Genomic DNA, 57,671 nt, shown 5'->3' with positions numbered 1-57,671 from the left:
CCGGGAAGTGTGCTCGTGGGTCGCCTTAGAATGGTCATCGCATTCTCCATTCCTTCGTTGAAGCTTCGTTGGACCCCAGTATCGTCGCAAGCCCAAATGGCGTAAATGACCAATGCCCCTCATTTTATGCCATACCCCTCCAATGCCCTCTCTACACGTCGTCTTCCTCTTGACCTAAGTGTTCGTCAGGTGAGAACAGTAAAATCAAGCCGGGAATTTGAAGCAATTGCCAGTAACGGGTCTACGTCAAACCGGAAACGAGAGAACCGTCCTGTCTTCGGGCGATGTGCAACAGAATGTCGAATGGAACGAGACCGGGGCTATTCCCCGATCGGGGGACCCTGATCGGGATCGCCCCCTCCGGCCTCGATCGCTTCGAGATCGTGCTGCTTGTCGGCAGAACCAAAAACACGGCTCGAATCTCCCACCCTCCGATCGGCAACGGCGTCGCGAACATCAGCTGCTACTAGTCGCAGACGACGGATCGCCCGCCGTCAGTTGCTCATTGAAGCCTCTTCTGCCCCTCGACGCGGCGAGTGTTCCTCCGCGGGATGCTAGCGTCACGCCTGTGACGTCGGTCGAGGACGTCGATCACGAGGAGAGCGAGCCGATGGCAGATGACGACAAGCAGAAGACCGAAAGTGAGGCGCGCGCCACGTACGAAAAATTCGTTGCTGTGCGCGACGAGATCGATGTCGGCAGCAAGACCTGGTCGGCCCTTGCCGATTTCTTCACCGAAGATGCCGCTTACATCGATCCCGCCTGGGGGCGGATCGAAGGCCGGGAGAATATCCGCAGCTTCTTCGTTGAATCGATGATGGGCCTCACGGGCTACGGCTGGTCGACGCCCGAAAATTGGGTCATGACCGATGGGCCCCGGGTCGTGGGCCAGTGGGACCAGATCCTCGGTGAGAGAGAAGATGGCTCACCCTGGTTCGTCGCCGGTCTCTCGATTCTCTACTACGCTGGCGACGGCCTCTTCTGCTACAGCCACGACATGCTGAACATGACGCATGTCGGACAGACGATGAAGGCGATGCAGTGGCGGCCGACCGGAGGTTTCAACATGCCTCCGAAGGAGCCGAATCGGGACATCCGGTTGCCTGCAGCCTGGGCGCATCTCGAGCAGAATCGAGCGTAGGGATAGGAATTACGATCGAGAATAGTAAATTCAAGCCGCAAATTTGAAGTCATGGCTCGGTCACGCGGACATCAAGAGCACGGAACGCTATCTCGACGTTGCGCCGCAGGCGCTTGGCAGCCTGCATAGATTGAAAAGTGGCCCACAAGTGGCCCACAAGCAAAATCGGCACTCTTAACTACCTGATTTTAAACTTGATTTTGGTCGGGCCGGCGAGATTTGAACTCGCGACCTCTTGACCCCCAGTCAAGCGCGCTACCAAGCTGCGCCACGGCCCGAACGGCCTAGTGGGTAGCCCACATGGGCAAATCCTGCACGTCGGATCGAGGGGGAAACCGCTTCGGATCCGCAGCTGGCTAGAGCATTTCTCGGATGGCGAGTAATTCGTTGCGGATACTTTGGAAGGCCTCTGCGGAATCGGCGTGGTCGAAGGCCGGGCGTTCCGCGGCCTCTCGCGCCGACTCTTCCGCTGCTTCTTCGAGGGCTCGACCGATGCCCAACTCGCGCAGGCGCTTGCGAGCCCCGGCGATGGTGTAACGCTGGGAGTGAAGCAGTTGCTGGATCAACAGGATCATCTCGATGTCTTTGCGACGGTAGAGCCGCTGCTTTGAGCGAGACTTTTGAGGGGCCATCCAGCGAAATTCAGATTCCCAATAACGCAATACATATGGCTTCACGCCGGTGATCTTGCTCACTTCGCCAATCCGGTAGTAGAGCTTGCCGTCCTTGGGAAGCAATCCGGCAGGCAACAGTGATGCGACGCGTTCCTCTTGCGTGGCGTCATCGTTCAATTGTGCTGGCGCCGATGGGACGTGGGACTCCGACCCAGTCGAATCAGGCGAGGCGGCCTTCGCTTGCTTCCGCGAGAGCTGGGCTTGTCTGATCTTTTCGCGAATCGTATTTCCCATCACGCCCCCCGTCTATGAATCGTCAAAGACTGCTTGAAGACCACAGTGGAGAGACTAGATGAAAGACTTCGTCGAAGTCAAAGCGGAATGAAACTGAATGGCGTCTTTAGCCGGACGACCGCTCCTCGGGGCTTTCGATGGATCAGGCCGGGGGGTCGTCGTTGGTGCTTTCTTTCACGGGTTCGTCGTTCAGGATGTTCTTGAGTACGAGGCTTGGTTTGAAGGTGAGTACTTGACGCGCCTGCAGCAAAATCTCTTCGCCGGTCTGCGGGTTGCGTCCCTTGCGCGCGTTCTTTTTGCGAACGACGAAGTTCCCGAAACCAGAGATTTTCACCTTCTCACCCTGGGCGAGGGTTTCCTTGATGATGTCGAAGACTTTTTCGACGAGCTCAGCTGCTTCTTTCTTCGAGAAACCGACCCGCTCGTAGATCTGCTCAACAATCTCAGCCTTCGTCATTGATTCCGTCTCCCTTTGTCAGGGTCCCAATGCTTCGGACGCCCTCGAACCATCTGCTGTTGCTGGCTGTTCGTCGCTGTCTTTCGTCGCCTTACCGCCGGGCAGGCTAGCCCAACTTCCTGAAAAACAACAGCTAATCAAGATTGGGGCGAAATCAACACTAGGTAGACGTGCGAAACGGTGCTCAGGCGGAATCTCGTGGCTCAGGCGGCGGTGGCAGCTTCCTTCGCCTTCTTGACGAGTTCGCTGAAGGCCGTCGGATCGCTCACCGCCAACTCGGCCATGACTTTGCGATCCATCTCCACGCCGGCTTGCTTGAGGCCGTTGATGAATCGACTGTACGAGAGACCTTGATCGCGGCAGGCAGCGTTGATCCGCACAATCCAGAGCCGGCGAAATTCGCGCTTGCGTTGCTTGCGACCGATATACGCGTAGACACCCGCCTTGTCGACGGCCTCCTTCGCAGTACCGGCGAGCTTGCTTCTCGCGCCGTAGTAACCCTTCGCAAGTTTGAGTAGTCGCTTGCGACCTTTCGCGGCCGCTACCCCTCGTTTTACCCGAGCCATGCTGATCTTCCCTCGATTGTTTCGATTGGTGCTGCGGATTGTGCACTCAATCGTTTCGCACGTGATGCGGTTCTTTGACTTTGGGTCTTTGATCTTGATTTAGGTCTTGGTTTAGACCTTGGTTTAGACATTGGATAGGCGACCCGTCTTCTATACTGATCGTTCTATACTGATCGTTCAGAAACCCGGGATCATCCTCTTCACCCGACTCACGTCGGCGGGAGCAAGCAGAGTGTCCTGGCGCAAACCGCGCTTACGCTTGGTTCGTTTCTTGGTGAGGATGTGCTGCTTGTTCGCCTTCTGTCGCACGATCTTGCCAGTCCCGGTCTTCTTGAACCGTTTGGCGGCCCCGCTGTGGGACTTCATCTTGGGCATGCCTGTTTCTCCTGCGCCTCTTTATCTCTGATAACTCTGGTTGCGCTATCTCTGATAACTCTGGTTTGCGCTTCCCTCGGGATGCATCGCGCACGCCCGTTCCGCGGGACCGGGGACGCTACCACGTAACCCTGTGATTCGCGTTGTTTTTTTCCATTTTTGGCGGGTTTCTGCCGACTGCCCCTCCAATTCAGCCCGCCTCGTCTCCCAAGCTGGCCGGCTCCTCCCCGGTCGGCGCCACTGGCCCGGGCGCCTCGCTGTCCTCGTGCAGCCCCGAGGCCTGCGCCTCGTCCGCCTTGCGTTGCTTGGCCGCGCGTCGCTCGGCCTTCTTGTCCACCACCGGCTCGCTCGAAACCCCGCCGACTTTCGCCGCCTCGATTTCTTCCAGGCGCTTCGCTTCCGCTACCACTTCCCGGTCGGCGACCAGGATCATGGACATGAAGCGACCTTCCATGCGCGGAGGGTTCTCCATCTTGGCGAGCGTCCCGAGCATCTCCTTGACTTGCTGGAGCTTCTTCCGGCCGCGATCGATGTGGACCATCTCGCGTCCGCGGAACATCACCGTCAGCTTGACCTTGTCGCCATCCATCAAGAACTTGCGGGCGTTGTTGAGCTTGAATTGGAGGTCGTGCAGGTCGGTACCCGGCCGCAGCTTGATCTCTTTCAAACTCGCCGCGTGGGACTGTTTGCTCGACTTCTTTTTCTTCTGCTCATACTTGTAACGGCCATAGTCCATGATGCGACAAACCGGAGGACGCGAATTTGCCGCGACCTCGACCAGATCAAGGCCAGCTTCGCGCGCCTTGATCAATGCATCTTCGGGGCTCATCACACCGAGCTGTTCACTGTCTGCTCCAATGACGCGGACCTCACGCACACGAATTCTTTCGTTGATGCGCGTGGCGTCTCGCTCCGGAGCTACGATTCGAAATCTCGATCTTGCAGGAATGCGAATTTCCTCCTAGGACAACGGTCCCATTTGTCTTGCACTGATACTGGCTACAAGTTGGCTCACCAGAGCATCCAGGGCTATGGGCTCTGTACTCTGTTTCTTCGTCTTGCGAAGCCTGGGTGTCACCGTTCCGGCTTCGATTTCCTTTTCTCCGATCACCAGGGTGAGGGGAATCTTCGCGATCTCGGCTTCTCGTATCTTGAAGCCCAGGGTCTCGCTGCGTTCGTCTACGTCGGCACGCACTCCCGCGGCCACGAGAGTCTTGGTAATTTCCTCCGCCCGGACGTGCTGGGCTTCTGAAATAGGCAGGACGAGAACCTGAACCGGCGATAGCCAGAAGGGAAAGTCCCCACCCGTGTGCTCGATATAAAGGGCTATGAAGCGCTCGAGTGAGCCGAGCACGGCGCGGTGGAGCATCGCGGGTCGGTGTCGCTCGCCGTCGCGGCCGACATACTCGAGACCGAAGCGATCGGGCATGGCCATGTCGATCTGGATCGTGCCCAGGGTCCAGGCCCGGCCCAACACGTCAGAGAAATCCGCCTCGACCTTCGGACCGTAAAAGACGGCCTCGCCTTCCTTGATGGTGCATTCAAACCCAGCGTTTTCGACACATTCCACCAGCAATTTCTCGGCGCGGTCCCAATCTTCGGGAAGCCCCAAGAATTCTTCCGGTCGGGTCGAGACCGCCAGAGTGACCCCCTCGAGACCAAGGGCCCCGTACACGTCGGCCATCATCTCAAAAAAGCTTTGCACCTCTGCGGCCACTTGATCGGGCTCGCAATAGATATGGGCGTCATCCTGGGCGAAGGAACGCACTCGGGCCAGTCCATTGAGGGTTCCGCTGCGCTCGTTGCGATGCAGACGCGAGAATTCGGCCAGGCGCAGGGGAAGCTCTCGATACGAACGAAGACGGCTGCCGAACAGATGACAGTGGCCCGGGCAGTTGGTCGCCTTGAGACCGATTTCTTCGCCCTCCCCCTCGCCTTCGAACCAGTACATGTCGTCGTAGAACATCTCGTAGTGCCCCGAGATCTTGAACAACTCGGCCCGGCACAACTGCGGGGTCATGACTTCCTGGAAGCCATACTTGGGATGGAGACTCCGGATAAAGTCCACCAAGCCGTTGTAGACCACCATGCCCTTGGGCAGATAAAATGGGGAGCCCTGGGAAACCGGGTCCAGAAGGAACAGTTCGAGCGCGACCCCCACCCTGCGGTGGTCCCGCTTCTTCGCCTCCTCGAGCCGGGCCAGGTGAGCTTTGAGTTGCTTCTTGTTGCTGAACGCCGTGCCGTAAATGCGCTGTAGCTTGTGGCTGGACTCGTCGCCCTTGAAGTAGGTACCGCTGGCTTCGGTCAACTTCACCGCGCCAATCTGTTTGGTGCTCCTCACGTGGGGGCCGCGACACAAGTCGACGAAGTCACCGTGGCTGAAGAGCGTAATTTCGCTGTCCTCGGGGATGTCGTCGATACGAGTCAGCTTCAAGGCTTCGCCCAGCTGCTCGAAGCGTGTCTTCGCCTCTTCACGAGTCACCACTTCGCGATTGAATGGGGCGTCGGTCGCGATGATGCTCGCCATTTCCTTTTCGATGCGTTCGAGGTCTTCTGGCGTAAAGGGTTCGTCGACCAAAAAGTCGTACTGAAACTTCTCACTGTGGTCAGCGCGTCCGGCATCGATCTGTGCGTTGGGGAACAATCGCTTGACGGCGTCCGCCATCACGTGCTCAGCGGAGTGCCGGATTACGTCACCGCCGTCTTCGTCTTTGGACGTGACGATCTCGATCGCAACATCTTGCAAGAGAGGCAGGCGGAGGTCTACGAGTTGTCCGTCGATGCGGCCGGCCAGGGCAGCTTTGGCGAGGCCCGGCCCGATTTTCTCCGCAACCTGTAGCACTGTCGAGCCCTGAGCCACCGCCACCGTATTTCCGTCGGGGAGACGGATATTGATCTCGCTCATGAGTTGTGGTGCGGCATGATGTTCTTGGAACTCCTGGAACTGTCTGTCGGTCTTTTCATTCGCCTCATTCGACTGCTTCGACTCCTGCTTCGACTCATTCAACCTTGCCATCTGCGCCATCGGCTCATCGATCGAGTCGGCTCGGACGGTAGCCAGCGGTCCCGATGGTAGGCACGGGCGGGATCGAACCGCCGACCTCTGCCGTGTCAAGGCAGCGCTCTAGCCCCTGAGCTACGTGCCTAAATCGAGCTAACGAGCCGGAGTATTTACCCTTTTCCCGGATTCGAGTCAATGCTCGACCCTGGGGAGGCCAGGCTCCGACGCCTCTGTGGGGTCCGAAACCCAATTGACCACGATGTGCACCCGATTGCCGCTGGCTTGAACCGGAACGATCTCGAAGGCCGGCGGAGCCAGTATCAGCATCTGTTCGAGAAATTCGACGGCCGAAGCCTGCGTCTCGACGTCGAGAATCGTTCGACCATGCCCCATCTCGACTGGATAGACACCCGTGGCGCCAAGTGGCCCCTCGAGCAGTTCCCGCATGGCGAGGTACGCGGGATAAATCGTCAGACCGTCAATTTCGAGTCGCACTTCGTTTGAACCCAGGGCGTTCTCGCCCGGAATCAGAAGACCCGCTTCTACTAATTTCGCTTGAATGCGATCGACATCGACCTGAACCTCGACAATCACCAGGTACTCCTCGCTTACGTCGGGATCGTCGGAAAACAGGGCGGGCCTGCGTCCGCGGTCTTCGATCACCCGGAAGCGCAAGGTATAGGGCACCATCTTCTCGCCCAGGATGGCGTCGAGATCGGGAGCATTGGGATCGTATTCTGGGTCGCCGGTGATCCCGTTCACAGGATCGTCCAGGTATGGAGAACCCAGCGGGTCGCGGCTTTCGCGGTCGATCAACTCCTGGTCGATCTCCTCGTCGCTCAATTCGTCAATCGGCTGATCGGCCAGGAAGTCCTTGGCGACTCGCACCACCGCTTCGCGCAGGGCTTGAGCGATCGCCGCATCTCGCGGCACCACGGAGGCCATGCGGGTTGGATCGATCGACACCGTGCCCACGACTTCGAGCGTCCGCACCTCCGCACTCCCGACTGCGGGCTGCATCGACGCCACGGCTGCAAACGCGATGATCGCGACAAGTCGCGCGCACAAGCTTTCGCTGGTTCGATTCAAATACTCAACTCCGTCACGTTGTGGCCAAAGAGTGCATCGACATCCCGACACATTTCCGGTGTCGCACGCACCCCGCGGACCGCGCCGACCGATACGATGGTCTCACTCTCCCCGGGGATTAGCACGTGGAGCACGACCGGGCAGTCTCCCGGATGGCTTGCGAGAACCTTGATCAGGGCCTCCAGGCGGTCCTGGCTGACGTCGCTCGCCAGCATCTTCACCCGCAGCGTTCCGGCCAACTTCTCTTCGGCCTGGGATAGGGGCATGACGTCCGACACCAGAATCTTGGGCGTCTCGCCGTCCTCGAGTTTTCCCGAAACCAACAGCGGCAGAGGTCCCTGGCCCTCGTCGCCGTTCATGGCCCGCTTCCATAACTCCACATTCGCTTCGAAGGCATCGCTGAAGATCACGAGTTCGAAGCTCCCCTCCAGATCTTCCAAGGTTGCAAAGGCCATGCGCTTGCCGCGTTTGGTTCGGGTTTCGCGCAGGGCAGTGAGCAGCCCGCCCACGCGAACCTCGCGTTGCACCTTACTTTGCCAATCTGCGGCGGTGCAGTCGCAGAAGCGCGAGAGCAAGGGGAGGACCTCGCCCAGCGGATGTCCGCTCACGTAAAAACCGAGCAGTTCTTTTTCGTATCCCAGGGTTTCCCGATCGGACCAGGGCACGGCCCGGGTCAGCTCGAGTCCGGATTGCGAATCCTGCATATCCATCCCGCCAAACAAGCTTTCTTGGCCGACGGCGCGGTCGCGCTGGGTCGCCGCCGCGCGTTCGAGCCCGGCGTCCACCGACGCCCATACCGACGCGCGTTCCTCGTGCAGGGTGTCGAAGGCTCCGCACTTGACCAGGGACTCGACCACGCGTCGGTTGACCTTGCGCGAGTCCAGCCGCGATACGAAATCGAAGAAACTCTTGAAGCGTCCCTCGTCTTGCTCCCGCGAGGCGAGGATCGAGTCGATCGCACCGGCCCCGACATTCTTGATGCCGGCAAAGCCAAAGCGAATGGCGCCGTTCACCACCGCGAAATCTCGCTGGGATTCGTTCACGTCCGGGGGCAGGATCTCGATCCCGATGGCCCGCACGTGGGCGATATAGCGAGAGAGACGATCGTGACTGCCCGACTCGATGGTCAGGACCGCGGCCAGAAACTCCTCGCGATGGTTCGCCTTCAGGTAGGCCGTCTGGTAGGTGATGTAGGCATAGGCGGTCGAATGCGCCTTTGGAAAACCGTAGCCCGCAAATTCAACGATCAGATCGAAAACGTCGCCGGCTTCTCTTGCGTCGACCCCGTTCTCGACCGAACCGTCCACGAAGCGAGCGCGCTGTTGCTGCATGACGTCGGCCTTTTTCTTGCCCATCGCACGGCGGAGCAGATCCGCCTCCCCCAGGCTGTAGCCCGCCATGGTTTGAGCGATCTGCAGGACCTGATCCTGGTACACGATCACACCCAGGGTTTCCTCGGTCAGGTGTGCGATCCGGGGATGCAAGGCCTTCACGGGCACACTGCCGCGCTTGCGGTTGACGTAGTCGTCTACCATGCCGGACTGCAGCGGCCCCGGACGATAAAGGGCGACCAGCGGAATGATTTCTTTGAATGTGCGCGGCTGCAACTTGACGACCAGTTCCGTCATGCCCGAGGACTCGACCTGGAACACCCCTTCGGTGTCGCCGGCGCAGAGCATGTCGTAGGTTTTTTTGTCGTCGAGAGGGATGGCATTGACATCGAAGTCTTCGAAGCCCGGCTTGCGCTGGATCATCTTCTCCGCGTCGGCCATCAGGGTCAGGGTTTTGAGGCCGAGGAAGTCAAATTTGATCAGGCCGATTTCTTCGATGCAGCTCATGTTGTACTGGGACATCACGACGCCGGATTTCTGGTCCTTGTAGAGCGGAACCATCTCGATCAGGGGCGTATTGCCGATCACGACCCCGGCCGCGTGTTTTGAGGCGTGCCGGGTCAATCCCTCGAGACTGCGCGCGGTTTCGATCAGTCGTTCAACCTGAGAATCCGACTCTATGCGGGTCCGCAACTCGGGAGATTGTTCAATCGCCTGATCGAGCTTGATGCCCAGCACGTCGGGGATCAGCTTGGCGATACGATCGACTTCTCCGTACGGCATCCCCATCACCCGGCCAACATCGCGGATCACCGCCCTGGCTTGCAATGTTCCGAAGGTGACGATCTGGCAAACCTTCATCGTTTCGTAATGTTCGGCGTCGTGTTCGATTTGGCTCTTTGACCCGTCTTCTTCCTGGAGTCGAACACCGTCGTACTTCTCGCTGACGTAGCGGATCACCTGCTCACGTCCCCGCATGCAGAAGTCGACGTCGATATCCGGCATCGAAATGCGCTCGGGATTCAGAAAGCGTTCAAAAATGATGTCGTATTCGATCGGGTCTACGTTCGTGATGTTCATCCCATACGCCACCAGACTACCGGCCGAACTTCCCCGCCCGGGACCCACCGGGATCCCGTTCTTTTTGGCGTAATTGATGAAGTCCGCCACGATCAGGAAGTAGCCAGGAAAGCCCAACTCCCGGATGACCTTGAGTTCGTGATTCATGCGCTCGACATAGGTCTCGTGCACAGAACCTTCGAAGGGCTGATCGGGATCCATCCCCAGGCGATTGCGCAAACCCGCCCAGGACTGCTGCTCCATGACCTCGTCCAGACTCTCACCTGCCGGCACTTGAAAGTCTGGCATGTGGTACGTGCCCATGGGAATTTCAACGTCGCATCGTTCGGCAATGACCAGGGTGTTTTCGATCGCCGAGGGGTGATCGTGAAACAACTCTCGCATTTCGTCGCCGTCTTTTACGTAGAAGCCCCGTCCGTCGAAGCGAAAGCGTTTCTCGTCGGAGAGGTTCGACGCGGTGCCCACGCACAAGAGCGCGTCGTGATGCTCGTGATCACAATCCTTGAGATAGTGGGCGTCGTTGGTCGCAACCAGGGGAATATCCATATCGCTGGACATCTTGATCAGCTCGGCGTTGACCAGGTCCTGGTCCGCGATGCCGTGGCGCTGCAACTCCAGGTAAAAGCGATCCTGAAACAGACCGCGAAACTCTTCGGCGACCTCCCAGGCCCGGTTCACCTCCCCGTGCACGATGGCCCGGGGAACCGGAGCTGACAGACAACCCGAGGTTGCGATCAGACCTTCGTGGCGTTCCCTCAGCAGGTCCATGTCGATACGCGGCTTGTAGTAGAAGCCCTCGAGGTAGGCCTTCGACACCAGATACATCAAGTTCTTGTAGCCCGTCGCGTTCATCGCGATCAGCAGAAGATGGCTGATCGCGTCAAAGCCTCCTTCGGTGCGCTCACGCTTCTCTCGATCGAAGCGCGAGTTGCCGGCAATGTAGACTTCGCAACCGATGATCGGCTTGATGTCGTTGGCCAGAGCCTTGTTGTAGAACTCGACGGTGCCAAACAAATTGCCGTGATCGGTCTGCGCGACCGCCGGCATGTTCATTGCCTTTGCGTGCTCGAACAGCGGGTTGTGCTTGATGGCGCCATCAAGCAGCGAATATTGGGTATGCAGGTGGAGATGAACGAAGGGACTCGGCACGCCCCTACTCCCACTCGATCGTGGCAGGGGGCTTGGACGAGATGTCGTACACGACCCGGTTGATTCCCGGGACCTCATTGATGATGCGACTCGAAATACGCGCCAGCACATCGTGAGGGATGTGCGCAAAATCGGCAGTCATGGCGTCGACCGAGGTTACGCAACGCACTGCAATGACGTTTTCATAGGTCCGTGCGTCCCCCATCACGCCCACACTTTGCACAGGAAGGAAGACACACAGCGCCTGCCATATTTCATCGTAGAGTCCGGCGGCGCGAATCTCCTCGAGCATGATGGCATCGGCCGCGCGCAGGGGCGTGAGCCTTTCCGGTGTCACCTCGCCGAGGATGCGGATCCCCAGGCCCGGTCCGGGAAACGGATGACGTCCAACCAGCGCGTCGGGCAGACCCAACGCTCGCCCCACCTCCCGTACCTCGTCCTTGAAGAGTTCGCGCAGAGGTTCGACGAGTTGCAGACGCATGTCCTCCGGCAGGCCGCCGACATTGTGGTGGGTCTTGATCGTGGCCGAGGCTCCCTTGACGGAAACGCTCTCGATCACGTCGGGGTAAAGCGTCCCCTGAACGAGGTAGTCGCAGTCCCCGAGCTTCTGAGACTCTTCCTCGAAGACATCAATGAACAAGCCGCCGATGATGCGCCGCTTCTGCTCGGGATCGCTCACGCCCTTGAGCGCCGACAAGAATCGATCGGATGCGTCTACGCTCACCAACTTGACGCCGAGGGCACCAGCAAAGAGCTTTTCGACTTCTTGCCGCTCGTTGCGTCGCATCATTCCGTGATCGACGAAGATGCAGGTCAGTTGATCGCCGATCGCCCGGTGGACCAGCGCGGCGGCCACCGAGGAGTCGACGCCTCCCGACAGTCCGCACAAAACGAGTCCCTTTCCCACTTGCCGCCGAATCTGTTCGATGCCCTGATCGATGTAGGCGTCCATCGTCCAGTTCCCGCTGCAACCGCAAATGTCGACCACGAAGTTGGCGAGGATCTGCGAGCCGCATTCGGTGTGGACGACCTCGGGATGGAACTGCAGGCCCCAGATCGGACGCTCGCTGTGCCGGATCGCCGCGTAGGGTGAATTTTCGCTGGTCGCCAGGATCTCGTAGCCTTTGGGTAGCGCCAGCACCTTGTCGCCGTGACTCATCCAGACGACGTGGTCTGCGTCAGCCGATATTCCTTCGAACAAACGGTCGGAGCTGCCCGCCCCATCGACGAGGCTGAGATGAGCGCGACCGTATTCGGATTCGTCGGCTTTCTCGACCCGCCCCCCGAGCCGCGCGACCAGCAACTGAAGTCCGTAGCAAATGCCGAGGATCGGAATGTCCAGTTCGAAGACCGCCGGATCGATATCCGGAGCGTCGGGGTCGTGGACACTCGACGGGCCCCCGCTCAGCACGATCCCCGCGGCCCCAAAGGCCGCGATCTCATCGAGATTCATCCCGGCGGGATGGATCTCGCAATAGACATGTTGTTGCCGAATGCGCCGGGCGATCAATTGCGTGAATTGCGAACCAAAATCCAATATCAGGATTCGGTCGCGCACGCCCCCATCTGCGGCTGCATCGGGTGCACTTGGTGCACTTGGTGCACTTGGTGTACTTGGTGTAGTTGGTGTAGTTGGTGTAGACGCGGCGTCAGTCAATGCGGTAATTGGGAGCTTCCTTGGTCACGATCACGTCGTGAACATGGCCCTCGTGTAGCCCCGCCGAGGAGATTTTCACAAACTGCGCCCGGGTCCGAAGCTCGGTCAGGTTGGCGGCACCGCAGTACCCCATTCCCGCCCGGAGCCCGCCGTAGAGTTGATGCAGGCTAGCCGACAAGCCACCCCGATACGGAACTCGCCCTTCGATGCCCTCGGGAATCAGATTGCTGTCCTGTACCTGCGATTGGAAGTAGCGATCGCTGCTGCCCTGGGCCATGGCACCGAGTGAACCCATGCCGCGGTAGACCTTGTACGAACGCCCCTGGAACAACACGACTTCGCCCGGGGCTTCGTCGGTGCCCGCAAATAGAGAGCCAATCATCACGGTGGAGGCGCCACCGGCCAACGCCTTCACGACGTCTCCAGAATATTTGATGCCTCCGTCCGAAATCACGGGAATTCCGTAGCGACTCGCAATCTCGAAGGCGTCGATGACGGCGGTGAATTGCGGCACTCCGACTCCGGCGATCACCCGCGTAGTGCAAATGGATCCGGGCCCGATCCCGACCTTGACTGCCGACACCCCGGCCTTGATCAACGCCTCGGCGCCTTCTCCCGTCGCGACGTTGCCGCCGACGATCGGCAGATCGGGAAAGTGGCTGCGCAATTCGGTGATGGCCTGGAGCACGCTCTGGGAATGACCGTGTGCAGTATCGACGACCACGACATCGACTCCGGCGGTCACCAGCGCCTGGGCCCGCTCCAGCCGTTCGTCACCAACGCCGAGCGCGCCGCCGCAGCGCAGCCTGCCCAATGAGTCCTTGCAGGCGTCTGGGTAACGCTCGCTTTTTTCGATGTCCTTGATGGTGATCAGTCCGCGGAGATTGCCTTCGGAATCGACCACCAAAAGCTTTTCGATGCGGAACTGGTGCAGCAACTCTTTGGCGCGCTCCATGCCGGTCCCCGGCGGCACCGTGACCAGGTCCTCGCGGGTCATCATCGAAGACACTTTGGCGTTGGTGTCTTTCACGAAGCGAAGATCGCGATTGGTCAAGATTCCAACCGCCTTGCCGTCCCGGGTCACGGGAACCCCAGAAATGTGATAGCGGGCCATCACTTCGATGGCTTCGTAGACGCGCTGATCGGGGGACATGGTGATCGGATCCACGATCATACCCGACTCGGAACGCTTCACCTTGTCGACCTCGGCCGCATGGCTGGCGATCGACATGTTCTTGTGGATGATGCCAATGCCCCCGTTCTGGGCCATGGAGATGGCGGTCTCGTGTTCCGTCACGGTATCCATCGCGGCGGAAAGCAGCGGGGTATTGAGATCGATCTCGCGGGTCAGTTGGGAGCGAAGATCAACTTCGTTGGGTAGAACACTCGACTCACCGGGCACGAGGAGGACGTCGTCGAACGTCAGCCCCTCGCGAATTCGGCTCTCATCCATTCAGAGCTTCTCGCTTAGGCAAAGGGGGGCGATGGGTTGGACGATTGCCGTCCAAGGCCTCCTGTTTGCTGTGCAATCTTACGGGGCAGGTCGCGTGCGGTCAACCGCTGAAGACGATCTCGTCGCTGGAAAATTCGCGTTTTATGCGGGCGAGCTTGGGGCGCAGTTCCGTGGCCAACTCGGCCACCGCCGCTTCGGCCAGGCGGCACGCGGTACGCGGCGCGTCTCCGGCGAGACGCATGAAACCGGCACGACTGAGGGCCAGGAGTTCGCAATCGCCTTCGGCGACGGCGTGGGCCTCGCGCGCGCCAATCGTCATCAGTGACATGACTCCCAGGGCGGAACCTCCGCACAACAGTGACAGATCGCCACAGCCTTCGCTCTTGATGCGAATGCTTCCCTCGCAGAGCAGATACAGGGTGTCGGCCTCGTCGCCCTCGCGGAACAGGCTCTCCCCTTCTGCCAGGGAGAGGGGCTCGAGAAGTTCAAAGAGGTCGATTCGACCCTCTTCGTCGAATTCGACGAACAACGAGAACACCTTCAGATCATCGGGACTCACGGGACTCACCCACCTCGCTCATTACGGCACGACCCTCGCGAACATGCTGCGCAAGAGTGTGGTGGAATCTTTGTCGCTATCGAGCCGGATCAGGAAGAGTGATGCGTCCCCGAGTAGCGCGAGGTTTTCCTGCAGGTCCTCGGGACGCAAGCGATCCTTACGGGCAAACAACACGACGTGGAGCGCGTCGGTTCGGGTGCCCGCCTCCAATACTTCGAAAATCTCGCGGTCGTGCAGTGCCCCCTCGGAGACATCTGGACCGTGAAGGTGCAGGGTTCCAAGCGCGCCATTGGCGGCCATCGGCCACAACGGCCGGTACGAATCAGAGCTGGGCACCTGGAGCAGTTCCAATTCCAGGTCGCCCTCGAATCGAAGCGTGCCCAGAGATCCCAGTCGGATCTGGGGCTCGACCCCCCCCTCGAGTTCGGGCGCAATCTTGAAGGCTGGCAGCGACTCGAGCAGCTTCACCAGGCTGGAAAGCGCCTGGGGTTCGCGCGCCTCCACCAGGATCTTTCCCGGGATCATGCGCTCGCCCCGGGGTGTCGCACTCTGAAGGTAGTCGCGCAGGCGTCTCAGCTGCGCCTCGTCGAATAAACCACCCTCGGCCGCACTCAGCCCGCGCACCGGAGTCTGTTCCACTCTCACGATGTTGCGCTGAGACAGGGTGTACAGGGTTCGCAGCACCTGATAGTCGGGAAACGAACTGTGATCCACGATGTCTCGCACCCGGTCGAAGTGCTCGAGCAGCAACAGCACTTCCTGGGTCAGCGGGTGGACGATGTTGGGCAGTTCAGCGTTCTTGACGATGAGATTGACCGTCGCGGATAGCGGCGGCAACTGCAGAGCGAGGCGATCCCACTCGGCGATCTGCCGCAGTCCCTCGGCGAGCAGCGCGCGAACCGGAGCCAGCATTTTTTTCGCGGTCATGTCTGGGGGACGTCCCGTCTCGAATTTAAAGCGTCCCTCACGCCATGCCAGCATGCGGTACAGGGCTTTCTCGCCCACCACCTTCCCGATCTCCGCCTGCAGAACCTCGCCTTCGTGCAACAGCACGAAGCCGTGCTCTCGGCCGCCCTGCGACGGCTCACCTTCGAGTTGCAGTTCTTCACCGTCGCCATCGCGTTCGAGCTCCATCCGGCCGGTCTTGCGCGCCAGATGGGCAACCTGCAGCAGATCCGCCAGGGGAATCTTTGTCAGATCGCCGTCGACCGCGATACCGGACTTGGAGGCTGACTCCAGGGCCTCGATGCGATCGCATTTGGTCATCTGCGCAGCAATCACGCGCATGACTTCATCGCGCGGCGCAGAGATTGGCAGCACGACATCACCGACCTCGAGCGAGATCGCGCTCCCTGTTTCCGGCTTGAGGAACAAAAAATGCACGGCGTGGGTGCGTGGATTGGCGCGCAAAATATCGGCGAGCTTCGATGCGCTCACCAGCGGCAGGTCGACTTCGCTGACGATCAGATCCACGGGGTTCGCCAGGGCCACTTCGAGCGCTGCGGAACCGTTCTCTACCGCAACGGCTCGCATTCCCAACTCGGTGCAGTCTCGCACCAACTTCTGTCCTCGGGCCTGATTGCTGTCCGCCACGAGGATCGAACGCACATTTTTGTTTCGATCGTTTCCCTTTCCAAATCCCATCAGGCCGGTGCTCCCAACGGCAGCCCGAGGTCCTTCTGGAGCTGGAACGCCAGGTGTTCGACGAGGCTGCGATCCTCTGTGTGGAACAGACGTATGCGGTCCGCGTCGGGCTGATGGGCCGTCACCATCGCATACACGGGTCCCTCCCCGTAGTAGAGCGCAAAGGGTCGGTCCGTCCCCGCTCGATGGCTGGGCACGCACGTCACCCCACCGGATTCTTCGGCCAGTTGACGATCCTCACCGACCAATACGATTTCAGTCTTCGTCTGCAGTTCGCGCAAGCGTGCGAGTCCCTCGCGAACCACCGGCACGACGGCTTCGCTGGGGGACAAGAACAATAGACCGCGATCCTTGGGTCTGCGTGCAATCTCGTCGAGCAGCAAGCGCGTCGCTTCTGCGCTCAGCTCCGCTCGCTCCATCGCGCCTTCTTCGAGCAGGCGATCGATCGAGCGAGAGAAACTTTGCTCTCCGGTCGACAGGCTGCGGAGCAACATGTTGCGGTCCTGGTTTAGCCGTGCCTCGATGCCCAGTTCGAGGGTTTCCATTTGGCTGCCATCGGTCGGATACGTCACAGCCGCCAGGGCCAGCACTTCGCTCGATTCGGGTGAGGCCGAATTGAGAATTTCGGATTCTTCCAGCAACTCGCGAATGCGCTGCTTCAGAACGGCGGCCCCCACAGCGTCTGTTTCGGGCAGCAAAATGTTGTAGTGGCGTGCGTCTTGCGAAGCCAAAAGATCGGTAATACGCAGCGCCCCACTCAGATGTTCGATCAGGTTGGCAACCGTGCGCGAAATTTCGGCATCCGAGGCGCGCCGAACGAGATTTGCAACCGGTCCTACGTCGACGTGGACGACCGAAAGCGAGCGACCGAAGCGGGCGGCCTTCTGAATCTCGTTTCGCACCGCGTCCTGAAAGAAAACGTGGGTGTAGGCCCGCGTCGTCGGGTCGCGAAAGGATCGCCGCTCCAGCTCGCGAAAGCGCAGGGCGTTGACCACCGCCGTGGCTCCGTATGCACCAAACTTTTCCACCGAGGCGAGTTCGGACTCACCAAATTCAATTTCGTCCAGAGGATCGGTCAGACGCGCAAGCCCGATCAGATCGCCTCCGAAGCGCAGGGGTACGAACAAAGCGTTGCCCGTTTGGTTGGGCCGGGGCATGATGATCGCGTGTCCGGGACTGAGCAGCGATTCGAGCGGTTCGCCGAGATCGCCTGCGAGCAGTTCCTCGCGTTCCTCCTCCACCCGGATGATGCCCCGCACACCTTCGAGCCGGAGTCGATCACTGCCGAGTTCCTCTGCAATCCACAACACCCCGCCCTGGGCCCGGGATTCGAGACACAAGCCCTCGATCATTCGTTCTGCCAGGGGCTCGACCGCGAGGGTCGAGAAAAGGCGGGTGGCGCGCTCGTAGAGCGAGAGCACGCCCATGTACTCGAGGTTCTCCGACATCAGCCGTTCGTGTTCGTCGCCCAGGCGGCGGCGTTGGAGAATCTTTTCGATGGAGCGCGCAAGCGTATTGCGATCAAACGGCTTGAGAATGTAGTCGGTCGCGCCCTGTTTCATGGCTTCGACGGCCGTCTTGACGTCGACGACACCCGTGACCATCACGATATCCTGGTCGGGAAGGCGTTCTTTGATGCGGCCGACCAGTTCGGTGCCGTCCACGCCGGGCATCACCAGATCGGTCACCACGACATCGAAGGTGTCTCGCTCCAGGACGTGAAGGGCTTCTTCGGCGCTCGAAACGGTCTCGACGTCGTAGCCCTCTTCGCGCAGCAGCCCTTCGAGCAGCTCGCGAAAGTAGCGCTGGTCGTCGACCGCCAATATGCGTGCTTTTGCCATATCCACCCCACCTGGCGAACGATCGCTGTAGCCGTTGACCCCGTTTGGGACGCAACTCGCTAGCGCTCATCGGCAGACCGCCGACTGCGCTTCACCTGCGTATCGGGTTTTCAGCTTGAAATGGGGAGGAGTTCGGCTGTCGGGACGCCGATCAGCGAGTGCGGCGTCGCCTCGACGACCTCGACTTCGAGATAACGACCGGGTTCGAGTACACCCAGCGCAGCGTGGGACGTGTGATCGCCATTCACATTCACGTTTACCACGCGATGATGAAGATCTCGTCCCCTAATCTGGCCCGCGCGATGCAGACTCGCCCCCTCGACCCGAATTTCTGCGCGCTTTCCAACCCTGCTGAAATGGTATTCGAGCGTGAGCTTGCGCTGAAGATCCTGCAGCTCGGAGAGCCTCGCCGAGATCGTTTCGGGCGAGATTTCGACATCCGCGTATTCGAGGGCTTTGGTGCCTGGCCTGCGGGAATACTTGAAGCTGTAGCTGTCGACGAAACCGATCTCCTCGATCAGGGAGAGGGTTTCACGGAATTCCGCGTCGCTCTCACCGGGGAAGCCCACGATCAGATCCGTCGTTACGACGACGTCGGTTCGCAGGGCCCGCAGGCGTTCGATGATTCCCAGATAGTCGCTCCGCGTGTAGCGCCGGCGCATGCGCTCGAGAACCGGGTCTGAACCGCTCTGGACCGGCATGTGGACGTGAGGGCAAAGCTTCTCGAGGTCTCCGTGGGCAGCCAAAAGGGCTTGATCGAAGAAGAGCGGATGAGGACTCGTGTAGCGAATTCGCCGCAGCCCATCGATTGCGTCGAGCCGCCGGAGCAGGGCCGCAAACGGAATCGTCCCCCGTGCCTCGCCCGCTCCCCGCCTGACGTCGTGCCGTCCGTAGGCGTTGACCGTCTGGCCCAGCAGGGTGATCTCGCTGACACCCCTGGCCACCAACTTCTGCACCTCGTCGACAATGCTCGCCGCCGGCCGACTGATTTCACGGCCCCGGGTCCTGGGCACAACGCAAAAGCTGCAGAACATGTCGCAGCCTTCCATCACCGTCACAAATGCGTGTCCGGTGTCGGGTCCGCGGTATGCGGGGTGCCGTTCGGGCAAGTCAAAGCGCGCGAGCGACACCGATTCCTCAACCCGCACGCTCGCATGTCCCTCGGCTGCGCCGTCGAGCATCGCCGGAACGGCTAGCAGATTGTGCGTTCCGAATACTAGATCCACGTGGTTGAAGCGCCGCAGGATCGTCTGCCCTTCTTGTTGGGCCACGCAGCCACCGACGCCGATCAAGCGCCCGGGTCGTTCCGCCTTCCATTCGCGCAGCCGCCCAAGATCGCTGTAGAGCTTGTTCTCCGCCTTCTCGCGCACAGAACACGTGTTGATTACCAGCAGGTCAGCCTGGTCCTCGTTCGCAGCCGCCTCGTAGCCGGCGTGATACAACAGGTTGGAAAGCTTCTCCGTGTCGTGGACGTTCATCTGGCAGCCAAAAGTGCGGATTGAAAAACGTTTGATTGCGCTCATGAACTCGGCCAAAACTACGGGTTGGAGGTGGGATCGCAGGGAGGCGGAGACTACTGGATCCTCGCTCCCACTCCCACTGGCGCGGAGCCGGTTGCCGCCCCAAATCGACTTGCGATCGGTTGGGATATAGGCCCGTAAGGGGCTGAACTCACATGGCTTTTTCCCCTTTGGCTACACGGTTTCAAAATCGTGTTTGACAAATCTGCCGCGCACTACATAATGGGTTCCATCGAGGTCGCGGCAGCCTCGAGCCGACTTGGCAGAACACGGTTCGCAAGTGGGCCAAACGGTCGCAAGCGAGTTTGAAGAGGAGTTTTCGGGTTTCGGAGCGGCGGTGGATTGGTCATTTCTAATGGAAATGTCCAACCTCTCACCCCCCATAATGAGTCCACCGCCCTCCCCCTGTCGAACGCTCCGTTGGCCATCAAGGCCGGCGGGGCGTTTTCTCGTTTTGGGGCTCGGCGCGCGGCGATGGGGAACAAGTGCGGACTCGCGAGGGAAGACACCTCAAAGAACGATCGAGTCGACCACCTTGGCAAGTTGTCGCAGGTTGCGACATTCCTCTGCGATATCGGTGTAGGGCAGATAACGGTTCATCACGCTGTCGCCGAAGCCCCAGGCACTCGGGCTCTCGGGATTGAGCCAGACCACGTTCTTGGCCTTTGCCTGGATGTCGCGCAAGCACCAGGCCTTGTCGTCGTTGTAGTTGTTGCGCGCGTCGCCGAGGATCAACACCGTGGTTCGCTTGTCGACCGCAGACAAGTAGTCGCGCCAAAAGATATTGAAGGCCAGACCAAAATTGGAGCGCGTGTAGACGTTGATCACGTCGCCGCCTTCCAAGGCCTTCTCGATCGCGCCGCTGACATCCGCATTCTTGAAGACCGGCGTCACTTCCCCGAGATCGGACACGAAAACAAAGCAGCGAATGCGCGTGAAGGCTTCTTGCAGGCTGTACATGAACTGCAGCATGAAGCGCGACACATTGGCCACTGACGAGGATACGTCGCACAGGATCACCAGCTTGGGACGCTCCTTGCGGCGATGTTTGTAGATCACCTTGAACGGCAGACCCCCGGTCGCCATGTTGCGGCGCAGGGTGGTATGCAGGTCGAGCTTGCCCTTTTTGTCGCGCCGACGTCGGATCGAGAGAATATTCTTGATGCGCTGGGCGAGCCGGTGGACCACCTCGCGCATGCGGGCGATCTCATCTTCCGTCAGGTGATAAAAGCTCTTCTCCGTGAGCATCTCCTGGCGAAATTTTTCCATGTAGTCGTGATTCTGGGTCTGGAGTTCGCGCTCGGTGAAGCTCCGCACCACTTTGCGCAGACTCTCCATCATCGCGCTGATCATCTCGCGCAGAGCCTGCACTTGTTCGGGAGACATCCCCGCCTCTTCGAGGCGCGTCGCCAGGCTTTCGAGTTCGCGGCCCGCGCCGTCCATCCCCATGCCTTCCACGGTACGGCGGCTGAAGAAGCCCACCTGGAGCATGTTTTCAATATTGCCGGTGCCCGCTTGCTGGGCCGCGTCGCGGATCATGCCTTCGAGCTGGGAGAGATCCTGGGTCAGCAGCGCCTTGGCGAGTTCGCCGAGATCGAGATCGCCGTCCATCTCGGCGAGCATCTCGGTGATCTGCTTCATCAAAGCGTCCAGGTCGATATCCATGGACGCCATGTTGTCGCCCACAGCGCCGAACGAGTCACGCAGGCTGTCGTAGAAGCCGGACCAGTAGAGATCGAAGATCTGGTCGAAGGTCGAAATCTCGTCGCCGCGCTTGACCATGGTCGTGCGCAGGGCGTTCTTGAAGAGTTCGCGATTGTCGATCGACAACACGTCCAGTGCTTCGAAAGCGTCGATCCCTTCAGCAACGGAAACGCGAATCCCGCTCTTGCGAAGCAAGTTCGCAAACTCCAGCACCTTGCGCTGCATGCTCAGTGGAGCACTCCCTTTTTCTGGGGCGACGCGGGCGCGGGCGACTCGACGGTCTGCGCATCACTTCCGGCAGCCTTGGCCGCCTTTTCCGAGAGCAGCTTCGAGAGCGCTTTTTGTGTCTTGTTGATATCGCCCTCATACTTGAGGATCACGTTGAGGGTGTCGGTAACCATCTTCTCGTCGAGTTCGCTTGCGTTCAGCGCGAGCAGCGCACGCGCCCAATCGAGAGTTTCACTGATGGAGGGAACCTTCTTGAGGTCGAGATTGCGGATCTTGTGCATCAAGCTCACCAGATCTTGCGCCAGACGCTTGTCGATCTCCGGCACCTTCTGGTCGAGGATCCTCAGTTCGAGTTCTTCGCTGGGATAGTCGATCCAGAGGTGGAGACAGCGCCGCTTGAGGGCGTCGCTCAATTCTCGGGCATCGTTGGAGGTCAGCATGACGAGGGGGATCTGGACAGCTTTGATCGTCCCCAACTCGGGGACCGTGACCTGAAAATCGGAGAGAATTTCGAGCAGGAAGGCTTCAAATTCCGGATCGGACTTGTCGACCTCGTCGATCAGCAACAGCACCGGAACTTCCGAGGTGATCGCTTGCATCAGCGGACGCGCCACGATAAATCGTTCGGAGAAGAACACCGACTCCTGGGCGGCGACGCGATCGGCAGCTTCGGCGAGGTTCTTCGCCCCGGCCATCGCCTCGCTGACATGATCCTTGAGCAACTGGGTATACAAGAGTTGCTTCGAGTATTCCCACTCGTAGAGCGACTTGGCTTCGTCGAGGCCTTCGTAGCACTGCAGACGAATGAGTTTGCGGTCAAGAGCCGTGGCAACGACCTTGGCCAGTTCGGTTTTGCCGACCCCGGCCGGCCCCTCGATCAGCACGGGCTTGCCCAATTTCTGGGCGAGGAAAACGACAGTCGCGATTCGCTGGTCGCACACATAGCCCTGATTTCCCAGCTCGATGACGACGCGATCAACACTATCGAACATGGAAAACGCTCCTATGTGTTGCCTACCTGGCGAAGGGCTTGGCGGAGGGCTTGGCAATGCGCTTGGCGAAGAGCCTGGCGACGACCCGTTCGGCCCGCGCTAACTCATCAAATGAAGCACGTGCCCGAGCTTGTCTTTCTTGGTTTGTAGATACTTGAGATTGGCCTCGTTGGGTTTGATCTCGAGTGGAACCCGTTCGATGATCTTGAGCCCGTAGCCCTCAACGCCGGCACGTTTGACCGGGTTGTTTGTAATCATGCGCATGCGACGCACGCCGAGATCAACCAGGATCTGGGTGCCGACACCGTAGTCTCGCTGGTCCGCGGCAAAGCCCAACCGATGATTCGCCTCCACCGTATCGAGGCCTTCTTCATCCTGCAGTGCATAGGCGCGAATCTTGTTCTTGAGCCCGATCCCGCGGCCCTCCTGTCGCATGTAGAGCAGGATTCCGCTGCCTTCCTCCTCGATCATCTTCAACGCGGCCTGAAGCTGTTCCCCGCAGTCGCAGCGGGCGGAACCGAATGCGTCCCCAGTGAGGCACTCGCTGTGCACGCGCACCAGCACCGGCTCGTCGGAATTGATCTCGCCCTTCACCAACGCCACGTGGTCGACATTGTCGATGTCATTTTCGTAGGCGATGCAACGAAACTCTCCGCCGTTGATCGTGGGCATGTTTGCAGTGGCAACACGGCGCACGAGCTTCTCGTTTGCCAGGCGATACTGAATCAAGTCTTTGATGGTAACGATCTTGAGATCGTGCAGCTTTGCGTACTCTGCGAGATCACTCATGCGAGCCATGGTGCCGTCTTCGTTCATGATCTCGCAGATCACGCCCGACGGCTTCAAGCCCGCCAGGCGAGCCAGATCTACCGATCCTTCGGTTTGTCCCACACGTCGCAGCACGCCACCCGCGCGGGAGCGCAGGGGGAAGATGTGACCGGGGCGCACGATGTCCGAGGGCACCGCGTCTTCGGCGATGGCCGCTTGAATGGTTCGCGCGCGATCGTGAGCCGAGATACCCGTCGTAACACCTTCGCGCGCTTCGATCGAAACGGTGAAGGCCGTGCCATAGGTCGCGGTGTTTTCGTAGTCGGGGACCATCATGCCGAGATGCAGTCGTTCGAGTTGCTCATCCTCCAGGCTCAAACAGATCAGGCCACGGCCGTAGGTCGCCATGAAGTTGATGGACTCGGGAGTCACGGCTTCGGCGGCCATGCACAGATCGCCCTCGTTTTCCCGGTCTTCGTCATCGACCAGGATCACCATCTTGCCAGCGGCAATATCGGCGAGCGCCGACTGGATCGAACTCACGATCGACTCGGGATTCTCGGGATGACCGCGCAGACTCTCGTCGTCGACGGCGCTAAGTGTTCTCGTGTTCTTCGGCATCTACAAGTAGACCTCGCTGGTTCTCGCCTGGATCGGTGATGCGCCCATCCCTGGCAGCGGACGTAGCTGCCCGGTTGTCTTCTTGAAGCTTCAAGCGCCCGATGGGCGCTCGCATGCGATGGTGGGCCGTGTCTGGCGGTCTCTGGCGGTCCCCGAAAGCAGGTAGAACGAGTCTAGCTAGCTTTCGGCACTCGCGGCACTTTCCGCAGTTTCGGCAGTTTCCGCACTTTCGGCAGTTGGGGGTGACTCACGCTCGGAGGCGACCCGGTCGCAACCGAGCTGCCCCCTCATCGCAATCGAATCGGGCTCTCAGCTCAGCAGTGAATTGAAGAAGTGAAGCTATCAGCACAGGCCCTGGGTGTCAATCAGGCGGTGCCGCTGCCGGTTCCTGGGGGCGCGGCAAAGTTGCGCAACAGCCCCTTCAGGAAGTCCTCTTCCGAAAGCCCAAACTTGGTTGCGAAGTCGTGCTTCTCGTCGAGGCTTTGGTAGAGCACGCGCATCAGCTCGCGGTAGGTTTCGATCACACCCTCGCCGCGAATGGCGACCGCGGGAAACGTGGGAATACCTTGCCACGCATCGCGAATATCTTGCAGGGGTTTGACGTCCGGCAGATCGCGCTTGTTGAACTGAACTACTTTTGGAATGCGTTCGAAGTCGAACCCGTTGGCTTTGAGGTTCGCCTCCATGTCGCGCCACGAATACGCGTTGGCACTGGCGGAGGATCGTTGGGAATCCGCGATGAATGCGATTGCATCTGCACCGGCCAACACCACCTTGCGTGTCGACTTGTGCATCACCTGTCCGGGAACCGTGAACACCTTGGTCTTGATCGAAAAGCCACCCGCCGTGACAAACTCGACCGGAAGGAAATCGAAGTAGAGCGTGCGGTCGTCCTTGGTATCGAGGGTGACCATCTTGCCCCGGGAATCGGGGTTCATCAGTTCGTGGAGTTTCAGCAGGTTGGACGTTTTGCCCGAGAGCGCGGGACCGTAATAGACGACCTTCACGCTGATCTCGCGATTCGCCATGTTGATCTGAACCATGCTCAGGATCTCCGCACAAGTCGGCAGCGTCGGGCCCGTCCCGAATCCTTCCCCACAATCGGCAGATTGGCCTGTAAGGTGTAGGAAGAGGAAGCCCTTGGGGTAAAAAACATCCCGCCCGGACTGCGCTCAGCCCCTCAGGAAGCGCTCGAGCAGGCCTTTCGCGGCCGCTCCAGGGGTCATCTCTCGGGCTTCTACAGCCGCTTCGAGCGAAGCGATCTCGCTGGCCACCTTCGGGTGGCCGCGAAATGCCGATCTGAGCCCGTCCTCGAGCAGACTCCACATCCACTCTCGCGCTTGTCGGCGCTGTCGCAGATCGAGTTCTCCGCTATCCTCAAACTTTTGGCGATGGGCAAGAACCGTCTCCCAAAGCGCAGTCACGCCTTCCCCGGTCAACGCACTGGCCTTGAGCACCGGCGGCTCCCAGTTCGAACTCAGCGAGCGAATCACCTGCATGGCGCTCGCGTACTCCAGTCGAGTGCGCTCGGCGACCTCGGCCGTGGGTCCATCGGCCTTGTTCACAAGCAGGCAATCTGCGATCTCGACCACGCCCTTCTTGATGCCCTGCAGTTCGTCTCCGCCCCCCGGCATCAGGATGAGCAGGAAGAAGTCGACCATGCCTGCGACCGCGACCTGAGACTGACCAATTCCAACCGTCTCCACAATTACAACGTCGTAGCCCGCGGCCTCGCATAGAAGCATGGCTTCGCGGGTACTCTGCGCGACCCCGCCCAGGGCGCTGCCGGAGGGAGACGGTCGAATGAACGCCGCGGAATTGCGCGACAGGAGCTCCATCCGGGTCTTGTCCCCCAGGATGCTGCCACCACTGACGGGGCTGGTCGGATCCACCGCCAGCACGGCCACGCGATGACCTTTTTTGATCAGTTCCAGACCGAGCGCCTCGATGAAAGTACTCTTGCCCACCCCTGGGGGGCCCGTGACTCCGAGCCGAATGGCCTTGCCGGTCTCGGGAATCAACTGGTCCAGAATTCGCTGGCCCTGCACGGCCAGATCGTCCCGCGAGCTTTCGAGCAGGGTGATGGCCCGCGCGAGCGCCCTCCGCTCACCCTTGCGGATGGCGTCGAGAAACTCAGCGGAGGCTTCCGGGGACTCGGGCCCGGGGGTCATTTCGGGCGATTCCTCAGCACGCCTAGTACCTCACGCACGGCTTTTGGAATCGCCGTGCCCGGACCAAAGATCGCCGCCGCGCCCGCTTCGCGCAAGAAAGCGTAATCACGCGGAGGAATGACGCCGCCGACGATCACCTTGATCTCTTCGGCACCCGCGTTTCTGAGCGCTTCGATCAACATCGGCACCAGGGTTTTGTGTCCCGCGGCCTGACTCGAAACGCCGACTACGTGAACATCGTTGTCGATCGCCTGCTGCGCCGCTTCGTCTGGGGTCTGAAACAACGGGCCGATGTCCACGTCGAATCCCATGTCAGCGAAGGCCGTCGAGATCACCTTCATCCCGCGATCGTGTCCGTCCTGGCCGAGCTTGACCACCAACATGCGCGGTCGGCGGCCCTCTTCTTTCGAGAACGCCGCAACTTCTCGACAGACTTCGTCGAAGTCTTCGTCTCCCCGATACACACCGCCGTAAACGCCGGAAATGGTGCTCACTTCCGCTCGATGGCGCGTGTAGACTTCGGCCAGGGTTTCCGAAATTTCGCCGACCGTGGCGCGCAGCTTTGCACACGTGATCGCCTGTTCGAGCAGGTTCCCCTCCCCCGTCTCGGCGAGCTTCTTGAGTGCAGCGAGTTCGCGATCGACGTCGGGCTGGCTGCGACTCGCGCGAATTTCTTCCAACCGCTTGACCTGGGCATTGCGCACCGCCGTGTTGTCGATTTCTCGCACATCGATCTCGGGTTCTTCTTCCAGCACGTATTTGTTTACGCCGACGATCGTGTCGTCGCCGCGATCGACGCGGGCCTGGCGTCGCGTGGCAACCTCTTCGATGCGACGCTTCGGCATTCCGGTCATGATCGCCTTGGTCATCCCGCCGAGCTCTTCGATCTCCGCAATGACCTTGCGCGCTTCCTCCGCAACGGTATGGGTGAGGGATTCCATGAAGTAGGAGCCACCCCAGGGATCGATGACTGCGGTAATTCCCGTCTCTTCCTGCAAGATCAACTGGGTATTGCGCGCGGTGCGCGCGGCGGCATCTGTCGGCAGGCTCACGGCTTCGTCGTAACCGTTGGTGTGCAGGGACTGCGTACCCCCAAAGACCGCGGCCATCGCTTCGATGGTGGTGCGGACTACGTTGTTCATTGGATCTTGTTCGGTGAGGCTGGCCCCCGAGGTCTGGCAGTGGGTTCGCAGCATCGACGATTTCGGGTCCTTCGGCTCGAACTGCTGCATCACCTCCGCCCACAACAACCGCGCGGCCCGCAGCTTGGCAATCTCGAGATAGAAGTTCATGCCGATTGCCCAGAAGAACGACAGCCGCCCGGCGAACTGATCGATGTCGAGTCCCTTTGACAGCGCAGCCCGCACATAATCGAGACCGTCGGCGATCGTGAAGGCGAGTTCGAGAACAGTGCTCGCTCCGGCTTCCTGCATGTGATAGCCGCTGATCGAAATCGAATTGAACTTGGGCATGTTGTGCGCGGTGAACTCGATGATGTCCGCCACGATCCGCATGCTCGGCTCGGGGGGATAGATATAGGTATTGCGAACCATGAATTCTTTGAGGATGTCGTTCTGGATTGTGCCGGCGAGTTTTTCTCGCGGCACACCCTGCTCTTCACCCGCGGCGATGAAACAGGCCATGATCGGCAGCACCGCGCCGTTCATGGTCATGGAAACCGTGACGTCAGCCAGAGGAATTCCGTCGAAGAGCACCTTCATGTCTTCGATGGAATCGATCGCAACGCCGGCCTTGCCGACGTCACCCGTTACCCGCGGATGATCGGAGTCGTAGCCGCGATGGGTCGCGAGATCGAAGGCGATAGAAAGCCCCTGCTGCCCCGCGGCCAAATTGGCGCGGTAGAACGCATTGGATTCTTCGGCGGTCGAAAACCCGGCGTATTGGCGAACGGTCCAGGGACGGTTGGCGTACATGGTCGCCCGGGGACCGCGGATGTAGGGGGCCATGCCCGGGGTCGAATCGACGTACTCGAGAGCTTCGAGGTCTTCTGCGGTGTAGAGAGGTTTGACTTCAATGCCCTCGGCACTGCGCCAGACGAGCTCGTCCACCGGCTTGTCCCGCAGTTCTTTGGCCGCGAGTTCCCGCCACTTTTTCGAGTCTGCCCGCTTGGCTCCGTCCCAACCCATGTCGCTCTCCATGCTTCGTTCGCGCCTTGTCTCGCCCCACGTCGTGCCCAGTCCGATCGAGGGGGGCCGAGTCTAGCAGCCCGGCGCTCGGACGATCGAAGACCGGCCCCGGGGGACTTACATTGCCCGACGATAGCGTCCCCCTACCTCGAACAGGGCGTCACTGGTTTCCCCGAGCGTCGCCACTTTCACTGCTTCGAGCAGCGCTTCGAACACGTTGTCACCTCCTGCGGCCGCGTCCTTCAATACTTCGAGGGCCCCGGCGCAATCCGGGGCAAAGCGCCGCTTGAACGCGTGAAGGTTGTCGAGTTGGGCCTGCTTCTCGGCGTCACTCGAACGCATCAGATCGACGGTGCCTACCACCGCTTCAGCTGGATTGGGGTTTTCGAAGGTGTTGACCCCGACGATCGGCAACTCACCCGAGTGCTTCAACGACTCGTAGTGCAGGCTCTCCTGCTGAATCTTGCTGCGCTGGTAGAGCGTTTCCATCGCACCCAACACGCCACCTCGCTCGGAAAGCCGATCGAACTCCGCCAACACCGCGGCTTCGACTTGATCGGTGAGTTGTTCGATCAGGTAGGAACCTTGGGTGGGATTTTCGTTCTTCGCAGTTCCCAACTCGCGCTGAATGATCAGCTGAATCGCAACAGCGCGCCGCACTGAATCCTCGGTGGGTGTGGTGACGGCTTCGTCGAATGCGTTGGTGTGCAGGCTATTGCAGTTGTCCTGCAGCGCCGTCAGCGCCTGGAGGGTGGTGCGAATATCGTTGAAGTGCATCTCCTGAGCATGCAGTGAACGGCCCGACGTCTGGATGTGGTACTTGAGCTTCTGGCTGCGCGCCGACGCCCCATAGCGATCCCTCATGGCGATGGCCCAGATGCGTCGGGCCACGCGACCGATCACGTTGTACTCGAGATCGAGACCATTGCTGAAGAAAAATGAAAAGTTCGCAGCAAAATCATCCACCTCCATGCCCCGGGCTCGGTAGTACTCGACGAAGGTCAAGCCGTTGGCGAGGGTGAATGCGAGCTGAGTAATGGGGTTCGCCCCGGCTTCGGCCATGTGGTAGCCGGAAATCGAAACCGAGTAGAATTTGTGCACACCGTGGTCGACGAAATACTGCTGGATATCTCCCATCATCTTCAGCGCGAAGCCGATGGAGAAGATGCAGGTATTCTGGGCCTGGTCCTCTTTGAGAATGTCGGCTTGTACGGTGCCGCGAACCCGGCTGAGGGTACTGGCCTTGATGCGCTCGTAGGTCTCGATGTCGACGGCGCGATCTCCGGAAATACCGAGCAACCCGAGCCCGAGTCCGTCGTGACCGTCCGGGAGGTCGCCGCCGTATTCGGGCAACCCATCGCCGCCCAGGCGCTCGCGCACCGCTTCGAGTTCTCCGCATTCGATCAAATGTTTTTCTACCTGCTGATCGATTGCCGCATTCAAGAAAAACGCCAGGATGATCGGTGCGGGACCGTTGATGGTGAGCGAGACCGAGGTCGCGGGATCGCACAAATCGAATCCCGAATAGAGTTTCTTTGCGTCGTCCAATGAACAAACGGAGACCCCCGAATTTCCCACCTTGCCGAAGATGTCGGGACGCCGGTCGGGATTGCGGCCGTAAAGGGTCACGCTGTCAAAGGCGGTGGACAGACGCGCGGCGCTCTGGCCGCGACACAAGTAGTGAAAGCGACGATTGGTGCGCTCGGGTGTTCCCTCTCCGGCGAACATCCGCGTGGGGTCTTCGCCTTCGCGCTTGAAGGGAAAGACGCCGCTGGTAAACGGAAAGCTCCCCGGGAGATTTTCCAGCCGCAGATAGCGCGCCAGCGCTCCCCAATCGTCGGTCCGGGGAAGCGCAACCTTGGCGACCGCGGTTCCCGACAGGGTTTCGTGATAGTTCCGCACCTTGATCTCGCGATCGCGCACTTGATAGTTCTGCTCGCTGGCCGTGTAGCGCTCGCGGGTGGCCGGCCAGCCGGTGAGCGCCGTTCGCAACTCGGCCGGTAGCCCGTCGAGGATGCTCTGGCGTCGTTCGGCGAGGGCCTCCCGGGCCCCGGCGTCGAGTAAAGGAGACGCAGTTGCGTCAGCATCGAGGTCGCGCAGGGTCCGCGCAATGCCTTCGGCTACCGCTGCGCGTTCGGCCATCACTTCGGTTTGCTTTCGATAGTCGCGCACGGTTTCGGCGATTTCGGCCAGATAGCGTTCACTCGAAGCCGGCAGTATCGCGCCGCTACCTACATCGGCGGTCTGGACTGCCGGGGCATCGCCCTCGAAGACCCGGGCACCCGAGGTCACGAGATCCCGACGGATCGCTTCGTAAAGACGGTCCACGCCGGGGTCGTTCCACTGATGTGCGATCGCCGGAAAGACCGGAACCTGTTCGTCCGGCGTTTCGAAGGCGACGTTGTTGCGCTTCCACTGTTTACGAACGTCGCGCAGCGCATCGAGCGCACCCCGACGGTCCGACTTGTTGATCACGATGTAGTCCGACAGTTCGAGCATGTCGATTTTTTCGAGTTGCGAAGGTGCGCCGTATTCCGGCGTCATCACGTATGCGGAGAGATCCACCAGGTCGACCACCTCGGAATCGCTTTGCCCGATCCCCGCCGTCTCCAGGATCACCAGATCGAAGCGCGCCGCCTTGAGCACCCGGAGCGAATCGGCGACCGATTGCGACAGCGCGAGGTTGGCCTGGCGTGTGGCCATCGAACGAACGAAAACATTGGGACCCCCTAGCGCATTGAGCCGGATGCGATCGCCCAACAAGGCACCTCCGGAACGCCGGCGGGTGGGATCGACCAGCAGCAGTGCGATCTTCGCTTCCGGAGCATCGCGACGCAGCCGACGCAGGATCTCATCGAGCACGCTCGACTTTCCCGCGCCGCCGGTTCCCGTGAGTCCCAGAACCAGCGCCGCGCGCTCGCCCGCCATCGCGGTGAGGCGCGCGCGCAGAGAGGCCCATGCGAGGGTTTCGGTTTCGCCCCGTGCATGAGTGGACTCCACCAGGCTGATGACTCGCGCGATCGACCGCGGGTCGTCTGCCGCGAGTTTCGATACCTCGTCCGACGCAATCTCGCGGGCCTGCTCCCGGCACTCGTCGATTATCGTGCAGATCATGCCTTCGAGACCCAGTTCACGGCCGAGCTCGGGACTGAAAATTCGCGCGACGCCCGAGCCCTCGAGCAGTTCGATCTCATCGGGGGTAATGGTCCCGCCGCCCCCCCCGTAGACGAGCACGTCCGGAGCACCCCGGGCGCGCAGTTCTTCGACCATGTAGCTGAAGAACTCGATGTGACCGCCCTGATAGGACGAAGCCGCAATCGCGTGGGCATCCTCTTGAATGGCCGCGTCGACGATCTCCTGCACCGATCGATCGTGGCCGAGATGGATCACCTCAGCCCCTTGGGCTTGCAAGATGCGGCGCATGATATTGATCGCAACATCATGACCGTCGAACAGCGAAGCCGCCGTCACCACGCGAACGGGTTGCAACGGACCGGGGGTCGCAACGAGCTGTTCGCGGGGGTTGCTCATTCGCCTTTCCCCGGATTCGCACCGATTGCCTGAACCCTTGCACCGACATGGTCTCTGTATTGAACCATTTCGTCGCGCAGGGAAACGAGTTCGGCGATCCGCGAGTCGAGTTCTTCGAGATGTCCGCCGAGGTGGCCGTCGAGCAGTCGCAGCATATCCCGGGTCGAGCCGCCAATGCTGTACACGGCGTTGAGCTCTTTGATTTCAGCCAGGCTCAATCCGAGCTTCTTGAGACGCCCGATGAAGGCCAGGCGCTCGAGTTCGTCTCTTCCGTAGACCCGGCGACCCGAGGCCCGGCGACGAACACCCGGCAACAGCCCCAACTCTTCGTAGTAGCGCACGGTGCGCGGAGACATTCCGGTCGAACGGCAGGCCTCTGCAATCTCGACAAGTTCAACAGCGGTCTCGAGGTCGCGCTGCGGGCTTGCCTCCGCACGCTCGGATTGGGGGGCTCCTGGCAATTTGGACTCCTCGGACGCGGGCACTGAAACTGCGGAATGATAGAGTCCGCAAGCCATCTTTGCCAGTTAACGTCAACTGGCTTTCGTTACTTGAGAAGACTCTTCGCGGAGTTCGAGGGTGAAGAATAAATTGTCGCTTTTACGGGGCTTTCGCTGGCAAAGTTGCCGCCTCAGTAAGCCCAGCCGAGGGACCAGCGCCCAGAGAGATCGGCGCCATCCTGTCCCCGGAACTCCTGGGAGATCCAGATCACCGAAAGCGAGGTTCGAAAGCCTCCCCGGGCGAATGCGATTCCGATCGGCGCGTGAATCACCATCACTTGCTTGTCCACGCTGTGGCTGTCGCGAAAGGTATTGCCGTCGAGGAAGATGTTGCGGACCACGGCAGAGATGTCCGCGCCGATAAACGCATACAGGCGCATGCCCGAGTCGGGGTCCTCGGCCGGGGAAAAGCGTCCGAGACCAAAGTCCTGCGGCAACCGCCAACCCCCGCGCAACATCACACCGGTGGTGGCGGCTGTCTTCACGTTCCCGAGGTCAAGGGTCAGATTCGCGATCGCGTCCACGCAAAGACCCCGGCCAACCTCGATGGCCTCGCCCGGGATTCGCCAGTGCCGGCCCCGGCGCAAGATCAGTCCGACTTCATTTTTGAGTTGGTTGTCCCAGCCGACGAACTTCGGAGAGAAAAAGACTGCGTGAATTCCAGCCTGAGCCTCTTTGGCAATTGCAGCCGGGCCCACTACGCCCAGGCTGACGCGAAAACTGTCGAGGTAGGGAATCTTGTCGGGCAGGTCTCGGTTGCGATCGCGATACAACTCAAAGCGCGCGAACAACCATCCCGCGTAGGGTCGATCGTCGAGGATCAACGTTCTTCTGAAGTAATCCTCGGGCGTATACATTTCGTGCCCGAGCGCGACCCCCCAGCGAACCTCGGAGGGATCGTCGGTGAACGGGGGCAGAAGACGGGCCGCGGTCGCAATCCACGACGGCACGTAATCCCTGGGCGCCAGCAAACTCAAAAACAGTCCATTGGTGTAGTGCCGGTCCTCGGCCACGAGCACGTCGTTTTCGATTTCGAAATTGATTCGCCATACATCGTCGGAGGCAACCGCGAGGGGCGCACTCGCAACGCAACAACAAAGCGGGACCCCGATCAGCGCGCGCCACAGCGAGTTTGTCACTGGCATCATTGCGCCCGATTGCTCGTACCGCTCAATTGTATCCGAGCGCGTCAATTCGCTTCGCACTCTTGAGCCACTTGGGATCGACCTTCACGAAGAGCTTCAAATGGACCTGGCTCCCGATCATCGCCTCGATCTGCTTGCGGGCACGAATCCCGATTCGCTTTACCATTTCGCCGCCCTTCCCCACCACAATGCGCTTCTGGGAGTCTCGCATCACCAGAATATTTGCATGAATGATCACCAGGTCGGCCGCATCTTCTTTGTACTTGACCACGTCCACCGCCATGCTGTAAGGCAGTTCTTGTCCGAGATACTCGAAGACCGCTTCTCGCACGAACTCGCCGGCGAGCCAGCGCACGGGTCGATCCGTCAGGATGTCTTTGTCGAAGAGCGGCGGGGACTCGGGCAGATGCCCGATAATCGCCGCCACGACCTCGGCCGTACCTTCGCCCGTGAGCCCCGAAGCCCGCAGCATCACGACGGGCTCACCGGAGGCCGGGGGAATTTCGATCTGCTTCTCTGCCCCGGCCAGATCGCACTTGGTGCCGACCACGATAATGTGTTTGTCGAAACCAGCGAGCTTTTCGCGTAGCACCTGATGGATCTCCTGCCATCCCTCGGTGAGATCGACCAAGATCACCCCGACGTCACATTTGCGCGCGGCATCTTCCACGGCTTCGTTGAGTGCGGTGTTGAGTAGTTTGCTGCTTGCGTGCAAGCCCGGTGTATCCACGAACAAGACCTGTGCATTGGCAGTCGTGTGAATCCCCAGGATCCGGCTGCGAGTGGTCTGGGGCTTGCGCGAAACGATGGCGAGCTTTTCACCCAGGATGCGATTCATCAAGGTCGACTTGCCGGCGTTGGGCGGGCCCAGGATCGCGGCAAACCCCGCGCGAAATGGCAGAGCGGGCACTGGCTCGTCTCGCGCCGTCAATCCGCTGCCTCGCGATCAACCCGTTCGAGTGCAACCGTCGCGGCGATTTGCTGTGCCCGCCGCTTGCTGCGCGCCGTCCCCTCTCCCCAACTTTCATCCCCGATCAGCACGTGGACCGTAAAGCGATTGTCATCGCCGTCGATATCGGAGTTTCCCGTGCACTCGTAGGTGGGAAAGGCGCCAGTATGAGCCATGACCCACTCCTGGAAGCGCGTCTTCGCATCGCGCTGAAGCGGGAATGCATCCTTGCTGAGCGCGCTCTCGAACACCCGGTGCAGCAAGCGCTCGACCGGGGCGAGTCCGCCGTCCAGATACATGGCTCCGAGGATGGCCTCGACGGCGTCCGCCAGGATGCCCGGCTTGGTCGCTCCCGCCGATTGCCTTTCGGTGCGCCCGAGTCGAAGATACGGCCCGATCCCCAGTTCGAGGGCCAACTTGGCAAGCGAGCGCTGCTCGACCACGTGCTGCAACGCCAGCGAAAGGTCGCCCTCGCTCCAATCGGGATGGGCGCGGTAAAGCGCGTGGGCCACCACCAACCCGAGGATCGAGTCGCCCAGGAACTCGAGTCGCTCGTTGCTCTCGCCCACGTTCGATTCATGGGCATAGGAAGCGTGGCGAAGCGCCGTCTCGAGCAGCGAGATGGAACTGAATTTGTGATCGAGCACGGCTTCGAGATCGCTGGCCGCGGGCCAGGCAGGCTCACCCTCATCAATGGAATCTGTTGCGCTCACGCTTGCCATCCACTCATGCCGCGGAGTCACCGATCCAGCCGCCGCCCAGGACTTCTTCATTGAACTCGGCATCGTAGAAGACCGCCGCTTGCCCCGGGGTCACGGCCTGTACGGGTGCCTCGAACTCCACCCGAACACGGCCGTCCGCTTCGACGTACAACATGGCCAGCGCCGCCTCGTGTCGATGGCGAATCTGCACCCGCGCGCGCAGGGCTTCCCGGGGCGGCTCGCCGCTAATCCAGTTCACGCGATCGATCATGGCCGTCAGCGCATCGAGTTCTTCACGATCCCCCACGATGATTCGACCCGTCTGCGCATCGATGCGGTTCACGTACAGCGGTCGGTTCGCGTGATCGATTCCCAGACCGTGGCGCTGGCCCACGGTGAATCGATGGATGCCGCGATGGCGCGCGAGGACTGAACCCTTGGCATCGACGATCTCGCCCTCGAGTTTCTTGGCCTCGGGCCGGACTGCTTCGACTACGGCAGCGTAGTCCCCGTCGGGTACGAAACAGATTTCCTGGCTCTCGGGTTTGTCCGCCGTAGCAAGGCCCAATTCTCGCGCCAACTTTCGCACCTCATCCTTGCTCATCTCGCCGAGCGGAAACCGCGCCCGGGCCAGTTGATCCTGAGTGAGTTCGAAAAGGAAGTAACTTTGGTCTTTGCGTCGATCCCTCGCGCGAAACAACCGCGCTCGAGCGTTTTCGGGATCGTGTTCAATGCGCGCGTAGTGCCCCGTCGCCACCGAGGTCGAGCCGAAGACATCGGCCCTCGTCATCAGATGTTCGAACTTGAAGCGGGAATTGCAGGTGACGCACGGGATGGGCGTACGTCCGGCGAGATACTCGTCGGCAAATGTTTCGATGACTTCCTTTCGAAATTGTCGCGCGTAGTTGGCGACGAAGAAGCGAATGCCCAGGGTATCGGCCACCCGTCGCGCATCATCGGCATCCTCGAGGGAACAACAACGCGAGGCATCTCCCGACAACCGCATCGTAACACCAATGACTTCGTAGCCCTCTCGCGCGAGCATTGCGGCGGCCACCGACGAATCCACGCCACCCGACATGGCGACGACGAGTCGCTCGCGCTGCGGTCGATCAGGGCTGTCGGAAGTCATTGTCATCGTGGCACTCTCAGGCCGGCTGTTCTGTGGTGTCGCTACGGTGTCAAAGCTGGCCGGGGCGAGAACTTGCCAGATCTCCGGGCGAATCGCCCGCCGCCCGTACTTTAGCAACCTGGATCTCCAGGATCTCGGCGGCGCGGTCAACCTGCGCGTTGTCGATGCCCAGTCCCACGCTTAGACGCAGAGAAGCCAGGGCCTGTTCCGGCGTGCGGCCCATCGCCGTGAGCACATGGGAGGGGTTGATCGAGCCGGAGTGACAGGCCGCTCCCACGGACACTGCGACCCCTTCGAGATCCAGGGACTGAAGCAGGATGTCTCCCGCCACCCCCACAAATTCCACATTCAGGGTGTTGCAGAGCGTCGATTCTGGGTCGCCGTTGCGCCGCACATCGGGAACTCTGTCCCGCAGCGTTTTCCACAGCCGGTCGCGCAGCGCGGCGTACTGCTCGATCCGCGCTTCGAGATCCTCGCGCGCCCGTTCGGCGGCAACTCCGAGCCCCACAATACTGGCCACGTTCTCGGTGCCCCCGCGAAAGCGACGCTCCTGGGGGCCACCCCGAAGCAGCGATGTGCAGGCCGCGCCCTCTCGAACCACCAGACAGCCCATGCCCTTGGGTCCGTTGAACTTGTGCGCCGAACAGGCGAGAAAATCCGCCGGGACCCGCGAGAGATCGACCGGTGCTTTACCGACAGCCTGGGTCGCGTCCACATGCAGCAAGACTCCAGCGGCTTTGACCCGTTGGGCGATCTGCTCCATCGGCTGGATCACGCCGGTTTCGTTATTGGCCCAGATGATCGAAACCAACTTGGTCGGCGTCTCCAGTGCGGCGTCGAGGGCCGCGAGATCAATCAGCCCATCGCTCCCCACTTTCAGTCGACAGACTTCGACTCCTATTTTCTCGAGCCACTCGAGCGGAGCCACCACCGAAGGGTGTTCGACCTCGGTGGTCACGATCTTGCCCGGAACCCCGTCGAGTCCGAGCAACACCGTATTGTTTGCCTCGGTCGCACCTCCGGTGAACACGATTTCGGCGGGACTCACACAGAGGCACTGCGCCACCTGATCGCGCGCGCGGTCGACCCATCTGCGGGCGGTCGCACCTTCTTCGTGGGTACTCGAAGGATTGCCGTGACCGTCGCGCAGAATCGGAATCATCGCGTCGACGACACTGGGATGCAGGGGCGTCGTGGCGTTGTGGTCCAAATAGATTCGTTCGCTCATGCTGAATTCCGTGTGGTGGCCGGCGGAAGTGGCTCCGGGATCTTATCGAGAATTTCCGCCACGGTGTGAGATGCCGCATAACTCGCAGTGGCGCGATCTAGATCTCCGATCATCTCACAAACGACCCGATTCAGGGGCGTCTGCAGTGCTTTGTCAAGTTCGCCCCGCGAACCTCGGATCGCCTCGAGCAAATCGCTGACGAGAATTCGCTCGGCGGGACGACCGAGTCGGTAGCCTTCGTCGTCTCCCTCGAGGGCGCAAACGCTCAGGATCCCCTGGGCCTCGAGCAGGCCGAGCACTTCGCGCACGGCTCGCACCGACGCCCCGACGCCGTTCGCCAGTCCTTCCGCGGTTGGGGCCGCCGTGTCGTCTCGAAAACCGCGCGCCACTTCGACGGCAAGCTGGAGTCCCAGGGTTTCGACCTCCGCGGCATTCAAGGATCCGCTCTGTACTTCCAGCCGATAATGATCTTGGTTCTGATGGGCGAAGCTGAACTCCGCGCCGAGCAAGATGATCGCCCAGCACACGTAGAGCCACGAGAGGAGTAGAGGCAAGGCCGCAAAGCCGCCGTACAGCGCGTTGTACCGTGCAGCGCCAACGCTGAGCCCGACGAAGGTCTGCTGGGCCACGGAAAAGAGCACCGCCGCAAGGGCTCCACCCAAAATTGCCGACTTTGCATTCACCCGGGTATTGGGAAAGAACCAATAGATAAACGAAAACCCAACCAACAGAAAGAACTCCGGTGCATGCCGCAGGCCCTTTTCGTAGAACAGCGCAAAACCGGGCACCTCGAGCAGCCAGGCCACGGCGGGATCGGATTGGAGGGTGGCGCCGAGCGACATGGCGACTCCCGTGAACAACGGCGCGACGACGACGACGGCGAGATAGTCGGAAAAGCGCCGCGCGATGCCGCGGTCTTTGCGCACGCCCCAGATCGAGTTGAGAGTCTTCTCGAGATGGCGCAACGCAAGAATGGAAGAGATGAAGAGAACGGCGGCCCCAAAACTCCCCAGGCCGACGATGTCGGCGCTGCCGAGCAGCTTCAACATCGTCGCCTGCGCGTCGGGACTTCCGGCAGCGATGTACCCGACCGCCGTCACTGCGAGCGTATTGTTCGGATCGAACAACTTCACGATCGAGATAGCGACCGCCAGCAGGGGAATCAACGAAAGCGCCGTCACGTAGGTCAGCGCGCTCGCCCGCAGCAGGAGATGATCCCGCACGAAGCCCTCGCAGACCATGATCATCAGCTGAAGTGCTCGGGTCGCAAAACCGACGAACGAACCCGGGCGCAGGTCGATCTGCCACAGATCGTGCACCAGAAAGCGTCTCACCCGTGCAATCGAGATGCGGTTCGGGATGTTCATCGCGCCCCTCCCACCTCTACCCAGCCAGCCAGACCCTCGATCGTCTTGGGTCCAATCCCGCGCACCCTCGCGAGTTCTTCGACAGAGGCAAACTCAGCCTCTTCCCGCGCCCGAACGATGGCCGCTGCACGACTGGGTCCGATGCGTGGGAGCACTTCGAGTGCCCTGGGGTCGGCGTGGTTCAAGTCGAGGGCGAGCCCGAACAGAAGACGCGCGGGACCGCGCAGGTTTTGCTCAAGGCTCGGATCCGGTACACAGCTCACTTCGGTCGTCCAACCGTCTACAGAGGCTGCCTCTCGCGGTTGAGGGCATTGCGCATACACGGGAACGCTGTCGCCGCCGAAGCCGGAGTAGAGAAACAAGCCCGCTCCCAGCCAGAGCGCAGTCGTTGCTGCGCCCGCGCGCGCAAAGGCCTTCGGGAACGACATGTCTACTCCGAGACGGGGTCCGCCGCACCATTCTCAACAAACTCCGCGTGGAGGGAGCGCAGTGCGAGTTCGGCGTACTTCTCTTCGATCACGACAGAGATCTTGATCTCGCTGGTACTGATCAGCTGAATGTTGATGCTTTCATCAGCCAGCACGGTAAACATGCGCGTAGCCACTCCGGCGTGATCCTGCATGCCGAGCCCCACGATCGAAATCTTGGCAATCGATTCGTCACCCTCGACGTCGCTCGCGCCAATCTCCAGCGAGGCGGCTTTCGCGATTTCGAGCGCCTTGCCGTATTCCGCTCGGGGCACGGTAAACGTCATGTCCGTGGTGCCATCGCTCGAGAGATTCTGCACGATCATGTCGATCACGATCCCGGCCTCAGATAGCGGCGTAAACAACTTGCCCGCGATACCGGGATGATCTTTCACGCCCTTCACCCGGATCTTCGCCTCGTTCAAGTTTTGCGTTACACCCGAAACCACCAGTCGCTCCATGACATCCTCCTCGCGCACAACCCATGTCCCCTCGTCGGATTTGAAGCTCGAGCGCACGTGGATCGGCACCCCGTAACGAGTGGCAAATTTCACCGAACGAATCTGCAGCACCTTGGTACCGAGACTCGCCATTTCGAGCATCTCCTCGTAGGAGACGGTGTCGAGCTTGCGCGCGTTGGCGACAATCCGCGGGTCTGCTGTGTACACGCCGTCGACGTCTGTGTAGATCTCACAGACATCGGCCCCGAGCGCGCACGCAACCGCCACCGCGGAGGTATCCGACCCGCCCCGTCCAAGGGTGGTGATGTTTCCGTCTGAATCCACGCCCTGGAATCCGGCGATTACGGCGATGTTGCCGTCGTCGAGTACCGCGCGCAGGTTATCGCAATTAATTTCGCGTATGCGGGCTCGACCGTGGGCCGAATCGGTGAGCATCCCCATCTGGGACCCGGTAAACGAGCGGGCTTCGAAACCGAGTCGGTGGATCGCCATGGTGAGCAAGGCGATGGTCTTCTGCTCGCCGGTCGAGACCAATGCGTCCAATTCGCGCGGGTCCGGCCGATCGCCGCCCACTTGGTCGGCCAGCGCGACGAGTTCATTCGTCTCACCACTCATGGCCGACACACAGACCACGACCTGATTGCCCGCTTGTTGGGTCGCGACCACGCGCTTTGCGACGCTGCGGATTCGATCCGGATCCGCCACGCTGGTCCCACCATATTTCTGAACGATGAGTCCCATCGATCCGGTTCCCTCTGTTGCGTTCGCGACCCCGGGGCTAATCCCGGCTGTACTGTTTCGCGGATTCGATCGCGCTTTCCCACGGCTGCGAGTCGCGCCATGAGCGAAGCACGCTTCGGCTCACCGGTCCCAACGCGACGACGCGAACCTCGCGCGGGAATTTCTCGCCTGTAGTCGTGGGGTGCGGGGCCTCGTTCTCGCTGCTGATCTCGCGATCGAGCTCAATCTCCATCCGATCCGCTGGCAACGCATTGGGAAAGCGGTCTCCCCATTCGATGGCGAGAATCGCCCTGAGTGCCAGCAGGTCGAGGAACCCTACCTCCTCGAGCGCCGTCTCGCTCTCCAGGCGGTAGAAATCCATGTGAATCAACGGGGGCCCTGCCTCGGCGCGGTACTCGTTGACGATGGCGAAGGTGGGACTGGTGACGGAACTCGGGTCCAGCCCGAGCCCCTCTGCGAGCCCCTTGACGAACTGCGTCTTGCCGACGCCCAGTGCGCCGGAGAGACTCAGCACCAATCCCTCATCGGGCAGAATCCGGGCGAGCGCATGGGCAGCGCTGCGGGTCTGCTCAGGTTCCAGGGAATGGAAGGAGAAACGAGAATCCTCGCTCGTCACGACGCGCCTCCGACTCGCGGCCAACCGCTTCCACAAGCTCAGGTGAAGTGCCGCGCAGGGACTCGCACGTTTGGGGAATCTCGTCCGCGAGTTCACTGGCCAACAGGCCGCTATGTCCGGCGCGCCGGGCCAGGCGGTCGCCCGCGTCGCCGTGAATCCAGGCCGCGAGGGCAGCGGCATCGAAGGCGTCCAGACCCTGGGCCAGGAACGCCGCCACCATGCCGGTCAACACGTCTCCCGTCCCACCAGCAGAAAGCTCCGGCCCACCTGTCGGATTGATCGCCAGCCTGCCGTCGGGGGTCGAAATCACGCTGCCGGCTCCCTTCAGCAAGACCACGGCGCCGGTGGACTCGGCCAGCCGACGTGCCGCAGACACGCGATCCCGGTTGATCTCTGCACTGGTCATGCCGAGCAGGCGAGCAGCTTCTCCCGGATGTGGAGTGAGGACCGTTGCGGCGCTCCGGGAGATGAGAATAGAGGTGAGCCCCGGTTCGCTGGCGAATGCGTTCAGGCCGTCCGCATCGATTACGAGTGGTTGCTCCACGAGCTTCGCAAGCTCGCGCATCAGACCTGCGGTTTCGTTGTTTTGACCCACACCCGGACCCATCGCAACGACGTCCCGTTCGCCCGCCAAGGAAACGAGTCGCGAAATTGCCGCAGCGGCAAAGCTGTGGTCGTCGGTGTCGGCGACCGGAACAGTCATCGCCTCTGTGGTCTTGATCTCCAGAATTTCACCGATGCCCGTTGGACATGCCAAAGTCACCAGGCCAGCTCCGGCCCTCGCCGTGCCGAGTGCCGCGAGATGCGCAGCGCCAGTCTTGCCCCGGGATCCCGCGACCAGCAGCACGTGGCCATAGCTGCCCTTGTGGCCCTCGGCGGGGCGCGCGGGGAGACGTGCTGCGCAGGTCGCTCGCGTCCATAGTTCGCCGCGGGGCACCAGCTTCGGGGCCTCGTCGGCGATGCCAATACGCGCAAGGTAAATACGACCCGCGTGGCTACGTCCCGGTTCGAGACACAGTCCAAGCTTGGGCAGACCCAGCGTGACCGTCTCGTCGGCCTGCACCGCAACCCCCATGACTTGCCCAGTGTCGGCGTTCAGTCCCGAAGGCAAGTCGACGCACACGACCGTGGCACCGTTTTTCCGGGCGCGATTGATGCGACCCACGGTCTCACTCGCCGAGCCCTCGAGCAGGCGAGACAGACCGGTTCCAAAGAGAGCGTCCACCACCACGCCGCCCCTGGGGACGACCCAGTCGGCATTTTGCACCGGAACCCCAACCGCCAACATTCGCCTGTGATTGTTGGCCGCGTCCTCGGGCAATCCCTTCGCTTCGCAAAGCAAGACCGCGAATACGTCGATTCCGAGCAGATGCAGGTGGCGCGCCACGACAAAGCCGTCGCCTCCGTTGTTCCCTGCCCCGCAAATCACCCCGACCGGGGCCTCGCCACCTGGGTTCTTGGAAAGAATCGCGAGCACGCGATCCGCGACCGCGCGTCCGGCGGTCTCCATCAAGATCTCGCCAGAAACCCCGAGCGTCGAAATGGTGTGGCGATCCAGCGCGCGCATTTCAGCCGCACTCACCAGAGACAGCGCCCGATTGGAAATCATAGGCCCTCTCTTCGCGTCACCCTTTCGCTTCTGTTCGGCCCAATTCTGAACCCGCAAACGAAATGGATAAACCGCAGGGACGTACGCAGATTGGCTTCAAGCCGCGAGAGCGCGGGCAAGTTCTTCCGCCAGACGCTGCGCAATTGCCTGAACGTTGTCTTCGCTTTCGCCCTCGACCATGATCCTGGCCAGGAGTTCGGTGCCGCTGTAGCGGATCAACACACGACCGCGGTCGCCCAGCTCCGCTTCGACTTCTCGAATGGCCTGCTGCACGCTCGGCAGCGATTCGATCGGCTTCTTTTCCACTACGCGAACACCGAGCAAGACCTGGGGAAAGCGCTGGAAGCCCTCGATCAATTCCGAAAGCTTTTTTCCAGTCCGTGCCATGATGCTCAGAACCTGGAGCGCAGTATTCAGGCCATCGCCAGTGCTGGCGTGGTCCAGGAATATCAAGTGGCCCGACTGCTCGCCGCCCAAGTTATAACCGTGCTCTCGCATGGCTTCGACCACATAGCGATCGCCCACCTGGGTGCGGCGCAGTTTCAGGCCCTGGCCTTCGAGGTCTTTTTCGAGGCCGAGGTTGCTCATGACCGTCGCGACCACGCCGCCGCCGCGCAGACAACCGCGGCTGTTCATGTCCCGCGCACACAGCGAGAGCAACATGTCGCCGTCCAAAACCTTTCCCCGTTCGTCGACCAGGACCACCCGGTCTGCATCCCCGTCGAGCGCAATCCCTATATCGGCACTGACTTCTTCGACTCGCTCGGCCATTTTTTCAGGGTACAGTGAGCCGCAATCCGCATTGATGTTGCGACCGTTGGGTTCGATCCCCATGCTGTGAACGTCCGCGCCCAATTCCCACAAGACCACCGGGCCCACCTTGTACGCCGCGCCATTTGCGCAATCGAGCACGATGCGAAAATCGTTAAGGTCGCGATCCAGAGGAAACCCGCTCTTCAGCTTCACTATGTAGCGAGCGGCGGCGTCATCGATACGCCGAGCGGCCCCCAATTGGTCCGATGTCGCGAGCCCGGCACGCAGCTCTTCCGAACCCAACAAATCTTCAATGCGCCTTTCGATCGAGTCGGCGAGCTTGAAGCCGTCCTGACCGAAGAACTTGATCCCATTGTCCTCATAGGAATTGTGGCTCGCGGAAATCATCACGCCCGCATCGCAACGCATGTCGGTGGTGAGGAACGACAGCGCCGGAGTGGGCATCGGCCCCACCTGAAGCACATCGACACCCATCGAGGTAATTCCCGCCGCCAGGGCATCTTCGAACATGTATCCGGAAAGCCGAGTGTCCTTGCCGATCAGGATGCGGTGTTTGTCTCGCCCGCCGCGCCCGCGAAACACAAATGCGATCGCCTGGCCGAGCGCCAGTGCCACCTCGGCGGTCATCGGATAGACGTTCGCCTCGCCCCGGACGCCATCGGTTCCAAACAGCTTCTTGCCGGTTCTGCTCATGATTCCTTCAGCGATTCTTCGGCGGTCTCGGAATCGAGTTCCTCGACCGGTTCGGGCGCAATGTGCAGCACCACGCGCACAGCTTCTTCCTTTTCCATTCGGACTGTGCCCGCACCGAGCAACAGGCTGACTTCCCGTTCTTCATTGGCGTTGAGGCCGGTCAGATCGATGGGCTCGGTTACGACTTCGCGCAGTCTCAGCACGTGCCCGCGCGCACCGGTCAACCAGACGTGACTGGGCAGGACTTCGACGCGTTCGAGCACATAGCCCTCGGGAAGCGTACCCGAGGTATCGACTCGAATCCCCACGGCCTTGCGGCCCCGGGGCTCGAAGTGGATGAAGATGCGAGAGGGCGATCGACTCACGATGCGCGCACCGCGGGGCAATACGACATTGGAGACATCGACTTCGAAGTCGGCATCCCCGGGTTTGCTCCCCGAAACATCGATGGGATAGCGAAGCTTACTGGGATCAACGTTTCGCAGGGCAGCCTGACTGCCCATGATTCGCACGTTGATGTGCGTTGGAGTCTGGTCGGTCACGACCAACTCCTCGCTCATGGCCTCGAGTTCGACCGGAACATCGTACGCGCGCTCGATCGACGAAGCTCCGTGAGCCAGTCCCCAGAGAATCACTGCGATGACCAGCGCGAGCGCCAGTGCCCCGGGGCGTAAATTGGTCAGACGATGCGACATGTGATGGTTACGACCGCCTCCCCTCTCTGCCTTTCTCCATGCTTGCTCTTTGCCATTGCCCTGCCAATTCATCGTACCCGCTAGCTAGATTCCCGAACGATTGGATTCGAGTCCCGGATCGCCCGCATCCGCAACCTCGAGCGGACGCGCGATTTCCTCGATCGTCGGGAGTTCGCGGCGTTCGTTGACGAGAATTTCGCGCAACGCCACGCGCAGCTGCGGGGCATCGAGTCCGCGCAGCATCTCGCCCGCCATGACGATCGAGATGGTTCCAGTTTCCTCGGACACCACGATCACCACCGCGTCCGTTTCCTCGGTGATCCCGACCGCCGCTCGGTGCCGAGTCCCCACGCCTTCGGGCAAGTCCGCTTTCAACGTCAGCGGGAGGATACAACCCACGGCCGCGATGCGACCGTCCTGAATCAGTGCAGCGCCATCGTGCAGAGGAGAAGATGGCGCGAAAATCGACGCGAGCAGGTCCTTCGTCACGGCAGAATCGATTCGGGTACCCACCTCGACCTGGTCAGCCAGAGCGCTCTCGCGCTCGAGCACCATGAGCGCACCAATTTTGCGGCGGGCCAGGGTCTGCGCGGCACGCACCACTTCTTCGACGATCTGCGACTCTTGTTGTGCGGAGACCACCGGAAAGAATCCTCGACCCACCCGCGCGAGCGCCCGCCGAATGTCGTGCTGAAACAGCACGACCATGATCAGCGGCGCGTTGTTCAGGAAGTTGTCGAGCACGATCCCCACCGCGACGAGTTCAAGGGATTTGGATGCCAGGCTGGCCGCCATCAGGACGATCAGGCCGACCAGGATCTGCACGGCGCGGGTGCCGCGAATCAGCAGCAATAGCCAATAGATTCCGGCGGTGACCAGCATGATGTCGATCGAATCGCGGAAGGGATCGAAGTCGAGAGCGAATTGCGCCCACGAATCCGTCAAGTATGCCCACAGATACTGAATCACCTGAGGCCCCTCCTCGCGCCGATCAGCGCCTCGTCCCTACTCGTTCGAGCCGCGCATTCAGCTAGCTCGGCATCGGCTCCGGATCGGGAACGTTCCCACCGGAAAATCCGCCACTCGGTTCAGATTCCGACTTCTTGTCGGTCCCCTTGGCAGACTCATCTTGAATGATGTCTTCGAGCGGAGGGAGCTCTTGGTTGTTTAGCAGCAGGTCGAGGTCAGCCGTTCCCAACGTTTCTCTTTCGAGTAGCGCGAGGGCGATGCGATCGAGCACATCGCGGTTGTCGACCAGCAGCTTGAGGGCTTCGTCGTATTTTTGGCGCAGGGTAGAGGATACTTCTGCGTCGATTTCTTCGGCCTTCTTCTCGCTGTAATTCTTCTGCGACATGATGTCGCGCCCGAGGAAAACATCAGAGCTGTTTTCGCCGTAGCTGACCGGGCCCAAAAGATCACTCATGCCGTACTGGCAGATCATTTTACGCGCCCAGGTGGTAGCCTGCTCGAGATCATTTGAGGCCCCTGTCGAGAAGTGACCAAAAACGAGTTCTTCCGCCGCCCTGCCCCCCATGGCGTGACGGATTTGCGCGTGGAGCTGGACCTTGGTCAGGTTGAAACGATCCTCGACCGGCATCGTCTGGGTCACCCCCAGTGACATACCGCGTGGGATGATCGTCACCTTGTGGACGGGATCCGATTCTTCGGGCGTGAGCAAGCAAATCAGCGCATGCCCCGCTTCGTGATAGGCGGTAATGCGCTTGTCTTCATCACTCATGATCAAGCTGCGGCGCTCTGTCCCGAGCATGACCTTGTCCTTGGCGTCCTCGAAGTCCGAGTGGGCAACCCGTACCGCATCGCGGCGCGCCGCGAGCAGTGCGGCCTCGTTGACCAGGTTCTGTAGATCTGCGCCGACCATCCCCGGAGTTCCTCGGGCCTGGATATGGAGATCGACATCGTCGGCGAGGGGAACCCTGCGGGTGTGGATCTTGAGGATTTCGTAGCGTCCGCGAAGATCGGGCCGACCGACGACCACGCGTCGATCGAAGCGCCCCGGCCGCAACAGCGCCGGGTCGAGCACGTCCGGACGGTTGGTTGCCGCCACCAGGATCACGCCTTCGTTGCTCTCAAAACCATCCATCTCGACCAGCAGTTGGTTCAAGGTCTGTTCGCGTTCGTCGTGTCCGCCGCCGAGACCCGCGCCGCGGTGGCGGCCCACTGCGTCAATTTCGTCGATGAAGATGATGCACGGCGCGTGTTTCTTGCCCTGAAGAAAGAGATCCCGCACTCGCGATGCGCCCACGCCCACGAACATTTCCACAAAGTCTGAACCCGCAATCGCGAAGAACGGAACCGAGGCCTCCCCAGCCACCGCACGCGCGAGCAGGGTTTTGCCCGTCCCTGGAGGCCCTACCAACAACACGCCCTTGGGAATCCGGCCGCCGAGACGCGTGAACTTCTTCGGCTCTTTCAAGAACTCGATGATCTCCTGGAGTTCCAACTTGGATTCTTCGATGCCCGCAACGTCCGCAAACGTCACCTGGATATCGTTTTCCGTGAGCATCCGAGCTTTCGACTTGCCGAAGCTCATCGCCTTGCCGCCGCCGGATTGCATCTGCCGAATGAAAAAGATCCAGAGCCCGATGAACAGCAACAACGGGAACCACATGATCAGGATTTGGCGCCAGAAACTGCCTTCGTCCTTGGGTCGGGCCGAGAAGCGAACGTCGTGCTCGCGCAACAAGACGATGAGTTCCTGGGTCACGACCGGGGCGAAGGTGGTGAACTCACTCCCGTCGTTGAGCCTCCCCTTGATGGCGCCCTCTTCGATGACCAAGCTCTCTATGTTGGCGTCTTCGACGTTGCTCAAAAACTCGCTGAACGCGAGTTCGGGCGGTGCGACCTCGTCCTGATTCAGCATGGTGACGAGCAGCAAGATGACGACGAGGATGACTACCCATAGCGCCATGTTCTTATAAAATTGCTGGTTCACGTAGTCCCCTGGCGCTTCGAATTCATTTCACTCGGCTCTTCACCGCTCTTTTCACCGCTCTCTACCACTCTCTACCACTCTCTAGGTACCGACATGTACCGGCGAGCGGACCCCGAAAATGCTCGAAATCCCGCCCCGACTCGGCTGTCCCTACTATGGGAATCGGTCCACAAAGCCCCCGCCTTGAATGGATGCCAACCGATTGCGATGGGTTCGATTTTTCATCCCCGGAATACCGCGGCAGCAGCGGGGCTGGCTGAGGCTTTCTGCTTCCAACTGGCCGAACTAGCAGCACAACTTGCGAGACTAGCATGGCGCGGGCCGCATTACCCGAATTAGGCGGATTCCGGATTTTTCCGGTAGAGGAGAAGGTGCTGTCGGGTCCTGAGCAAGCGCAGTCCCCCCGGCAATTCCACCTCGCGTCCTCCGGGAGCGCTCACTCCCTCGCGCAGGAATGCCAAGGTGCGCTCAATGTGTACCCGACTCAGGTCGCGACCGGCCCCGAGTTCGTGAAATGCGCGTACCACCAGCCTCCGCGCGAGCGCTTCCGGAACCTCCCCCCAACCGGCCTTCGGGATCTTGATGCGCTGCTCACTGTCGATCTCGAAACGATTGCGAAACTCGGCTTCGACGAGATCGGCAATCCATTCCGCGTCGCGTCGGTGTGATTCAGCCAGCTGCCCGAGCGTGCGCGCAAGTTGCGGGTTGAAGGCTTCGGACAGCGCAGGTAGCCAATCGCGACGAACGCGGTTGCGGGTATACCGGTCGCTCGCGTTCGAACTGTCCTCGCGCCACACGACTCCCGCGGCCTCAGCGTACGCGCGGATTTCCGCCAGGCTTGCCCAGAGCAGCGGCCGCACGATCAAACCGTCGCGACTCGATTCCGCAATCCCGCCCAGTCCATCGGGCCCGCAACCCCGAAGCATCCGCATCAAGACGGTTTCGGCCTGGTCGTCCAAATGGTGTGCGGTGGCGATGCGATCGGCGGCGAGCGTTTCGGCCATTGCTTCCAACGCTTCATATCGCAGCGTCCTCGCCGCCTCTTGTGGGGTCGGCCGGCTGCGACTCGAATGTCCTTCGCGAGCCGATTCCACCTCGATCCGAGTTACCCGACACGGCAGTCCCAAACCCACGGCCATCGCCTCGACTGCTTTTTGATCCCCTTCCGATTCCGCCCCGCGAAGCCCGTGATTGACATGGCCCACCGAAACACGAAGACCGCAAGAATCCGTCACAGCCGCCAATGCGTGAAGCAACACACTCGAGTCCAACCCACCGGACACAGCCACGAGAATGTGCTGCCCCCTCAACCCCAAGGACTCGACCGCTTGCTCAATTTTCCCAAGAACCGCATCCATGGAAAGATTCTAGCTTCAATCCCCACACGCACCGGCTCGAGCCAGCACCCTGGCAATCCACCCCCAATACAGTTACTCCTCGCAGCCGTGTCCCCCACCGATCGTTCACACCGCCCACTCGCCGACCCCGCGACCGCACACGCAACCCACAATCCGGGTAGCTGGATCTCCCACTGGGCCGAGCTCGGCGGCGAGCGATGCGCCCTCGTCTTCGAGCGCGAGGGCCGCAGCTACACCCGTTCCTACACGGCCTTCGAAGACGACGTCGCAAAGCTCGCTCAGCTCTTTGTCGAACGCGGTGTCGTCCCCGGAGATCGCATCGCAATCCTGCTCGACAACCATCCGGCATACCTCGAGGCGGTTTTCGCCGGCGCGAGGATTGGCGCCATCACGCTCCCGATCAACACGCGACTCGCAGCCGCTGAACTCGAGTTCATTCTCGCGGACGCAACGCCCCGGTTGGTGCTTTCGGATGAAAAATCCGATGCGTTGCTGGACCGGGTTCCCGGCGCCGCAATCGATCGCATCTCGGTTCCCCGGGACCCGGACGACTGGAGAATCCAACTTCGGGCGACCTCGCCCCTGCACGACAACCTCCCCGTGCGCGCCGACGATCCGATGCTGCTGATGTACACGTCCGGTACCACCGGCGCGCCGAAGGGCGCCCTGCTCCCCCACCGCAAGGCGCTCTTCAACAGCCTGAACGCCGAAGGCTGCTTTGCAATTCAAGCCGACGATCGCTGCCTCGTGGTCACCCCACTCTTCCATTCCCTGGGACTGCACATCTTGTCGCTTCCGATCTTTCACGCCGGAGCCTGCGTCGTCTTGCAATCGGGTTTCGACGCCGAGGCGGTACTCGAGTCGATCCCGCGCCATCAGATCACCTACATGGGAGGCGTGCCGACCCACTATGAGCGGCTGCTCAAGCGTCTACAACAATCCGCGCCGTCGCACTTCGACCTGAGTTCGCTGAAGTTCCTCTTTGCTGCCGGCGCTGCCGCCTCGATCCAGACCATCCGCGCCTTCGCCGAACGGGGCGTGATTCTCAAGCAAGGGTACGGCCAGACGGAAACTTCCATGCTGTGCTGTCTGGACGTGGACCAGGCGCTGCGCAAGGCCGGGAGTGTGGGGCGACCGCTCGAACATCTGGAACTGCGGGTGGTGAATCGCAAGAGTCTCGCGGGAAGCCCTGCCAACTGGGAAGACGTCGCCGCGTCCGGGGAAGAAGAACCCGGGGACATCTCGCAAGTTGGCGAAATCGTCGTGCGCGGTCCCATCACGATGTTGGCCTACTGGCGCCAGGAAGAAGCCACCCGCGAAACCTTGCGCGAGGGCTGGCTGCTGACGGGAGACCTGGCCCGCATCGATCGCGAAGGGTTCATCACCCTGGTGGGTCGCTCGCGAGAAATGTTCATCTCCGGCGGCGAGAACGTATACCCGGCGGAAGTAGAGGCCGCCTACCAGAAACATCCCGCAATTCTCGAAATTGCCGTCGTCGGGATCCCCCATGACGAGTGGGGAGAAGTCGGCTCCGCGTACGTAGTGATGGCGGCGGAATGTGACTGCGACCCACAGGCACTGCGCGAGTGGGGGCGGGAAAAACTGGCGAGCTACAAGCTTCCGCACAGTTTCCATGCAGTGGCTTCGCTACCGAAGACGGCCTCCGGCAAGGTTCAAAAACACCGACTGGGTTGAGTGTACCGCGCGCGGCTTTATCCGATGAAACAACGGGCTGCTAGCTGCGGAAGTAGTCGAAGACCGGATCGAGGTGGCCGCGGACGTATTGTTCCATCGTCTCGACCTGCTCCGCGTCGAAGTAGTCCGCGTAGCCGCCGACCTTTCCGCGCCGCACCTTGAAGGAGTCGGGGTCGTCCGGATTCTTCGGACTCAGGCGCTTGTTGTTGAAGAAATTCGTGCGCTCGAGTTCCTTCAGGTTTTCGAAGTCGGCGAACTCGACCGCCTCGGCGATCTCCTGCTCCGAAAACGGCTCATCGAGGAACCGGGACACCCGGCCCAGACCCCGCACCGGGTCGGCCCGGAGGTCTTCGTAGCGAACGACCAACGCATGCCCGTGCGCGGCCATGATGGGCGCCCACCCGTTCAGGTACTCGACGATGGACGGCAGGCCGATGGGCCCGCTCATCACGAAGTCGAACATAGACGCGTCGCGATCCACTCCGTAGAGCTCGACCTTGCGGTCACTTGCGCGCTTGGTCGACTGAAAGTACTCGGAGACCGCGACGTCGCACGGATTCCTGACGAGAAACACGATGCGCCGGTCGCCGAAGCTGCGGCTCCATTCCGCGTCCTCGAAGCGCTTCCGCAGGTATTGGCCGTGGGTAAAGTAGAACGTCGGGATCTCGGCGTTTTGTCGATGAAAATTGTCGAACTCGAGCAGCTGGGCTTCTTCGAGGCCGTAATGCTGCTGGTAGAGCCGCGAAAGCATGGCCCGCAGCCAGGTGCGACCGCTCTTGGCGCGCGAGAGCACCATTGCGTCGCAGGCACGGGCGTCCTGCCCCTCGCGCCACGCGCGATAGCGATGAGAAACCCACAACCGGGCTGGTTTGGGGATCAGAGAGGCTGCCACGGCCTCGCTGGTGGAGGTCTCGAGGTCTGTTCGCGACATCTCCGGGGGAGCCTAGCAGACGGACATCCGATTCGTCGTCTCTAATCCCGAGCGCAAATCGTGCGGTTCGGACTTGTCCGGAAGCCCGGCGACGCCACGAACGGGGCGAATGCCGGACGGTCCGTATTTCGCAGCCAGTCGGCTGGCCACCCCGCAAGACGAATTATCGTCCTATGTCGGGAACTTGAGTGGTAGCGGTGGCTGGACTTGAACCAGCGACCTACGGCTTATGAAGCCGTCGCTCTAACCGACTGAGCTACACCGCCAGAAATTTCCGACCCCGCTCCGAGGCGGCGCGAACACTAGCGCAAGGTCGTCGCCCGGCGAGCCATGGCTCGCAAAATCTCTCGGGCACTACGGTTTTGCGGATTCGACCGAGGCGGAGAGATTGGCCACGGCCTTTTCGAGGTTCCGAATGCGCTCCTCGAGTTGCGCAGTCGCATCGGAATCTCCGCCGGCGGGCGGCGGGGACGCGACATCGGCCTTGGCCACGAATCCCTCGATTGCAAAGCGCCCCACTTTGCCGACTAATTCGTCGAGATCTGCAATGACCTCTCCAATGCTCCCGGTGTGGACGAAAATCTCGCGCAGAGAATCGCCCTCGAAATCCTCCCGCGTAGAGACGCATTGCATGTCGAGACTGGCGCCGGCGCCAAAGCGCGTAAACGAGCCAAAGAGCACGTACTCGACTCCGACCTCGAGTCCCGATTCGATTGCTTCGGATCGCCGGGTGGTTGCCGCTGCGAGATCGTCGATGCGAACGACTTCAAATCCGCCGGCCTGCTCGATTCTCGACGAGAGCATGTCTGCCAATCCGTTGCGCAGGTAGGTCGGGTCGTCAGCACTGTGCACGACGATGGGCAAGATCGCGATCCGCACCGGTCCCTCGCCCTGGGCGAGACTTGCCGCGACCAGGATCAGCAGCGCGGCGCTCGCCGCGGCAATATTCGATGTTCGTTTTTGCAGAACAGATTTCTCCAAGTTGCGACCGCTGCTGGCGCGAGGCTGGGGCGCCGAACTGCGAAGAGCGATGCGCAGCCCGATGCCAGGGCGCGCGAAGTGTCTGTCATCGGGCGTGGGGCGTCAAGCGGAGGGCAGTTCTGCGGAACCGATTGGGGCTTTGACTGGCAGCCGAACCCAGAAGCGCGACCCTTCACCGGGACGACTTCTCACCTCGATCGAGCCGTCGTGATCGCGCACGATTCGATCGGTAATCATCAATCCCAGACCCGTTCCCTGATCGGGATCCTTGGTGGTGAAGAAGGGATCGAAGATCCGCTCGAGATTCTCTTCGTCCATCCCGATGCCCGAATCCTCGACGAGGAGACACACCGTCTCGCGTTCTCCATCCCTGTCGAGGGACACCCGAATGGCGACTTCTCCCCCTTCAGGTGTTGCCGCGATCGCGTTGCATACGAGGTTCAGCATGACTTGCTGAAGGTGCGAACTCACGCCAAAGACCGGCGGCGTCCCGGGCTCACAGTCGAGCACCAATTGAATGCCCGCGTCCTGCACTTCGGCCTGAAGTAACACCGCAACTTCTTCAGCCATGGTCGAAAGACACACCTGGCCGGGTTCGCCGCGCTCGGTACCCCCGTGAGCCAGTCGCGACATGCTCGAGACCAGCCCGCGGATGCGATCCAGTTCGGTGCAGGCCAGCTGGTGATAGGTCTGCCAAAACTCCGTGTCGTCGGGGGTATTGCGCTTCTCCGGGGCCAACGAGAGAAAGGTCTGAATCGAGACCAGTGGATTGTTGATTTCGTGAGCGAGGCCGGCCGCCAGGGTGCCGAGGGTTCCGAGCCGGTCAGCGCGTTGCACGTGGTGCTGGGCTGTGCGCAGGGCCGCGACGATGCGCGCGTTTTCGATCGCGATCACTGCCTGGGTCGCGATGCCTTCGAGCAACATCTGGTCGTCGGCCCCGAAGCGTTTGCCACCGCTGCGATTGTCTATCGCCAGCGCACCGATCACTCCGCTCGGACCGCGAAGCGGGACAACGAAGATTTCGTCTGCCGACACTTCGGTCAGCCAGTCGCGCAAGACGCGAGGGATATCCTGCGCTTGTTCGGCGCGCAATGTCCGCGTCGAACCGCGTTGGAGATCTTCGATGAACTCGCGTGCGTTGCTGCGGCGGATTTCGAGCTTCTGTATTTCGACGGCGACCTCGTCGCGAGGCTCCGCCCCGGCCCAGCGGAGTCGGTCGCCCGATTCGTCGAAGAACAACAGTGCCACGCCGTCGAATTCCAACTCTTCGTGGATAGCCTGCAGCAATACATCGATCACTCGCTCGAGATCCAGTTCCCTATGTAAATTCCTCGAAAGCTGGTTGAGCTGCGTGAGTTCCCGGATCAGCGAATCGCGCTCGCGGTCCAGGGCGTAGGCTTCGATTCCGCGTCGCAGGGCCATGCCCAGATCATCAGGAGACCAGGGCTTGGCGATGTAGCGATAGATGCTGCCATCGTTGATCGCGACGCCCAGGGTTTCTGCGTCCCCGTAGGCTGTGACCAGCATGCGAATGGTCTGGGGATCGATCTCTCGCACGCGTGCCAGGAACTCAACGCCGGTCATCCCCGGCATTCGCTGGTCCGACAACACGACGGCGATCGGGTTGTCGTTTAATATTTCGAGGCCCTCTTCTGCACTCGCCGCCGTCAGGATCTTGAAATCTCGTCGGAAGGTCAGCTCGAAAATTCGCAGGTTGTCGGGTTCATCGTCGACGTAGAGCACCGGAAACTCGCGATGGTCCATCAGACGCAAAGGACTAGGCCGCATCAACGCCTCCCCTGCGCACTCGTTCACTGCCCTCGGCTCGAACCCATTGATCACGGTGTCCGCGGTGTCGACTCAGCCTATCCACTCGTTCCCCTCTAGGAATGCAACGCGCGCGGAACGCGGCAATTGCAGGTAAATCTTTCGGCTGAAAACCCGACTAGATTGAGGCAAACCACTGGGCATCCGCGGGACAAAACCCGACGCTCAGCATGGGGATTTGCGATCGAGTCGATCGCATACAGTGCGACTGGAATTTGATCGAACGAGCGGAACGCGCTCAGACCGAAGCGGCGCTGAGCGCCAGCTCGAGTGCTTCGGACAAGGCTTCGAGCCCGCGATCATTGTGCAGCACCTGGTCGCTGATTTTCTCCACGGCATCGAGCTGCTGCGCAGCTGGATCGGCACTCCCGAGCTCTCGCGACTCGAGCGCACGCAGTGCTTCCAGGGTTTCGGGATCACCTACCCGTCCCCGCGCCTGCATGCGATCAAAGCGCACTACTTCATCGGCCGTGACCCAGAGCAAGAGGAAGGGCTGCCCTCCGGCGCGCAGTGCATCGACCTCGGCGGGATGACGAACCGAATCGATCGCATAGTCACGATCGCCCTGCATCTTTGCGAGCAGTCGTTCGCCCAGGACCCCGGCTCCCCCCTCGGCGCGTAATTCGCGCCCGGTCTCGATCATGCGCTCGCGACTAGGCTCGAGCCCCCGCTCGCCGAGAACATCGCGGATCACGTCGGACAACGAAAACGCCAGGTAGCCCTTGGCTTCCAGGAGTTTGATGACTTCGCCCTTGCCGGCGCCGTTTCGCCCCGCCACACCTACGATCATGCACGGACACCTAGTGCTTTGAATCGTGCGGGTCAAGCGCGGGAGCGACTCCCCCACCCATTGCGGGGCTCCAACGGCTCTGGCAGCCTGCGCTCCCATGCGAGTCTTCTTGACCGGCGCGTCCGGATTCGTGGGAAGTCGATTCATGCCCCGCTTGGTCGCGGAAGGCCACGAAGCCTTTGCCGCGGGGGACAACCTCGACATTCGCGACCTCGACCCGTTCGAGGCCGAACTCGTACGGGTAGCCCCCGATGCAATTGTTCACCTCGCCGCCCAAAGCTCGGTCGCAGCTTCCTGGCGCGATCCGGTCGACAGCTTCCGGGTCAACTACCTCGGAACACGCAATCTGATCGACATCGTCGAACGACGCATGCCCAGCACTCGCGTCCTCCTCGTGGGTACCGCCGACGGCTACATGACCACCCGGGCAGACGCTCTCGCCTACACAGAAGAAAGCGGCTTGCGGCCGGGCTCGCCCTACGCCCGCACCAAGGTCGCCTGCGAGTTGCTCGGTGCCCTCGCAACCGAGCGCGGCCTGAACATCGTGCGCACCCGCTCATTCAATCACACGGGAGCCGGCCAATCCGACACCTTCGTCGCCTCGAGTTTCGCCCGACAGATCGCAGAAATTGCAGACGGTATCCGCGAACCGAGAATGACCGTGGGAAACTTGGAATCGGTGCGCGACTTTCTCGACGTCGAAGACGTCGTCAGCGCATATATCTTGCTGCTCGACCCCGCAATCGAACCCCAAGTCTTCAATGTCGCGAGCGGCATCCCGCTGAAGATTGCGACGCTGTTGGAGACACTGATTGAGCTTGCGGGAATTGATCCCGAAGTCTCGATCAACCCCGAATACTTCCGGCCTACGGATAAATTGGTAGGAGATCCGGCGCGGCTACAGAGCGCTACGGGGTGGCGACCGAGAATTGCGTTGCGGGAGACGTTGGCGGGACTGCTTGGAGGGTGGCGTGCGGGGCGTGGAGGGTAAGGGCTTACGCGCTGGTGGGGTTGGGTTGTTGCGGGGCTTTGAGGATGAGGCTCGGGGGGCTTGCTTTACTGGGCTTGTTGCCATTTGCGCAATGAGGGAAAGGGCAGTTTCGGGAGTGGTAGCCGTTGATGGGCATTGCGGTGGCGCGGACAGTGGGTGAATGAAAGTTTACGGGTTGTGGTTGTATTTATTTTGTTTATCTGACGCATTATTAGGTTGGTAAGGGCGATGGTTTCTGCTACAGTAGAGGCATGGCAGTAATCAAGCAGCTCGAACTCGCTGACTTCGTCATGCAGAAGCGCATGACCTCTGGGCATGGCGGCCCGCGCAAAGGGGCTGGTGCCAAGCGGTTGGTGCGGGGCCAAGTGCCTCATCGACAGCGATCTAATTTCAATGAACTCACTCCTGCCCATGTGACGTTGCGCGTTGTAAAGGGGCTCTCGAACCTTCGGCAACGATCACTCGTGATGGAAGTGCGGAAGACCTTCGCCCAGGGGTGTGAGCGCGGCGACTTTCGGTTGGTTGAGTATTCCATCCAGCACAATCATCTTCACATGATCGTTGAGGCCGAGTCTCAGGATGCCCTCTCCCGGGGCATGAAGTCGATTGCTGCTCGGTTTGCATTGGCTGTGAATCGTGTCTTCAAGCGCACCGGTAAGGTGATTGCAGGCCGTTATCATGTTCAGCTTCTCACGTCCCCCACACAGGTGCGAAACGCGCTTCGCTACGTACTTCTCAATATCCGAAAGCACTTCAAACAGCGGAACGGGCATGCGCCGCCGGTGAAGATCGACGAGGCCTCTTCGGGCAGCCAGTTCGACGGCTGGCGCGCAAGCTCTGAGAGCTTGCGAGTGAAGGCAGCCACTCAGGAAGTAGTAGGAGTCGCCAAGGCAGCAAGCTGGCTCCTCAACAAAGGCTGGCGCAGACGCGGTCTAATCGACCTCTCCGCAATACCTGGCTAAAAACTCTCCCCCACCCCAACCCTCTCGCCGACGCCCACCCCGTCCGCACTACCAAACCGCCCTTTCCCTAACCGCCCAACGGGCAACCAAGCCGGGTAGAAGGATCCCCCCGAGCCTCACTCCCAAAGCCCCGTAACTAAATGAAAGCGTCAACGCCTCGCATGGAATGACC

At 60.9% G+C, this 57,671-nt stretch carries 45 protein-coding genes, 3 tRNA genes and 1 pseudogene (1 of these 49 running past the window's edge); 4 read left to right on the top strand and 45 right to left on the bottom strand.

Annotation, left to right across the window (positions count from 1 at the left end):
* Window positions 1-38 carry the 5' end (the start) of a glutathione S-transferase family protein gene (locus IH881_10005; GenBank protein MCH7868016.1) on the bottom strand. 871 nt of this gene lie to the left of the window's left edge, so only the first 38 of its 909 coding nucleotides appear in the window; the start codon lies at window positions 36-38; the stop codon falls past the left edge of the window.
* Window positions 39-610: 572 nt separating this feature from the next.
* Here IH881_10005 and IH881_10000 point away from each other — a divergent pair.
* Window positions 611-1,141 (top strand): nuclear transport factor 2 family protein, encoded by a 531-nt coding sequence (locus IH881_10000; GenBank protein ID MCH7868015.1) that lies wholly within the window; start codon window positions 611-613, stop codon window positions 1,139-1,141.
* 201 nt (window positions 1,142-1,342) lie between these two features.
* Here IH881_10000 and IH881_09995 read toward each other — a convergent pair.
* The 39 genes and pseudogenes from IH881_09995 to tilS form a co-directional block, all read right to left on the bottom strand.
* Window positions 1,343-1,419 (bottom strand) — tRNA-Pro (locus tag IH881_09995).
* 78 nt (window positions 1,420-1,497) lie between these two features.
* Window positions 1,498-2,049: a MerR family transcriptional regulator gene (locus IH881_09990; protein MCH7868014.1), complete on the bottom strand. Its 552-nt coding sequence runs from the start codon at window positions 2,047-2,049 to the stop codon at window positions 1,498-1,500.
* 142 nt (window positions 2,050-2,191) lie between these two features.
* The gene (locus tag IH881_09985) at window positions 2,192-2,506 is read right to left on the bottom strand and encodes an integration host factor subunit alpha (protein MCH7868013.1); all 315 of its coding nucleotides are present in this window, start codon (window positions 2,504-2,506) and stop codon (window positions 2,192-2,194) included.
* 203 nt (window positions 2,507-2,709) lie between these two features.
* Window positions 2,710-3,072, bottom strand: a complete 363-nt coding sequence (rplT, locus tag IH881_09980; protein ID MCH7868012.1) for a 50S ribosomal protein L20 — start codon at window positions 3,070-3,072, stop codon at window positions 2,710-2,712.
* A gap of 177 nt (window positions 3,073-3,249) precedes the next feature.
* Window positions 3,250-3,447, bottom strand: a complete 198-nt coding sequence (gene rpmI, locus IH881_09975; GenBank protein ID MCH7868011.1) for a 50S ribosomal protein L35 — start codon at window positions 3,445-3,447, stop codon at window positions 3,250-3,252.
* 412 nt (window positions 3,448-3,859) lie between these two features.
* Window positions 3,860-4,372: pseudogene (locus IH881_09970) on the bottom strand (translation initiation factor IF-3).
* A 36-nt stretch (window positions 4,373-4,408) separates the two neighbouring features.
* Window positions 4,409-6,463: a threonine--tRNA ligase gene (gene thrS, locus IH881_09965; GenBank protein MCH7868010.1), complete on the bottom strand. Its 2,055-nt coding sequence runs from the start codon at window positions 6,461-6,463 to the stop codon at window positions 4,409-4,411.
* 54 nt (window positions 6,464-6,517) lie between these two features.
* Window positions 6,518-6,593: transfer RNA gene (locus IH881_09960), tRNA-Val, on the bottom strand.
* A 47-nt stretch (window positions 6,594-6,640) separates the two neighbouring features.
* Window positions 6,641-7,537, bottom strand: coding sequence for a hypothetical protein (locus IH881_09955; GenBank protein MCH7868009.1), 897 nt, complete (start codon window positions 7,535-7,537; stop codon window positions 6,641-6,643).
* Window positions 7,534-11,175 (bottom strand): DNA polymerase III subunit alpha, encoded by a 3,642-nt coding sequence (locus tag IH881_09950; protein ID MCH7868008.1) that lies wholly within the window; start codon window positions 11,173-11,175, stop codon window positions 7,534-7,536. Before IH881_09950 ends, IH881_09955 begins: the two co-directional genes overlap by 4 nt.
* Complete coding sequence (guaA, locus tag IH881_09945) at window positions 11,102-12,655, bottom strand: glutamine-hydrolyzing GMP synthase (GenBank protein MCH7868007.1); 1,554 nt, start codon at window positions 12,653-12,655, stop codon at window positions 11,102-11,104. The genes IH881_09950 and guaA overlap by 74 nt, the downstream gene beginning before the upstream one ends.
* A gap of 91 nt (window positions 12,656-12,746) precedes the next feature.
* A complete protein-coding gene (gene guaB, locus IH881_09940) occupies window positions 12,747-14,207 on the bottom strand; it encodes an IMP dehydrogenase (protein MCH7868006.1) in 1,461 nt (486 codons plus the stop codon).
* Between the two features lie 100 nt (window positions 14,208-14,307).
* Window positions 14,308-14,766, bottom strand: a complete 459-nt coding sequence (locus tag IH881_09935) for a cyclic nucleotide-binding domain-containing protein (GenBank protein ID MCH7868005.1) — start codon at window positions 14,764-14,766, stop codon at window positions 14,308-14,310.
* 21 nt (window positions 14,767-14,787) lie between these two features.
* A complete protein-coding gene (locus IH881_09930; GenBank protein ID MCH7868004.1) occupies window positions 14,788-16,410 on the bottom strand; it encodes a DUF4388 domain-containing protein in 1,623 nt (540 codons plus the stop codon).
* The gene (locus IH881_09925; GenBank protein ID MCH7868003.1) at window positions 16,410-18,251 is read right to left on the bottom strand and encodes a response regulator; all 1,842 of its coding nucleotides are present in this window, start codon (window positions 18,249-18,251) and stop codon (window positions 16,410-16,412) included. The genes IH881_09930 and IH881_09925 overlap by 1 nt, the downstream gene beginning before the upstream one ends.
* 110 nt (window positions 18,252-18,361) lie before the next feature.
* Window positions 18,362-19,774 carry a tRNA (N6-isopentenyl adenosine(37)-C2)-methylthiotransferase MiaB gene (miaB, locus tag IH881_09920; GenBank protein MCH7868002.1) on the bottom strand — a complete coding sequence of 471 codons (1,413 nt, stop codon included), beginning with the start codon at window positions 19,772-19,774 and terminating at the stop codon, window positions 18,362-18,364.
* 507 nt (window positions 19,775-20,281) lie between these two features.
* Window positions 20,282-21,700, bottom strand: a complete 1,419-nt coding sequence (locus tag IH881_09915; protein MCH7868001.1) for a VWA domain-containing protein — start codon at window positions 21,698-21,700, stop codon at window positions 20,282-20,284.
* A gap of 2 nt (window positions 21,701-21,702) precedes the next feature.
* Window positions 21,703-22,695 carry a MoxR family ATPase gene (locus IH881_09910; protein ID MCH7868000.1) on the bottom strand — a complete coding sequence of 331 codons (993 nt, stop codon included), beginning with the start codon at window positions 22,693-22,695 and terminating at the stop codon, window positions 21,703-21,705.
* A gap of 99 nt (window positions 22,696-22,794) precedes the next feature.
* Window positions 22,795-24,009 (bottom strand): bifunctional 3,4-dihydroxy-2-butanone-4-phosphate synthase/GTP cyclohydrolase II, encoded by a 1,215-nt coding sequence (locus tag IH881_09905; protein MCH7867999.1) that lies wholly within the window; start codon window positions 24,007-24,009, stop codon window positions 22,795-22,797.
* Between the two features lie 440 nt (window positions 24,010-24,449).
* On the bottom strand, window positions 24,450-25,127 hold the full coding sequence (locus IH881_09900) for a hypothetical protein (GenBank protein MCH7867998.1): 678 nt from the start codon (window positions 25,125-25,127) through the stop codon (window positions 24,450-24,452).
* A 129-nt stretch (window positions 25,128-25,256) separates the two neighbouring features.
* Entirely contained in the window at window positions 25,257-26,255 is a 999-nt protein-coding gene (meaB, locus tag IH881_09895; GenBank protein MCH7867997.1) for a methylmalonyl Co-A mutase-associated GTPase MeaB, read from the bottom strand.
* Window positions 26,252-28,402 carry a methylmalonyl-CoA mutase gene (gene scpA / locus IH881_09890; GenBank protein ID MCH7867996.1) on the bottom strand — a complete coding sequence of 717 codons (2,151 nt, stop codon included), beginning with the start codon at window positions 28,400-28,402 and terminating at the stop codon, window positions 26,252-26,254. The genes meaB and scpA overlap by 4 nt, the downstream gene beginning before the upstream one ends.
* A gap of 117 nt (window positions 28,403-28,519) precedes the next feature.
* A complete protein-coding gene (locus tag IH881_09885; GenBank protein MCH7867995.1) occupies window positions 28,520-31,933 on the bottom strand; it encodes a methylmalonyl-CoA mutase family protein in 3,414 nt (1,137 codons plus the stop codon).
* Complete coding sequence (locus tag IH881_09880; GenBank protein ID MCH7867994.1) at window positions 31,930-32,394, bottom strand: MerR family transcriptional regulator; 465 nt, start codon at window positions 32,392-32,394, stop codon at window positions 31,930-31,932. Before IH881_09880 ends, IH881_09885 begins: the two co-directional genes overlap by 4 nt.
* Before the next feature lie 170 nt (window positions 32,395-32,564).
* Window positions 32,565-33,581 carry a lipid A deacylase LpxR family protein gene (locus tag IH881_09875; GenBank protein MCH7867993.1) on the bottom strand — a complete coding sequence of 339 codons (1,017 nt, stop codon included), beginning with the start codon at window positions 33,579-33,581 and terminating at the stop codon, window positions 32,565-32,567.
* A 22-nt stretch (window positions 33,582-33,603) separates the two neighbouring features.
* Complete coding sequence (gene era / locus IH881_09870) at window positions 33,604-34,488, bottom strand: GTPase Era (GenBank protein MCH7867992.1); 885 nt, start codon at window positions 34,486-34,488, stop codon at window positions 33,604-33,606.
* Window positions 34,489-34,505: 17 nt separating this feature from the next.
* Window positions 34,506-35,240 carry a ribonuclease III gene (rnc, locus tag IH881_09865; protein ID MCH7867991.1) on the bottom strand — a complete coding sequence of 245 codons (735 nt, stop codon included), beginning with the start codon at window positions 35,238-35,240 and terminating at the stop codon, window positions 34,506-34,508.
* 13 nt (window positions 35,241-35,253) lie between these two features.
* The gene (gene mnmA / locus IH881_09860) at window positions 35,254-36,366 is read right to left on the bottom strand and encodes a tRNA 2-thiouridine(34) synthase MnmA (GenBank protein MCH7867990.1); all 1,113 of its coding nucleotides are present in this window, start codon (window positions 36,364-36,366) and stop codon (window positions 35,254-35,256) included.
* Window positions 36,367-36,409: 43 nt separating this feature from the next.
* The gene (locus IH881_09855) at window positions 36,410-37,588 is read right to left on the bottom strand and encodes a cysteine desulfurase (GenBank protein MCH7867989.1); all 1,179 of its coding nucleotides are present in this window, start codon (window positions 37,586-37,588) and stop codon (window positions 36,410-36,412) included.
* Window positions 37,585-38,955 carry a YihY family inner membrane protein gene (locus IH881_09850; GenBank protein MCH7867988.1) on the bottom strand — a complete coding sequence of 457 codons (1,371 nt, stop codon included), beginning with the start codon at window positions 38,953-38,955 and terminating at the stop codon, window positions 37,585-37,587. The genes IH881_09855 and IH881_09850 overlap by 4 nt, the downstream gene beginning before the upstream one ends.
* Window positions 38,952-39,383: a helix-hairpin-helix domain-containing protein gene (locus IH881_09845; protein ID MCH7867987.1), complete on the bottom strand. Its 432-nt coding sequence runs from the start codon at window positions 39,381-39,383 to the stop codon at window positions 38,952-38,954. The genes IH881_09850 and IH881_09845 overlap by 4 nt, the downstream gene beginning before the upstream one ends.
* 2 nt (window positions 39,384-39,385) lie before the next feature.
* A complete protein-coding gene (locus tag IH881_09840) occupies window positions 39,386-40,624 on the bottom strand; it encodes an aspartate kinase (GenBank protein MCH7867986.1) in 1,239 nt (412 codons plus the stop codon).
* A 37-nt stretch (window positions 40,625-40,661) separates the two neighbouring features.
* Complete coding sequence (gene tsaE, locus IH881_09835; protein ID MCH7867985.1) at window positions 40,662-41,240, bottom strand: tRNA (adenosine(37)-N6)-threonylcarbamoyltransferase complex ATPase subunit type 1 TsaE; 579 nt, start codon at window positions 41,238-41,240, stop codon at window positions 40,662-40,664.
* Window positions 41,194-42,849 (bottom strand): NAD(P)H-hydrate dehydratase, encoded by a 1,656-nt coding sequence (locus IH881_09830; GenBank protein MCH7867984.1) that lies wholly within the window; start codon window positions 42,847-42,849, stop codon window positions 41,194-41,196. Before IH881_09830 ends, tsaE begins: the two co-directional genes overlap by 47 nt.
* 96 nt (window positions 42,850-42,945) lie before the next feature.
* The gene (locus IH881_09825) at window positions 42,946-44,316 is read right to left on the bottom strand and encodes a phosphoglucosamine mutase (protein MCH7867983.1); all 1,371 of its coding nucleotides are present in this window, start codon (window positions 44,314-44,316) and stop codon (window positions 42,946-42,948) included.
* Window positions 44,313-45,011 carry a hypothetical protein gene (locus IH881_09820; GenBank protein ID MCH7867982.1) on the bottom strand — a complete coding sequence of 233 codons (699 nt, stop codon included), beginning with the start codon at window positions 45,009-45,011 and terminating at the stop codon, window positions 44,313-44,315. The genes IH881_09825 and IH881_09820 overlap by 4 nt, the downstream gene beginning before the upstream one ends.
* Window positions 45,012-45,095: 84 nt before the next feature.
* Window positions 45,096-45,980: a TIGR00159 family protein gene (locus IH881_09815; protein MCH7867981.1), complete on the bottom strand. Its 885-nt coding sequence runs from the start codon at window positions 45,978-45,980 to the stop codon at window positions 45,096-45,098.
* 61 nt (window positions 45,981-46,041) lie between these two features.
* Window positions 46,042-47,940 (bottom strand): ATP-dependent zinc metalloprotease FtsH, encoded by a 1,899-nt coding sequence (ftsH, locus tag IH881_09810; protein ID MCH7867980.1) that lies wholly within the window; start codon window positions 47,938-47,940, stop codon window positions 46,042-46,044.
* 359 nt (window positions 47,941-48,299) lie between these two features.
* The gene (gene tilS / locus IH881_09805) at window positions 48,300-49,322 is read right to left on the bottom strand and encodes a tRNA lysidine(34) synthetase TilS (GenBank protein MCH7867979.1); all 1,023 of its coding nucleotides are present in this window, start codon (window positions 49,320-49,322) and stop codon (window positions 48,300-48,302) included.
* Window positions 49,323-49,409: 87 nt separating this feature from the next.
* Here tilS and IH881_09800 point away from each other — a divergent pair, with 87 nt between their 5' ends.
* Window positions 49,410-51,017, top strand: coding sequence for an AMP-binding protein (locus IH881_09800; GenBank protein ID MCH7867978.1), 1,608 nt, complete (start codon window positions 49,410-49,412; stop codon window positions 51,015-51,017).
* Window positions 51,018-51,057: 40 nt separating this feature from the next.
* Here the strand turns inward: IH881_09800 and IH881_09795 are convergent, their stop codons facing one another.
* The 5 genes from IH881_09795 to IH881_09775 form a co-directional block, all read right to left on the bottom strand.
* Window positions 51,058-51,948 (bottom strand): sulfotransferase domain-containing protein, encoded by an 891-nt coding sequence (locus IH881_09795; GenBank protein MCH7867977.1) that lies wholly within the window; start codon window positions 51,946-51,948, stop codon window positions 51,058-51,060.
* A gap of 189 nt (window positions 51,949-52,137) precedes the next feature.
* Window positions 52,138-52,214, bottom strand: a tRNA-Met gene (locus tag IH881_09790).
* Window positions 52,215-52,302: 88 nt separating this feature from the next.
* Window positions 52,303-52,929, bottom strand: a complete 627-nt coding sequence (locus IH881_09785) for a hypothetical protein (protein ID MCH7867976.1) — start codon at window positions 52,927-52,929, stop codon at window positions 52,303-52,305.
* Between the two features lie 102 nt (window positions 52,930-53,031).
* The gene (locus tag IH881_09780) at window positions 53,032-54,717 is read right to left on the bottom strand and encodes a response regulator (protein ID MCH7867975.1); all 1,686 of its coding nucleotides are present in this window, start codon (window positions 54,715-54,717) and stop codon (window positions 53,032-53,034) included.
* Between the two features lie 277 nt (window positions 54,718-54,994).
* Window positions 54,995-55,693 carry an AAA family ATPase gene (locus tag IH881_09775; protein MCH7867974.1) on the bottom strand — a complete coding sequence of 233 codons (699 nt, stop codon included), beginning with the start codon at window positions 55,691-55,693 and terminating at the stop codon, window positions 54,995-54,997.
* Here IH881_09775 and IH881_09770 point away from each other — a divergent pair.
* Both IH881_09770 and IH881_09765 read left to right on the top strand, forming a co-directional pair.
* On the top strand, window positions 55,692-56,537 hold the full coding sequence (locus tag IH881_09770; GenBank protein ID MCH7867973.1) for a GDP-mannose 4,6-dehydratase: 846 nt from the start codon (window positions 55,692-55,694) through the stop codon (window positions 56,535-56,537). The two genes, IH881_09775 and IH881_09770, sit on opposite strands and share 2 nt — an antisense overlap.
* A gap of 251 nt (window positions 56,538-56,788) precedes the next feature.
* On the top strand, window positions 56,789-57,499 hold the full coding sequence (locus IH881_09765) for a transposase (GenBank protein MCH7867972.1): 711 nt from the start codon (window positions 56,789-56,791) through the stop codon (window positions 57,497-57,499).
* Window positions 57,500-57,671: the final 172 nt, after the last annotated feature.

Source organism: Myxococcales bacterium (assembly GCA_022563535.1).
Taxonomy (GTDB): Bacteria; Myxococcota_A; UBA9160; order UBA9160; family UBA4427; genus DUBZ01.
The sequence above is the reverse complement of the archived record's forward strand: the minus strand, read 5'-3'. Positions and strand labels throughout refer to the sequence as shown.

What these genes read in the sequence shown, in the direction of transcription:
- mnmA (MCH7867990.1), bottom strand. Translation starts at nt 36,366, where the DNA reads ATGACAATGACTTCCGACAGCCCTGATCGACCGCAGCGCGAGCGACTC.
- guaB (MCH7868006.1), bottom strand. Translation starts at nt 14,207, where the DNA reads ATGGATGAGAGCCGAATTCGCGAGGGGCTGACGTTCGACGACGTCCTC.
- IH881_09985 (MCH7868013.1), bottom strand. Translation starts at nt 2,506, where the DNA reads ATGACGAAGGCTGAGATTGTTGAGCAGATCTACGAGCGGGTCGGTTTC.
- IH881_09850 (MCH7867988.1), bottom strand. Translation starts at nt 38,955, where the DNA reads ATGAACATCCCGAACCGCATCTCGATTGCACGGGTGAGACGCTTTCTG.
- IH881_09840 (MCH7867986.1), bottom strand. Translation starts at nt 40,624, where the DNA reads ATGGGACTCATCGTTCAGAAATATGGTGGGACCAGCGTGGCGGATCCG.
- IH881_09885 (MCH7867995.1), bottom strand. Translation starts at nt 31,933, where the DNA reads ATGAGCAACCCCCGCGAACAGCTCGTTGCGACCCCCGGTCCGTTGCAA.
- IH881_09820 (MCH7867982.1), bottom strand. Translation starts at nt 45,011, where the DNA reads ATGTCGCATCGTCTGACCAATTTACGCCCCGGGGCACTGGCGCTCGCG.
- tilS (MCH7867979.1), bottom strand. Translation starts at nt 49,322, where the DNA reads ATGGATGCGGTTCTTGGGAAAATTGAGCAAGCGGTCGAGTCCTTGGGG.
- IH881_09990 (MCH7868014.1), bottom strand. Translation starts at nt 2,049, where the DNA reads ATGGGAAATACGATTCGCGAAAAGATCAGACAAGCCCAGCTCTCGCGG.
- thrS (MCH7868010.1), bottom strand. Translation starts at nt 6,463, where the DNA reads ATGGCAAGGTTGAATGAGTCGAAGCAGGAGTCGAAGCAGTCGAATGAG.
- scpA (MCH7867996.1), bottom strand. Translation starts at nt 28,402, where the DNA reads ATGGGTTGGGACGGAGCCAAGCGGGCAGACTCGAAAAAGTGGCGGGAA.
- rpmI (MCH7868011.1), bottom strand. Translation starts at nt 3,447, where the DNA reads ATGCCCAAGATGAAGTCCCACAGCGGGGCCGCCAAACGGTTCAAGAAG.
- IH881_09770 (MCH7867973.1), top strand. Translation starts at nt 55,692, where the DNA reads ATGCCCCGCTTGGTCGCGGAAGGCCACGAAGCCTTTGCCGCGGGGGAC.
- IH881_09765 (MCH7867972.1), top strand. Translation starts at nt 56,789, where the DNA reads ATGGCAGTAATCAAGCAGCTCGAACTCGCTGACTTCGTCATGCAGAAG.
- meaB (MCH7867997.1), bottom strand. Translation starts at nt 26,255, where the DNA reads ATGACCCCCGGGCCCGAGTCCCCGGAAGCCTCCGCTGAGTTTCTCGAC.
- IH881_09900 (MCH7867998.1), bottom strand. Translation starts at nt 25,127, where the DNA reads ATGGTTCAGATCAACATGGCGAATCGCGAGATCAGCGTGAAGGTCGTC.
- IH881_09825 (MCH7867983.1), bottom strand. Translation starts at nt 44,316, where the DNA reads ATGAGCAGAACCGGCAAGAAGCTGTTTGGAACCGATGGCGTCCGGGGC.
- IH881_09845 (MCH7867987.1), bottom strand. Translation starts at nt 39,383, where the DNA reads ATGTCGTTCCCGAAGGCCTTTGCGCGCGCGGGCGCAGCAACGACTGCG.
- ftsH (MCH7867980.1), bottom strand. Translation starts at nt 47,940, where the DNA reads ATGGCGCTATGGGTAGTCATCCTCGTCGTCATCTTGCTGCTCGTCACC.
- IH881_09830 (MCH7867984.1), bottom strand. Translation starts at nt 42,849, where the DNA reads ATGATTTCCAATCGGGCGCTGTCTCTGGTGAGTGCGGCTGAAATGCGC.
- IH881_09950 (MCH7868008.1), bottom strand. Translation starts at nt 11,175, where the DNA reads ATGAGGTCCCGGGAATCAACCGGGTCGTGTACGACATCTCGTCCAAGC.
- miaB (MCH7868002.1), bottom strand. Translation starts at nt 19,774, where the DNA reads ATGAGCGCAATCAAACGTTTTTCAATCCGCACTTTTGGCTGCCAGATG.
- IH881_09925 (MCH7868003.1), bottom strand. Translation starts at nt 18,251, where the DNA reads ATGGCAAAAGCACGCATATTGGCGGTCGACGACCAGCGCTACTTTCGC.
- IH881_09875 (MCH7867993.1), bottom strand. Translation starts at nt 33,581, where the DNA reads ATGATGCCAGTGACAAACTCGCTGTGGCGCGCGCTGATCGGGGTCCCG.
- IH881_10000 (MCH7868015.1), top strand. Translation starts at nt 611, where the DNA reads ATGGCAGATGACGACAAGCAGAAGACCGAAAGTGAGGCGCGCGCCACG.
- IH881_09795 (MCH7867977.1), bottom strand. Translation starts at nt 51,948, where the DNA reads ATGTCGCGAACAGACCTCGAGACCTCCACCAGCGAGGCCGTGGCAGCC.
- IH881_09910 (MCH7868000.1), bottom strand. Translation starts at nt 22,695, where the DNA reads ATGTTCGATAGTGTTGATCGCGTCGTCATCGAGCTGGGAAATCAGGGC.
- IH881_09855 (MCH7867989.1), bottom strand. Translation starts at nt 37,588, where the DNA reads ATGAGCGAACGAATCTATTTGGACCACAACGCCACGACGCCCCTGCAT.
- IH881_09915 (MCH7868001.1), bottom strand. Translation starts at nt 21,700, where the DNA reads ATGCAGCGCAAGGTGCTGGAGTTTGCGAACTTGCTTCGCAAGAGCGGG.
- rplT (MCH7868012.1), bottom strand. Translation starts at nt 3,072, where the DNA reads ATGGCTCGGGTAAAACGAGGGGTAGCGGCCGCGAAAGGTCGCAAGCGA.
- IH881_09930 (MCH7868004.1), bottom strand. Translation starts at nt 16,410, where the DNA reads ATGGGATTTGGAAAGGGAAACGATCGAAACAAAAATGTGCGTTCGATC.
- IH881_09775 (MCH7867974.1), bottom strand. Translation starts at nt 55,693, where the DNA reads ATGAATCGACTTCCCACGAATCCGGACGCGCCGGTCAAGAAGACTCGC.
- IH881_09780 (MCH7867975.1), bottom strand. Translation starts at nt 54,717, where the DNA reads ATGCGGCCTAGTCCTTTGCGTCTGATGGACCATCGCGAGTTTCCGGTG.